At 60.3% G+C, this 55,081-nt stretch carries 60 protein-coding genes and 1 pseudogene (2 of these 61 only partly in view); 33 read left to right on the top strand and 28 right to left on the bottom strand.

Annotated features, from left to right (window positions below; all coding sequences use genetic code 11):
* The 9 genes and pseudogenes from J3O30_RS24030 to J3O30_RS23990 form a co-directional block, all read right to left on the bottom strand.
* Positions 1–37, bottom strand: partial view of an amino acid ABC transporter permease gene (locus J3O30_RS24030; protein WP_207585072.1) — the 5' end (the start) only. 623 nt of this gene lie to the left of the window's left edge; 37 of the gene's 660 nt are visible here — the first part of the coding sequence; its start codon is at positions 35–37; its stop codon lies off the left edge, out of view.
* Positions 34–705, bottom strand: a complete 672-nt coding sequence (locus J3O30_RS24025; RefSeq protein ID WP_207585071.1) for an amino acid ABC transporter permease — start codon at positions 703–705, stop codon at positions 34–36. The genes J3O30_RS24030 and J3O30_RS24025 overlap by 4 nt, the downstream gene beginning before the upstream one ends.
* 80 nt (positions 706–785) lie before the next feature.
* A complete protein-coding gene (locus J3O30_RS24020) occupies positions 786–1,571 on the bottom strand; it encodes a transporter substrate-binding domain-containing protein (protein WP_207585070.1) in 786 nt (261 codons plus the stop codon).
* A gap of 52 nt (positions 1,572–1,623) precedes the next feature.
* Positions 1,624–2,326, bottom strand: a pseudogene (locus J3O30_RS24015) (GntR family transcriptional regulator); the annotation flags it as partial.
* A 426-nt stretch (positions 2,327–2,752) separates the two neighbouring features.
* Positions 2,753–3,523, bottom strand: coding sequence for an amino acid ABC transporter ATP-binding protein (locus tag J3O30_RS24010; protein WP_207585069.1), 771 nt, complete (start codon positions 3,521–3,523; stop codon positions 2,753–2,755).
* A gap of 12 nt (positions 3,524–3,535) precedes the next feature.
* Positions 3,536–4,195, bottom strand: coding sequence for an amino acid ABC transporter permease (locus tag J3O30_RS24005; RefSeq protein ID WP_207585068.1), 660 nt, complete (start codon positions 4,193–4,195; stop codon positions 3,536–3,538).
* A 5-nt stretch (positions 4,196–4,200) separates the two neighbouring features.
* On the bottom strand, positions 4,201–4,863 hold the full coding sequence (locus tag J3O30_RS24000) for an amino acid ABC transporter permease (protein ID WP_207585067.1): 663 nt from the start codon (positions 4,861–4,863) through the stop codon (positions 4,201–4,203).
* A gap of 167 nt (positions 4,864–5,030) precedes the next feature.
* Complete coding sequence (locus J3O30_RS23995) at positions 5,031–5,870, bottom strand: transporter substrate-binding domain-containing protein (protein ID WP_207585066.1); 840 nt, start codon at positions 5,868–5,870, stop codon at positions 5,031–5,033.
* 925 nt (positions 5,871–6,795) lie between these two features.
* Positions 6,796–7,881: an ROK family protein gene (locus J3O30_RS23990; protein ID WP_207585065.1), complete on the bottom strand. Its 1,086-nt coding sequence runs from the start codon at positions 7,879–7,881 to the stop codon at positions 6,796–6,798.
* A 124-nt stretch (positions 7,882–8,005) separates the two neighbouring features.
* Here J3O30_RS23990 and otsB point away from each other — a divergent pair, with 124 nt between their 5' ends.
* The 7 genes from otsB to J3O30_RS23955 all read left to right on the top strand — a co-directional run bounded on the left by otsB (position 8,006) and on the right by J3O30_RS23955 (position 14,906).
* Positions 8,006–8,785 (top strand): trehalose-phosphatase, encoded by a 780-nt coding sequence (gene otsB / locus J3O30_RS23985; RefSeq protein ID WP_207585177.1) that lies wholly within the window; start codon positions 8,006–8,008, stop codon positions 8,783–8,785.
* 201 nt (positions 8,786–8,986) lie between these two features.
* Positions 8,987–9,871: an AraC family transcriptional regulator gene (locus J3O30_RS23980; protein ID WP_207585064.1), complete on the top strand. Its 885-nt coding sequence runs from the start codon at positions 8,987–8,989 to the stop codon at positions 9,869–9,871.
* Between the two features lie 250 nt (positions 9,872–10,121).
* Positions 10,122–11,195: a sugar ABC transporter substrate-binding protein gene (locus J3O30_RS23975; protein WP_207585063.1), complete on the top strand. Its 1,074-nt coding sequence runs from the start codon at positions 10,122–10,124 to the stop codon at positions 11,193–11,195.
* 71 nt (positions 11,196–11,266) lie between these two features.
* Positions 11,267–12,088: an ATP-binding cassette domain-containing protein gene (locus tag J3O30_RS23970; protein ID WP_207585062.1), complete on the top strand. Its 822-nt coding sequence runs from the start codon at positions 11,267–11,269 to the stop codon at positions 12,086–12,088.
* Entirely contained in the window at positions 12,085–13,344 is a 1,260-nt protein-coding gene (locus J3O30_RS23965; RefSeq protein ID WP_207585061.1) for a sugar ABC transporter permease, read from the top strand. Before J3O30_RS23970 ends, J3O30_RS23965 begins: the two co-directional genes overlap by 4 nt.
* A gap of 27 nt (positions 13,345–13,371) precedes the next feature.
* Positions 13,372–14,100: an SDR family oxidoreductase gene (locus J3O30_RS23960; protein ID WP_207585060.1), complete on the top strand. Its 729-nt coding sequence runs from the start codon at positions 13,372–13,374 to the stop codon at positions 14,098–14,100.
* A gap of 41 nt (positions 14,101–14,141) precedes the next feature.
* Positions 14,142–14,906, top strand: a complete 765-nt coding sequence (locus J3O30_RS23955) for an SDR family NAD(P)-dependent oxidoreductase (protein ID WP_207585059.1) — start codon at positions 14,142–14,144, stop codon at positions 14,904–14,906.
* Positions 14,907–14,958: 52 nt separating this feature from the next.
* On the opposite strand, the gene J3O30_RS23950 is transcribed toward J3O30_RS23955, so the two are convergent.
* Together J3O30_RS23950 and J3O30_RS23945 are read right to left on the bottom strand one after the other, a co-directional pair.
* A complete protein-coding gene (locus J3O30_RS23950) occupies positions 14,959–15,354 on the bottom strand; it encodes a VOC family protein (protein ID WP_207585058.1) in 396 nt (131 codons plus the stop codon).
* A 78-nt stretch (positions 15,355–15,432) separates the two neighbouring features.
* Positions 15,433–15,861, bottom strand: coding sequence for a Tautomerase enzyme (locus J3O30_RS23945; RefSeq protein ID WP_207585057.1), 429 nt, complete (start codon positions 15,859–15,861; stop codon positions 15,433–15,435).
* A 117-nt stretch (positions 15,862–15,978) separates the two neighbouring features.
* Here J3O30_RS23945 and J3O30_RS23940 point away from each other — a divergent pair, with 117 nt between their 5' ends.
* Positions 15,979–16,572, top strand: a complete 594-nt coding sequence (locus J3O30_RS23940; RefSeq protein ID WP_207585056.1) for a TetR/AcrR family transcriptional regulator — start codon at positions 15,979–15,981, stop codon at positions 16,570–16,572.
* A 234-nt stretch (positions 16,573–16,806) separates the two neighbouring features.
* Here J3O30_RS23940 and J3O30_RS23935 read toward each other — a convergent pair whose 3' ends face one another.
* The 5 genes from J3O30_RS23935 to J3O30_RS23915 form a co-directional block, all read right to left on the bottom strand.
* Positions 16,807–17,814, bottom strand: a complete 1,008-nt coding sequence (locus tag J3O30_RS23935) for a HAMP domain-containing sensor histidine kinase (RefSeq protein ID WP_207585055.1) — start codon at positions 17,812–17,814, stop codon at positions 16,807–16,809.
* Positions 17,814–18,518, bottom strand: coding sequence for a response regulator (locus tag J3O30_RS23930; protein WP_207585054.1), 705 nt, complete (start codon positions 18,516–18,518; stop codon positions 17,814–17,816). The genes J3O30_RS23935 and J3O30_RS23930 overlap by 1 nt, the downstream gene beginning before the upstream one ends.
* Positions 18,519–18,565: 47 nt before the next feature.
* Positions 18,566–20,062: a DUF4173 domain-containing protein gene (locus tag J3O30_RS23925; protein ID WP_207585053.1), complete on the bottom strand. Its 1,497-nt coding sequence runs from the start codon at positions 20,060–20,062 to the stop codon at positions 18,566–18,568.
* A 484-nt stretch (positions 20,063–20,546) separates the two neighbouring features.
* Positions 20,547–20,735, bottom strand: a complete 189-nt coding sequence (locus J3O30_RS23920; protein WP_207585052.1) for a hypothetical protein — start codon at positions 20,733–20,735, stop codon at positions 20,547–20,549.
* 174 nt (positions 20,736–20,909) lie between these two features.
* Positions 20,910–21,623, bottom strand: coding sequence for an Ig-like domain-containing protein (locus J3O30_RS23915; RefSeq protein ID WP_207585051.1), 714 nt, complete (start codon positions 21,621–21,623; stop codon positions 20,910–20,912).
* Between the two features lie 392 nt (positions 21,624–22,015).
* Here J3O30_RS23915 and J3O30_RS23910 point away from each other — a divergent pair, with 392 nt between their 5' ends.
* The 4 genes from J3O30_RS23910 (at position 22,016) to J3O30_RS23895 (ending at position 23,349) form a co-directional block, all read left to right on the top strand.
* Complete coding sequence (locus tag J3O30_RS23910) at positions 22,016–22,225, top strand: hypothetical protein (RefSeq protein WP_207585206.1); 210 nt, start codon at positions 22,016–22,018, stop codon at positions 22,223–22,225.
* A 26-nt stretch (positions 22,226–22,251) separates the two neighbouring features.
* Entirely contained in the window at positions 22,252–22,485 is a 234-nt protein-coding gene (rpsU, locus tag J3O30_RS23905; protein ID WP_207585050.1) for a 30S ribosomal protein S21, read from the top strand.
* Positions 22,486–22,546: 61 nt separating this feature from the next.
* Positions 22,547–22,741 carry a hypothetical protein gene (locus tag J3O30_RS23900; RefSeq protein WP_116409581.1) on the top strand — a complete coding sequence of 65 codons (195 nt, stop codon included), beginning with the start codon at positions 22,547–22,549 and terminating at the stop codon, positions 22,739–22,741.
* A gap of 128 nt (positions 22,742–22,869) precedes the next feature.
* Positions 22,870–23,349, top strand: a complete 480-nt coding sequence (locus J3O30_RS23895; protein ID WP_207585049.1) for a pyridoxamine 5'-phosphate oxidase family protein — start codon at positions 22,870–22,872, stop codon at positions 23,347–23,349.
* Between the two features lie 16 nt (positions 23,350–23,365).
* On the opposite strand, the gene J3O30_RS23890 is transcribed toward J3O30_RS23895, so the two are convergent.
* Entirely contained in the window at positions 23,366–24,277 is a 912-nt protein-coding gene (locus tag J3O30_RS23890; RefSeq protein WP_207585048.1) for a LysR family transcriptional regulator, read from the bottom strand.
* 96 nt (positions 24,278–24,373) lie between these two features.
* On the opposite strand from J3O30_RS23890, the gene J3O30_RS23885 reads away from it, so the two are divergent.
* Positions 24,374–25,249, top strand: coding sequence for an aldo/keto reductase family oxidoreductase (locus J3O30_RS23885; protein ID WP_207585047.1), 876 nt, complete (start codon positions 24,374–24,376; stop codon positions 25,247–25,249).
* A 125-nt stretch (positions 25,250–25,374) separates the two neighbouring features.
* Here J3O30_RS23885 and ppk2 read toward each other — a convergent pair whose 3' ends face one another.
* The 3 genes from ppk2 to J3O30_RS23870 all read right to left on the bottom strand — a co-directional run bounded on the left by ppk2 (position 25,375) and on the right by J3O30_RS23870 (position 27,711).
* On the bottom strand, positions 25,375–26,289 hold the full coding sequence (ppk2, locus tag J3O30_RS23880) for a polyphosphate kinase 2 (RefSeq protein ID WP_141335705.1): 915 nt from the start codon (positions 26,287–26,289) through the stop codon (positions 25,375–25,377).
* A 108-nt stretch (positions 26,290–26,397) separates the two neighbouring features.
* Positions 26,398–27,249, bottom strand: a complete 852-nt coding sequence (locus J3O30_RS23875; protein WP_207585046.1) for a helix-turn-helix transcriptional regulator — start codon at positions 27,247–27,249, stop codon at positions 26,398–26,400.
* A gap of 72 nt (positions 27,250–27,321) precedes the next feature.
* Positions 27,322–27,711 carry a nuclear transport factor 2 family protein gene (locus tag J3O30_RS23870; RefSeq protein WP_207585045.1) on the bottom strand — a complete coding sequence of 130 codons (390 nt, stop codon included), beginning with the start codon at positions 27,709–27,711 and terminating at the stop codon, positions 27,322–27,324.
* Positions 27,712–27,999: 288 nt separating this feature from the next.
* Between J3O30_RS23870 and J3O30_RS23865 the strand changes: the two genes are divergently transcribed.
* On the top strand, positions 28,000–28,137 hold the full coding sequence (locus J3O30_RS23865) for a hypothetical protein (RefSeq protein ID WP_246762854.1): 138 nt from the start codon (positions 28,000–28,002) through the stop codon (positions 28,135–28,137).
* A 31-nt stretch (positions 28,138–28,168) separates the two neighbouring features.
* On the opposite strand, the gene J3O30_RS23860 is transcribed toward J3O30_RS23865, so the two are convergent.
* The 6 genes from J3O30_RS23860 to J3O30_RS23835 all read right to left on the bottom strand — a co-directional run bounded on the left by J3O30_RS23860 (position 28,169) and on the right by J3O30_RS23835 (position 35,104).
* Positions 28,169–29,821 (bottom strand): GMC family oxidoreductase, encoded by a 1,653-nt coding sequence (locus tag J3O30_RS23860; protein ID WP_207585044.1) that lies wholly within the window; start codon positions 29,819–29,821, stop codon positions 28,169–28,171.
* An 80-nt stretch (positions 29,822–29,901) separates the two neighbouring features.
* Entirely contained in the window at positions 29,902–30,984 is a 1,083-nt protein-coding gene (locus tag J3O30_RS23855; protein ID WP_207585043.1) for an ATP-binding cassette domain-containing protein, read from the bottom strand.
* A 7-nt stretch (positions 30,985–30,991) separates the two neighbouring features.
* Positions 30,992–31,876, bottom strand: a complete 885-nt coding sequence (locus tag J3O30_RS23850) for a carbohydrate ABC transporter permease (protein WP_207585042.1) — start codon at positions 31,874–31,876, stop codon at positions 30,992–30,994.
* Complete coding sequence (locus J3O30_RS23845; RefSeq protein ID WP_207585041.1) at positions 31,876–32,763, bottom strand: sugar ABC transporter permease; 888 nt, start codon at positions 32,761–32,763, stop codon at positions 31,876–31,878. The genes J3O30_RS23850 and J3O30_RS23845 overlap by 1 nt, the downstream gene beginning before the upstream one ends.
* 96 nt (positions 32,764–32,859) lie before the next feature.
* Positions 32,860–34,092 carry an ABC transporter substrate-binding protein gene (locus tag J3O30_RS23840; protein ID WP_207585040.1) on the bottom strand — a complete coding sequence of 411 codons (1,233 nt, stop codon included), beginning with the start codon at positions 34,090–34,092 and terminating at the stop codon, positions 32,860–32,862.
* A gap of 58 nt (positions 34,093–34,150) precedes the next feature.
* Positions 34,151–35,104, bottom strand: coding sequence for a sugar phosphate isomerase/epimerase (locus J3O30_RS23835; protein ID WP_207585039.1), 954 nt, complete (start codon positions 35,102–35,104; stop codon positions 34,151–34,153).
* 222 nt (positions 35,105–35,326) lie between these two features.
* Here J3O30_RS23835 and J3O30_RS23830 point away from each other — a divergent pair, with 222 nt between their 5' ends.
* The 12 genes from J3O30_RS23830 (at position 35,327) to J3O30_RS23775 (ending at position 47,302) form a co-directional block, all read left to right on the top strand.
* Positions 35,327–36,397, top strand: coding sequence for a LacI family DNA-binding transcriptional regulator (locus J3O30_RS23830; RefSeq protein ID WP_207585038.1), 1,071 nt, complete (start codon positions 35,327–35,329; stop codon positions 36,395–36,397).
* Positions 36,398–36,624: 227 nt separating this feature from the next.
* A complete protein-coding gene (locus J3O30_RS23825) occupies positions 36,625–38,499 on the top strand; it encodes an adenylate/guanylate cyclase domain-containing protein (RefSeq protein WP_207585037.1) in 1,875 nt (624 codons plus the stop codon).
* 117 nt (positions 38,500–38,616) lie between these two features.
* Entirely contained in the window at positions 38,617–39,948 is a 1,332-nt protein-coding gene (locus J3O30_RS23820) for a hypothetical protein (protein WP_207585036.1), read from the top strand.
* A gap of 8 nt (positions 39,949–39,956) precedes the next feature.
* On the top strand, positions 39,957–40,562 hold the full coding sequence (locus J3O30_RS23815; protein ID WP_207585035.1) for a hypothetical protein: 606 nt from the start codon (positions 39,957–39,959) through the stop codon (positions 40,560–40,562).
* Between the two features lie 32 nt (positions 40,563–40,594).
* On the top strand, positions 40,595–40,975 hold the full coding sequence (locus J3O30_RS23810; protein WP_207585034.1) for a hypothetical protein: 381 nt from the start codon (positions 40,595–40,597) through the stop codon (positions 40,973–40,975).
* 319 nt (positions 40,976–41,294) lie between these two features.
* The gene (locus J3O30_RS23805; RefSeq protein ID WP_207585033.1) at positions 41,295–41,726 is read left to right on the top strand and encodes a biotin/lipoyl-containing protein; all 432 of its coding nucleotides are present in this window, start codon (positions 41,295–41,297) and stop codon (positions 41,724–41,726) included.
* Complete coding sequence (gene accC, locus J3O30_RS23800; RefSeq protein WP_207585032.1) at positions 41,726–43,120, top strand: acetyl-CoA carboxylase biotin carboxylase subunit; 1,395 nt, start codon at positions 41,726–41,728, stop codon at positions 43,118–43,120. The genes J3O30_RS23805 and accC overlap by 1 nt, the downstream gene beginning before the upstream one ends.
* On the top strand, positions 43,117–43,542 hold the full coding sequence (locus J3O30_RS23795) for an acetyl-CoA carboxylase (RefSeq protein ID WP_207585031.1): 426 nt from the start codon (positions 43,117–43,119) through the stop codon (positions 43,540–43,542). Before accC ends, J3O30_RS23795 begins: the two co-directional genes overlap by 4 nt.
* Complete coding sequence (pxpB, locus tag J3O30_RS23790) at positions 43,539–44,258, top strand: 5-oxoprolinase subunit PxpB (RefSeq protein ID WP_207585030.1); 720 nt, start codon at positions 43,539–43,541, stop codon at positions 44,256–44,258. The genes J3O30_RS23795 and pxpB overlap by 4 nt, the downstream gene beginning before the upstream one ends.
* A complete protein-coding gene (locus tag J3O30_RS23785) occupies positions 44,255–45,250 on the top strand; it encodes a biotin-dependent carboxyltransferase family protein (RefSeq protein ID WP_207585029.1) in 996 nt (331 codons plus the stop codon). The genes pxpB and J3O30_RS23785 overlap by 4 nt, the downstream gene beginning before the upstream one ends.
* A 21-nt stretch (positions 45,251–45,271) precedes the next feature.
* A complete protein-coding gene (locus J3O30_RS23780) occupies positions 45,272–46,039 on the top strand; it encodes a 5-oxoprolinase subunit PxpA (protein WP_207585028.1) in 768 nt (255 codons plus the stop codon).
* 60 nt (positions 46,040–46,099) lie between these two features.
* Positions 46,100–47,302: a pyridoxal phosphate-dependent aminotransferase gene (locus J3O30_RS23775; RefSeq protein ID WP_207585027.1), complete on the top strand. Its 1,203-nt coding sequence runs from the start codon at positions 46,100–46,102 to the stop codon at positions 47,300–47,302.
* 14 nt (positions 47,303–47,316) lie between these two features.
* On the opposite strand, the gene nac is transcribed toward J3O30_RS23775, so the two are convergent.
* The gene (nac, locus tag J3O30_RS23770) at positions 47,317–48,222 is read right to left on the bottom strand and encodes a nitrogen assimilation transcriptional regulator NAC (RefSeq protein WP_207585026.1); all 906 of its coding nucleotides are present in this window, start codon (positions 48,220–48,222) and stop codon (positions 47,317–47,319) included.
* Between the two features lie 232 nt (positions 48,223–48,454).
* On the opposite strand from nac, the gene J3O30_RS23765 reads away from it, so the two are divergent.
* The 7 genes from J3O30_RS23765 to J3O30_RS23735 all read left to right on the top strand — a co-directional run bounded on the left by J3O30_RS23765 (position 48,455) and on the right by J3O30_RS23735 (position 54,360).
* The gene (locus J3O30_RS23765) at positions 48,455–49,228 is read left to right on the top strand and encodes an SDR family oxidoreductase (RefSeq protein ID WP_207585025.1); all 774 of its coding nucleotides are present in this window, start codon (positions 48,455–48,457) and stop codon (positions 49,226–49,228) included.
* Positions 49,225–49,932 carry an amino acid ABC transporter permease gene (locus J3O30_RS23760; protein ID WP_207585024.1) on the top strand — a complete coding sequence of 236 codons (708 nt, stop codon included), beginning with the start codon at positions 49,225–49,227 and terminating at the stop codon, positions 49,930–49,932. Before J3O30_RS23765 ends, J3O30_RS23760 begins: the two co-directional genes overlap by 4 nt.
* The gene (locus tag J3O30_RS23755) at positions 49,929–50,684 is read left to right on the top strand and encodes an amino acid ABC transporter permease (RefSeq protein WP_207585023.1); all 756 of its coding nucleotides are present in this window, start codon (positions 49,929–49,931) and stop codon (positions 50,682–50,684) included. Before J3O30_RS23760 ends, J3O30_RS23755 begins: the two co-directional genes overlap by 4 nt.
* Positions 50,681–51,445, top strand: coding sequence for an amino acid ABC transporter ATP-binding protein (locus J3O30_RS23750; protein WP_207585022.1), 765 nt, complete (start codon positions 50,681–50,683; stop codon positions 51,443–51,445). The genes J3O30_RS23755 and J3O30_RS23750 overlap by 4 nt, the downstream gene beginning before the upstream one ends.
* A 31-nt stretch (positions 51,446–51,476) precedes the next feature.
* Positions 51,477–52,313 carry an ABC transporter substrate-binding protein gene (locus tag J3O30_RS23745; protein WP_207585021.1) on the top strand — a complete coding sequence of 279 codons (837 nt, stop codon included), beginning with the start codon at positions 51,477–51,479 and terminating at the stop codon, positions 52,311–52,313.
* 91 nt (positions 52,314–52,404) lie between these two features.
* A complete protein-coding gene (locus J3O30_RS23740; protein WP_207585020.1) occupies positions 52,405–53,079 on the top strand; it encodes a 4-carboxy-4-hydroxy-2-oxoadipate aldolase/oxaloacetate decarboxylase in 675 nt (224 codons plus the stop codon).
* 96 nt (positions 53,080–53,175) lie between these two features.
* Positions 53,176–54,360: a hypothetical protein gene (locus J3O30_RS23735; RefSeq protein WP_207585019.1), complete on the top strand. Its 1,185-nt coding sequence runs from the start codon at positions 53,176–53,178 to the stop codon at positions 54,358–54,360.
* On the opposite strand, the gene J3O30_RS23730 is transcribed toward J3O30_RS23735, so the two are convergent.
* On the bottom strand, positions 54,357–55,081 hold the 3' portion of the coding sequence (locus J3O30_RS23730; protein ID WP_207585018.1) for a succinylglutamate desuccinylase/aspartoacylase family protein. It continues 289 nt past the right edge of the window; only the last 725 of its 1,014 coding nucleotides appear in the window; its start codon lies off the right edge, out of view — the gene reads right to left on this strand; it ends in the stop codon at positions 54,357–54,359. The two genes, J3O30_RS23735 and J3O30_RS23730, sit on opposite strands and share 4 nt — an antisense overlap.

The following is a 55,081-nucleotide window of genomic DNA, read 5'->3' as shown; positions in this document are numbered from 1 at the left end:
GGTTGCGCAGGATATCCCAGAATGTGAACTCGATCATCGTGCTTCTCTCCGCGGGAAAATAAAGCCGCCGACGATCGCCAGCACCTGCCGGAGCAGGATTGCCAGCATCAGATAGATGGTTGTCGAGACGATGTAGGCCTCGAAGGCGCGGAAGGTTCGCGATTGTATGAAGTTCGCGGCAAAGGTCAGATCCTCGGCAGCGATCTGCGACACGACCGATGAGCCGAGCATGACGATGACGACTTGCGACGACAGCGCCGGCCAGATGCGCTGCAGTGACGGCACGAGAACGACATAGCGGAAAGTTTCGAAGCGCGTCATGGCAAGGCTTTCGCCTGCTTCGAACTGACCCTTCGGGGTTGCCTGGATGCCGGCGCGGATAATCTCGCAGCTATAGGCGCCGAGGTTGACGACCATCGCGAGGTTGGCGGCCGTCAGTTCGGAAAGCCGGAAGCCGAGCGATGGCAACCCGAAGAAGATGAAAAACAGCTGGATCAGGAACGGCGTGTTGCGGATCAGTTCGACATAGGTGGCAATGGCAGGCTTCAGCCAGATCGGGCCGAGTGCGCGCACCCAGGCGCAGAAGATGCCGAGCGAAATGCCGAGCACTCCGCCGACCGCGATAAGCTCCAAGGTGATCAGTATGCCCTTGATGATCTCAGGGTAATATTGAAGCAGCCAGCCGAATTCGAAATGGTAGCTCAAGAAATTCTCCCCTCTTGCGGTGACGGAGCGGATGTCATCCCGCCAGCCAGTGCGGGATGACGTCCGTGAAACCGGTTTCCTTACAGATCCGACGGGAGATCGGTGCCGAGCCACTTCTGCGATATGGTGTTCAGCGCGCCATCGGCTTTGGCGGCAGCAATAATGCCGTTTACCTTCTCCAGAAGAGCCGTCTGCTCCTTGTTGAGACCGATGTAGCAGGGCGAGTTCTTGATGAGGAACTTCAGCTCGGGGCGCTTGGGGGGATTTTTGGCGAGGATCGCAGCAGCCACCACGTTGCCGGTAGCGACAGTGTCAACCTGGCCGGACAGGAAGGCCGAGATAGTGCCGTTATTGTCCTCGTAACGCTTGATCGTCGCGTCGGCCGGCGCGATCTTCGTCAGCTCCAAGTCCTCCACGGCGCCGCGCGTAACGCCGATGCTCTTGCCGGCGAGATCTTCCGCCTTGGCGACCGAAAGATCGGCCGGCGCGAAAACGCCGTTGAAAAAGGGGGCGTAGGCGACAGAGAAATCGATCACCTTTTCACGCTCCGCATTTTTTCCGAGGCTGGAAATGACCAAGTCGACTTTGTTCGTCTGCAGATAGGGAACGCGGTTGGCGCTGGTGACCGGCACGAGCTCGGCTTTGACGCCCAGCTTTTCGGCAATGAGATTGGCCATATCGATGTCATAGCCCATCGGCGCCATATCGGTGCCGACACTGCCGAAGGGCGGAAGATCCTGCGGCACAGCGACGCGCAGCGTACCGCGTGCCATGATGTCGGAGAGAGTATCGGCGTGAGACGGCGAGCTGAAGCCGAAGCTTGCCGCCAGGGTCGCGATTCCGATGAGTGCTCGTCTTGTCAGCATGTGTTCATTGCTCCTTTGGAGTTGTGGTTTTGAAGTTTAACGATGGAGGAGAGGAGGACACGGTCTTGGGAGGGAGTGAGAGGGAGCTGCGCAGTTCCGAGAGCGGGTCCGGGCGCGTGGTGAGGTCGAGGCCCATTTCCACTTCATCAAGATGTTCGACAGAAAGCGCCGCAGCTCTGAAGAAATCGCCCGCCTGCATGGCCTCGAAGATACGGCAATGCCCGTCATGAGATTGCGCTGCGTGAAATTCAGACTGATAGAGCATCGAAATGAGGATCGTCCTCGCCGTTAGATCGCGAAGGATATCGACGATGATGGCGTTCCCGCTCAATTCGGCGATGCGGATGTGGAAATCGCCCATCAAATAGGTCAAGCGCTGGCGATCGGCGGCAGCCATTGCGCTTTTTTCCTCGTTCAAATGTTGCGGCAAGAGCCTTGCGTCCGTCATCTGTCAGCACGCGCATGCCGCGCAGCGATCCAGCCTCGACGACACGCCGTGCCTCATAGACAGCGATCGCCTCTTCTGCGGACGGCTCAACGACAAACCAACCCCGCCGGGGACTTACATGCACGGTGCCGCGTGTCTCCAAGCGCATCATGGCTTCCCTGACCCGGGTCCGGGACACCCCGAAGAGCGCGGCCAGCTGGTTTTCGCTGAGACGCGTACCGGGCCGAATCTTTGCCGAAAGGATCCCGGAGACGATCGTTGCCTCGATGGACTTCTGCGCGGTCTCGGGTGTGTGGCTATCTTGCATAAAAGAGAGAAAGCAAAGCATATGCCAAAATCCTGCGTTCAGGATTTTCAAGATGTCTCGAAGGCTTGGCCGGGAATTTGCCTGCCGGGAATGCAGATTGACCGAAATTTGTGCGCGCGCCCGCACCTCCTCGTCCCGACATTTGGTCCGGTCGTCATTGCCGCCGGCGCCCACTGGCAACGAGGACTAACAGTTCCCTCGATCGGTTGCCCTGTTGGCAGATTTCTTTCTTGAAGAAGGAGCGGCCGCGCGTCGAAACTCGCCTTGGATCGGGCGCCATGCAGGTAAGCAACGCTGATGGTCCACGCGGCCTCTTTTTCGTCTAAAGCGCGTCGCATCAAATTTGATGCATGCGACGCGCTTTTGCCCTTTGTTTTTATGCATGTCGTTGTCCCGGAACCGCTGCACACTTCCGGGCGACATGCATTAGTTGAAACTCGAGGTTTTGAGGAATTCTGCGAGCCGTTCGGTCTTCGGCCGCACGAACATTTCCTTCGGATCTCCCTCCTCGCAGATAACGCCCTGGTTCATGAAGATGACGCGCGATGAAACCTCGTAGGCGAAGCGCATTTCATGGGTGACGAGCAGCATGGTCATGCCGTCGGAGGCAAGCCCCTTGATGACCTGCAGCACTTCGCCCACCAGCTCCGGATCCAGCGCCGAGGTCACTTCGTCGAACAGCATCAGCCTCGGCGACATGGCGATGGCGCGGGCGATCGCGACGCGCTGCTGCTGGCCGCCGGAAAGCTGTCCGGGATAGTGGTTGGTGCGCGCGGCGAGGCCGACACGATCGAGCCATTTTTCCGCGATGGCGCGGGCTTCCGGCTTCGTCATTTTCTTCACCTTGACGAGACCGAGCATGACGTTTTCAGCGGCACTCATATGCGGGAAGAGATTGAACTGCTGAAAAGCCATGCCGGTCAGCGCGCGCTGGCGTGCAATTTCCTTCTCGCTCTTGCGGCGCCGCGTAGCGCCTTCGGCGCGGTAGCCGATCTCCTCGCCATCGAGGCTGATCGTGCCGCCCTGGAATTCCTCCAGCATGTTGACGCAGCGCAGCAAAGTGGTTTTCCCGGAGCCGGACGAGCCGATGATGGAAATGACCTCGCCTTCCGCTACGGCGCAATCGACGCCTTTGAGAACCTCGTGGATGCCGTAAGTCTTGCGCAGGCCTTTGATGTCGAGAATGGTGTTGGCCATCGGGGGAACTCCTCAGGACGGCAGGGCGGTCTTGCGCTCGACATATTTGCCGAAGTGCTCGATGCCGTAATTGACGATGAAATAGAGACCGCCGGCCAGGAAATAGAACTGGAGGCTCATGAAATTGCGGGAGATGATCTCCTGCGTGCGCAGCAGAAGCTCCGCGACGCCGATGACCGAGAGCAGCGTCGAGGCCTTCACCATCTCGGCGGCGGTATTCACCCAGGCCGGCAGGCACTGGCGCATGGCCTGCGGCCACAGCACCGAGGTGAAGGTCTGGGTAAAGGTCAGGCCGATCGCCTTGGCGGCTTCAGTCTGCCCCTTCGGGATCGCCTGAAGCGCACCGCGGACGATTTCGCCGACATGCGAGGAGCAGAAGATAGCAAGGGCGAGCACACCGGCTGAAAACGGCCCGAGATCGAGACCGACAGCGGCAGAGACATAGTAGCTCGCCAGCACCAGCACCAGCACCGGCGTGCCGCGGATGATATCGGTATAGGCGCGCACGGCCACACGTAAAACAACGCCGCCATAGACGAGCGCCAGGCCGACGAAAACGCCGAGGACGGAACCCGCGAGGATGGCCAGCAGAGAGATCGATACGGTCACACCGACGCCATTGATGATGACGTAGCGGGCGATCCAGAGTTGTTCGAGAAAGGTGTGGGTCATCAGGTCTATCTCGGCAGGGCCAGGCGGCGCTCGACGAAGCGCATCACGGCAGCGATGAGGAAACAGGTCACGACGTAGAGGGCCGATGTGACCATCCAGGTTTCGATGACGCGAAAGCTCTCGACATTGATCTTGCGGGCAGCAAAGGTCAGCTCCGGCACGGCGATGGCGGCGGCGAGCGAGGTGTCCTTGAAGAGCGAGATGATCGTCGAGGATAACGATGGCAGCACGTTACGCAGCATCAACGGCGCGATGATAGAGCTGCGGATCTGCATTCCCGTCAGGCCGATGGCGAGGCCGGCTTCCGTCAATCCTCTCGGGATCGACAACAGCCCGGCGCGGAACACCTCGGCCAGATAGGCGCCGGAATAGAGCGATAGGACCAGCACGAAGCTTTTTATCTTGTCGAGGCGCAAGCCCATCTGCGGCAGCGCGAAAAAGACGAAAAGCACCAGGACGAGAATCGGCAGGTTGCGGATTACCGTGACATAGAGCCGTGCAGGCACGACCGCGAAGCGGCTTTTGGACGTCAGCGCGAATGCCACGGCGAGACCGATCGCAGCCCCGATCAGGATCGAGATCACCGCAAGGCCGAGGCTGAGCGCGAGCCCGCTCAAAAGGAAATCGAAATTGCGCCAGACGGCGCCGAAATTCAACGTGTAACCCATACGGGCCGCCCTTTCAGACTGAACATGATGCCGAAAATTGTGCGCGGTTTTCTTATGACATCATGCTCGCACTGTTTAATTGAAAACAGGATTCAGATTTCAGGACGACCCGGCGTGAAATCATCCTGCGCAGCGGAGCGGGAGAACAGTCCCGCTCCGCATGGCCGTTACTTGAATTCAACAGGAAAGCCGATCTGCGGTGGCGTCAGATCCTTGCCGAACCAGGTCTTGAAGGACTTGGCGTAGAAGTCGAACTCGACGCCGGTCATGGCTTCATGCAGGGCGGTGTTGACGAAGTTCAGCCAGTCCTGGTCGCCGCGCTTGACCGCGCAGGCGTAGGTCTGCGGGTTCCAGCCGTAACCAGCGTCCTTATAGCGGCCCGGATTTTGGGTCATGTACCAGGCGAGCGACGACTGGTCGGTGGCGACGGCGTCGGCGCGTCCCGACTCCAGGGCCTGATAGATCAGGTCGACGGAATCATACTGATCGACGGCCGCCTCCGGCAATGCCGCATGCACCATTGTCTCGGCGTAGACGTTCTGGAGAACCGAGATGGTGACGGAAGAACCAGCCGCCTTGAGAGCGGCGTAGTCGGCATATTTTGCGTCCGCCTTGAGCATCAGGCCCACACCCTCGCGATAATAGGGAATGGTAAAGGCAACCTGCTGGGCGCGTTCGCCGGTAACGGTCATGAACTGGCAGGTGATGTCGACCTTGTCAGTGGTAATGTTCGGGATGCGGGCGTCGGAGGACTGGTTCACATATTCAATTTTCTCAGGATCGCCGAAGAGAGCTTTGGCGATGATATGGCCCATGTCGACGTCGAAGCCCTGAAGCTTGTCGTCTGCGCTCTTAAAGTGCCAAGGCGCGTTGGTGCTGCCCGTGCCGAGGACGAGGTGGCCGCGGGCCAGCACTTCATCGAGCTTGCTGCCGTCGGCCAGCACAGGCGTGGACAACATGGCGGCGGCGACCAGCGACATCACGCCGGTGCGAAAGGAAATGGTCATGGCGTTCCCCTTATGGATGGTTCCCATTATTCCAGTATAATGGACGTATGTCTGTTTTACTGGAATAATGTATCAAGTGCCATGAAGGATGAATTGTCAATGGGTACTGCCGAAAAAACGCGCAGTGAAATGCGTGGCGATTTTTTTGGCAGCGCAGCATTTTCCTGTTGCCACCGAGGCTGATCGCCTTGGGGCTTGCTGACCGTTTCAATGAAGGGATATCGAATCGAACAGTGCCGCGTCTCAACGGTCGGCGATGTCTTCGCTGTTTGGAAGCGAGGCAGACTTTAAAGCCGTCGGCATCAAGGCCGAACGCAGTTGATTGCTCGTGCGCCGCCGCCATGATCGCCGTGGCGTTGGTATTGATTTCATGCGCCTGACTGGCGATCTTGGCTTCTCAGCAATCGCGGTCTCGGTCGGCATTCACGCAATACTGATAAATCGGGTAATTTTGCGCGCTAAACGCCATTGCCGACGCATCGCGAACAGCTTCCGTCACCTTGCACAGATCGTCTCATTTAGGCAGGCGAACGGTACTGGTTTTCGGCCTCCAGCCCGCGGGCGGGTTCATTGCCGGAAGATTTGTCGTTTGCATCACGGGTTTCAGGATCGCGGCGTGACGGAACGAGCCCGAGCATTTGTTCGAGACGGACAGCATTGAGCGGAGCGCTTATTCCCTTGAAGTTCATGATCCATCTTTCGTCTGCGCATGGCCTGTGTGACGCCGGAGAGATAAGCGCAATTTGAACCCGCCGAGAACAACCCGTGGCAGTTATCACCATCTTTTCCCAAGCGAAAAAGGGGAGGGGCCTCCAGAGCTGCCGCTAACCCGGTTGACCAAATCGCATCTCCATCTTCCGCAAACGGGCACTCTTTCCTGTCGGGGCTTTTTTGGTTGGTTCGCCCCGGGCAGTGGAGTTGGAGCCTATCGCGCCTTCGTTGCCTCTCGATTCGTGAAATGCGCATTGCCCAGACCCGTACCGATCGTCAGTACCGCCCACCTCGACACGTCGGTCATAAATGGGATCTGCGACAATCCCTGCACGACGGCGTCGTTGTGCATCATCACGAATGTGCTGTCGTCACCAATCTCAGGAATGGCCTTCATCAGCGCGGCGGGAAGGTTGAAGCTGTCGCTTTCCCAGTTTCCGCCCGGCAGGTTCTGTCCGCCGCGTTCGATTGAGCCATCGGCTTTGATGATGCCGGGGCAGGCGATCCCGATGATGGGCGCAGGTTTGAGATTGGCCTTCTCCGCCTTGCCGATCAGTTCGTGCAACATCGCGGCCAACTTCTCGATGGTTGCGGTGCGACTTGGCTCATCATCGGCATGACGCCAGATGGCTGATTCCCATACGCTCGCATCCGCGAAGTTCGGCGCGTCGTCCTTTCCGAATTTTACGACGCCGGCGCGAACGTTAGTGCCGCCGATATCAACGGCCAGGATCGCCTCGTGGCCCTTGAACATCCAGCGCGGCATCAGGTGGACCGAGCCGATCAGTCCAGCCTCGTCAGGATGGTGAACGATCGGCACGACCTCGACGTCTATGCCGGCCGCCTTGAGAATAACCATGGTCCTGGCGATGGTCAGCTCGCCGAACCGGCTCTGCCGGAAGCCGCCGCCAACGACGATGCGTTCCGTCTTGACCCAGCGCTTGTCCTTAAGGAACTTTCCGATCACGTCGGCAAAGTCCTGAGCGAAGTCTTCCACCGCCCCCATGATCAATGCCGCTGCCTCCATGTCGTCGCCCTTGAGGAAGGCATCGATCTTCTTCTTGGAAAGCTTCGCCGTCGCGGTCTTGCCGATCGGGTCGTCTCCGACCTTGCGGATGCGTTTTCTCCAATCGTCAAGCTTCATTTGAAAAGTCTTCTTGTTGGCGTTGTCGCCAACGAAACCATTCTTGTCACGCAGCTCGTTGTTGTAGTCGTCGATCGTCACCAATGGCAGGTTTAACGCGCCATGTGCCAGCGGGGCATTGAGCTCATCACGGGGCTCGGAACTGCTTTTGGCCATCAAAATACCTTCTACGGCGCGAGTGCTCGAACGGGCGGCGAGATACAACGCGGACCAGCCGCTTGATGTTCCGGAGTCGGAAAGCTCACCTTGCCCTCATCGCTTGGCGACCTAGCTTCAATGACTGCAGCGTTTGGAGAATCCCGTGCAGGACGATAGCGCCACCCAGGAAATGCTTTCACTGGTCTTGGAAGAGCCGGATCATTGGGCGATGTTTCTCGATATCGACGGGACGCTGCTCAATCTTGCGCCCACGCCGGACGCGATCGAAGTTCCGGAGGCGCTTCCCGGGCAACTTCACCGCCTGTCGAACAAGCTTGGCGGCGCCTTGGCACTGGTCACCGGACGGTCGCTTGCTTATGCAGACACGCTGTTCAAACCCTTTGCATTTCCGACGGCAGGCCTTCATGGCGCGGAAATCAGGAGCGCCGCGGGAATGCAGACGGTCGATGCGACACCTGAGTTTCAGGCGCTGAAGCACGCGCTGACTGCGGAAGCCGAGCACTATCCGGGAGTCTTGATCGAGGACAAGGGCGCCGCCGTTGCCGCCCATTACCGGCTCGCGCCCGAATATGAAAAGGTACTCGAGGACCGCATGCACCACTATGCGGAGCTAGCAGGGTCGAACTGGGCGTTGCAGCTCGGCAAGATGGTCTTCGAGCTGCGTCCCGCACGATCGAGCAAGGGCGATGCGCTGGAACGGTTTTTCCAGTCCGACCCTTTCAGGAACCGCTGCCCGATTACCATCGGCGATGATCTGACCGACGAGTCGATGTTTGCGATCGCCAATGCGCGCGGCGGCGTTTCCGTACGGGTCGGCGCGATCGGCGCCCCGAGCTGTGCCACGAGCCGGCTGTCCTCCTCTGCACTGGTCAGAAACGTCATTGCCGCCTTGGCCGGCTGAAGCATGTCCTCGGATGATGTGCAATGCCGATTGCTGTCGTCTTTCCGCCAGCTGCGAAGCGTCGATCGTCAAAAAAGTATCAGTTTTGCCTGGGAATCGTGGTGGCGGGCGTGAGACGTGCCCACTACACTCCGCTTAACAATAAAGCCAAAAAGGGAATTTGGCACGCGGGCTTACCACCCGTCCTCGGAGGAGGAAACAATGGAACCTGACTTGGAAGTCATTCAGATCAGACCGGGCGAATCCTTCGCAACGAAGGCGCATGGCTATCCCTATCATACGGTTCGTTGGCATTTTCATCCGGAATACGAACTTCATCTCGTCGTGGCGACAACCGGACGATATTTCGTTGGCGACTTCATCGGCGAGTTCGAGCCAGGCAACCTTGTGCTTGCCGGGCCTAATCTTCCTCATAACTGGATCAGCGATGTCCCGAAAGGATCGAGCATTCCGCTTCGATGCCAGCTCATCCAGTTCAGCGAGAATTTCATCAGCGACACCATGAAGGTGCTGGCCGAGCTCGGCCCGTTCGATCCGGTTCTCGAAGCCTCCCGCCGCGGCGTGCTCTTCGGCGCCGAGACCAGCCGGCAGGTTGCTCCCCTGATGAACGAGGTGCAGCAGGCTCACGGTGTGCGTCGCATCGAGCTCTTCATGATGATCGTCGGCCTGCTCAGCCGGGCGCAGGATTCCCAGTTTCTTGCCAGCCCGAACTATCTGCCCGATCCGTCGGGCTACATGTCGGCCGGCATCAACAAGGCACTCGCCTACATCAGGGAAAATCTGACCAAATCCTTCGATGAAGCCGATCTCGCCAGGATTGCCGGGCAATCGGCCGGGGCCTTTTCGCGCGCCTTCCGCCGCCATACCGGCATGTCGCTGGTGCAATATGTGAAGCGACTGCGCATCAACCTCGCCTGTCAGATCTTGATGAGCGACGACCATGCATCGATCACCGACATCTGCTTCGAGGTCGGCTTCAACAATCTGTCCAATTTCAACCGGCAATTTCTCGCGGAAAAAGGCATGACGCCTTCCCGTTTCCGGCGGCTATTGGGCGACAATATCAACATAGCGAAAGCGGCCTGAGCCAGCCGAGCGAACAGGAACCCGGGAATAGGACGACGTTTCGCCGAAGACGGCGATAGGGAGGACGAGGAGGAGGAACGAAAACTGACATTGATTGAACGCGAGCGCGCAGTGAGCGGTTCGCGAGAGGAGACGCTTGTCCTCAGAAAACGGCAAACCGCCGGGACAGGCGTGGCGGTTCGCTCAGCCGAACGGCCACAGCGAAACACTGCAACGAAGAAGCTACACAATTTTTTTCCAACGGGAGGATATGGAAATGATGAAATTCTCAACCAAGGTGGCAGGTGCGACAGCAGTTGTCCTATCCCTGCTCGGCGGCACGTCCGCCTTCGCGCAAAACGCCGTTTCGGATGCGACGGTCGCATTCCTTATGCCCGACCAGGGCTCGACCCGTTACGAAGAGCACGACCATCCAGGATTCGTCGCGGAAATGAAGAAGCTTTGCGCCTCGTGCAAGGTTCTCTATCAGAATGCCGATGCCGATATTGCCAAACAGCAGCAGCAGTTCAATTCGGCCATTACCCAGGGCGCCAAGGTTATCGTGCTCGATCCGGTGGATTCGGCAGCCGCCGCGTCTCTCGTCCAGCTCGCCCAGAGCCAGGGCGTTAAGGTCATTGCCTATGACCGTCCTATCCCGAAGGGGAAAGCCGATTTCTACGTCTCCTTCGATAACAAGGCGATCGGCAAGGCAATCGCGGAATCGCTCGTCCAGCATCTGAAGGCTAAGAAAGTGCCGACCGATGGCGGCGGCATCCTGCAGATCAACGGTTCACCGACCGACGCGGCTGCCGGGCTGATCAAAGACGGTATTCACGATGGTCTTGCCAGTGGCGGATACAAGACGCTTGCCGAATTCGACACGCCGAACTGGCAGCCGGCGAATGCCCAGCAATGGGCAGCCGGTCAGATCACCCGCTTCAGCAAACAGATCGTCGGCGTGGTCGCCGCCAATGACGGCACCGGTGGCGGCGCCATTGCAGCCTTCAAGGCAGCGGGTGTCGATCCCGTGCCGCCGGTGACCGGCAATGATGCGACGATCGCTGCACTGCAGCTGATCATATCGGGGGATCAGTACAACACGATCTCCAAACCGAGCGAAATCGTTGCGGCTGCCGCTGCCGACGTTGCCGTCAAGCTCCTGGCTGGAGAAACGCCGAAGGCCGAAATGACGCTTTACGACACGCCGGCACAGCTTTTCGTGCCTGCGGTCGTCACTGCCGAGAACCTCAAGGCCGAGATCATCGACAAGAAGATCAACACCGCCGAGGAGCTGTGCACCGGCCGCTACGCCGACGGCTGCAAGAAGCTCGGCATCACCAAGTAATCGAACCAAGGGAAAGCGCGGCCGGTCCGCCGGTCGCGCTTGCCGTTTCGCTTTTTCCAAAAGGCCAGGCGATGTCTGAAACCTCTCATACTCTTGACCCTTCCCGCCAGCCCGTCCTCAGCCTGCGCGGAATATCGAAGAACTTCGGGGCGGTGTCGGCACTCACCGATATCGAACTCGATGTCCATGCCGGCGAGGTCGTGGCACTCGTCGGCGACAACGGCGCCGGCAAATCGACGCTGGTCAAGATCCTGGCCGGTGTACACCAACCAAGCTCAGGCGCGATCCTGTTTGAGGGTGAGCCAGTCAATCTGCCGAGCCCAAGTGCTGCCCTCGGGCTCGGCATTGCAACCGTCTTTCAGGATTTGGCGCTTTGCGAGAATCTCGATGTCGTCGCCAATATCTTTCTCGGCAAGGAGCTCAATCCTTTCCAGCTCGATGAGGTCGCCATGGAGATCCGTGCCTGGAAGCTTTTGAACGAGCTTTCGGCCCGAATCCCAAGCGTACGCGAGCCCGTCGCCTCATTGTCCGGCGGACAGCGCCAGACCGTGGCGATCGCCCGATCGCTGCTGCTCGAGCCGAAACTGATCATGCTCGACGAACCCACCGCAGCGCTTGGCGTTGCCCAGACCGCCGAAGTGCTGGATCTGATCGAGCGCGTACGGGAACGCGGACTCGCCGTCATCATGATCAGCCACAATATGGAGGATGTGCGCGCCGTTGCCGATCGCATTGTCGTCCTTCGGCTCGGCCGCAACAACGGCACTCTGCTGCCCGATGCTTCCAACGAAGAGCTCGTCAGCGCGATCACCGGCGCATCCAACAATTCCGTCTCCCGCCGCGCGTCGCGCCGCCAGGCGCAAAGCCAGCAGAACGAGGAGGGCAGGCCATGATGAAGACCATCCAGAATGAACCGGCAGCACCTGCGCTCCTCGACCGGCGTGACGAAAGAGTGCGCCATGACGATAGTCTTGCCGGCTCAATCCGCGCCTTTTGGGATCGCATCCGCGCCGGCGACCTCGGCTCGCTGCCGGTCATTGTTGGCCTGGCAATCATCTGGACGGTGTTCCAAGCGCTCAATCCAGTGTTTCTCTCCAGCGCCAATCTCGTCAACATGCTGTTCGACTGCTCGACGGTCGGCGTCATCTCGCTGGGTATCGTCTGCATCCTGATGGTGGGCGAGATCGATCTTTCCGTCGGCTCGGTCAGCGGCTTCGCCTCGGCGCTGGTCGGCGTCTTCTGGGTCAACCAGGGCTGGCCGGTGGTCCTGGCGGTCCTCGTCGCCATGGTCGTCGGCGCTCTGATCGGCTCTCTCTACGCCTTCCTGTTCAACCGCTTCGGCATGCCGAGCTTCGTCTCCACCCTATCCGGGCTGCTCGCGGTTCTCGGCCTGCAGCTCTATATCCTCGGAGCGACCGGTTCGATCAATCTGCCCTATGGTTCCTGGCTCGTGAGTTTCGGCCAGATCATGGTCATGCCGGACCCGATCGCCTATCTGCTGGTAGCCCTTGCCGGCATTGCATTCTTCTTCTCCAGCTACCGCACGGCGGCGCGCCGGCGGGCAGCCGGCCTGTCGGCGAAATCGGCCCGGGGGCTGCTCCTTCGCGCCGTCATCATCACCGCCGCCTTGGAAGCTGTCGCATTCTATCTCAACCAGTCGCGCGGCGTTCCATGGATGTTCGGCCTTTTCGTCGGACTCGTTGCCGTCATGAACTATGCGCTGATGCGCACCAAATGGGGACGCTCCATGCATGCCGTCGGCGGCAACAGGGAGGCCGCCCGCCGCTCTGGCATCAACGTCTCGCGCATCTATACGAGCGCCTTCGTCATATGCGCCTTGCTTGCGGCAACCGGCGGCGTGCTTTCAGCTGCCCGGCTGGCGACAGCAAGTCAGCAGGCCGGCACCGGCGACGTCAATCTCAACGCCATCGCTGCGGCGGTCATCGGCGGCACGAGCCTGTTCGGCGGGCGCGGCAGCGCCTATTCAGCCCTTCTCGGCATCATCGTCATTCAGTCGATCGCCAGCGGGCTGACGCTTCTCGATCTGTCGTCATCGCTTCGATACATGATCACCGGCGCCGTTCTCGCCGTCGCCGTCATCGTCGACTCGTTGGCACGCCGATCGCGGATTTCGCACGGCCGGGCCTAAAACCCATCAAGAAAGCAGAGGAAGAAAATGAGACAGGATCTGTCTGGAAAAGTCGCGGCCGTCACCGGAGCGGCATCGGGTATCGGCCTCGAATGCGCCAAGGCCCTGCTTGCCGCCGGCGCCCAGGTGGTGTTGGTCGATCGTAACGAGGAGGCATTGAAGGAAATCTGCTCGAAACTCGACGCGAACGCCATTCCGTTGGTCATCGATCTAACCGATCCGAAAAGCGTCGAAGGGATGATGCCGCAGATTCTGAAGAAGGCAGGCCAGTTGGATATCTTCCACGCCAATGCCGGCTCCTATATCGGCGGCGAGGTACTGGGCGGCGACCCCGACGCGTGGGACCGGATGCTCAACCTGAACGTCAATGCCGCCTTCCGCTCGGTGCATGCCGTGCTGCCGCACATGGTCGAACGCAGGACCGGAGATATCATCCTCACCAGTTCCGTCGCCGGCTTGATCCCCGTCGTCTGGGAGCCGATCTACACGGCCTCGAAACATGCGGTTCAGGCATTCGTCCATACACTGAGGCGACAGGTGGCCAAACATGGCTTGCGCGTCGGCGCCGTCGCTCCAGGCCCAGTCGTCACGGCCCTTCTCAGCGACTGGCCGCAGGAGAAGTTGGATGAAGCACTTGCCGCCGGCGGCCTGATGGAGCCGAAGGAGGTGGCCGAAGCGGTGCTCTTCATGCTGACGCGTCCGCGCAACATCACGATCCGCGATCTCGTCATCCTGCCGCAGAGCACGGATATCTGACGCGTTTGTACCGGCTCTGAAAATCACGGAAGGAAACGGAGATGATCTTCGATAGGTTTCGCTTAGATGGAAAGGTAGCGCTGGTGACCGGCGGCACGCGCGGCATCGGGCTTGCCATCGCCGAGGCGCTCGGCGAGGCTGGCGCCAAAGTCCTCATCACGGGAAGGACGCGCAATGCAGCGGCGGAGGACAGGCTCGCCAAGGCCGGTGTCGATTGCGATTTCGTCGCCGCCGACCTGATGAAAGACGATGCCGCCGACGCGCTCGTCACGGAGACGCTCCTACGGGCGGGCCAGCTCGACATCCTCGTCAACAATGCCGGCATCGCCATTCATGGCGACAGCGGCGCGTTCTCCGACGCGATTTGGCGCGAGATCATGACCGTCAATGTCGACGCCGTCTTCCGCGCCTGCCGCGCCGCACTCGCCCCCATGCGGCGTCAGGGCGGCGGTGTCATCCTCAATATCGGCTCGATGTCGGGCATCGTCTCCAACATTCCCCAGAACCAGGTCGCCTACAACACCTCCAAGGCGGCGGTTCATATGATGACGAAGAGCCTCGCCAGCGAAGTTGCCGCCGAGAATATTCGCGTCAACGCCATTGCGCCGGGCTATATCGAGACCGATCTGTCGCGCGGCGGCATCGCCAATCCCGACTGGTTCCCGACCTGGCGCAGCATGACCCCTATGGGACGGGTCGGGCAGCCGGAAGAGGTGGCGGGGGCCGCCTTGTTCCTCTGCTCGGCAGCGGCAAGCTATGTCACCGGCGAAGTGCTGGTGATCGATGGCGGCTATACGACACGATAATGGCCAGACACTGAGAGGAGAGCGAAGCATATCGCCCATGAGCGGCATATGCTCACGCCAAGCAGTCGAGCATCCACTGGACACCAAAACGATCGGTGAGTTTGCCGTAATAGCTCCCCCATGGCTGGACCGCGAGCGGTGTCGTTATCTTGCCGCCTTCGGCGAGCCGGGCGAAAAGCCCGTCGGTCCTGTCGCGGTCATCCAAGATCAACATGTGGGCGGAGCCTCGCATCGGCTCCGCATCGTGATTGTCCGAGGCGAAGAACAAGACACCAAGCCCTTCGAAGCGAGCGTGCATCACCTTGCCCAGCATAGCTTCGCTGGCAATGGGCATTCCGACCGCGCCGTGGCGCTTCAATTGCGTGACCCGGCCAAGCCCGCATTCGGCATAAAAGGCCAGCGCCTCCTCGCAGCCGGTGGAAAAGAATAGATAGTTGGCAAGCTGCATGATCTCGCTCCGTCGCGCCGCCGGATGGCGACGCATTGCTGAATCAGGTCTGAGATTTCCGCGCATGCACCGCGACCCTTACAACGCGGCGGCCGTGCCCTGGATGGCGCCGACGAAATCCGCATTGCTGTAGCTGTGGCCGGCGATTCCCCACGCCCCTTCGGGCGCGTAGACGATGTTCGACCAAATATGATCGCGCTTGAGCCGGCCTTCGGCGGCCTGTTCGACGACATCGGCCGCTTTTTCGATGAAGGCCTGTTTCGCTTCGGCGCTTACCAGCGCGACCTCCGGCAATTTGAGTTCGACGAATGCCGCAGCGATCGGCTTTCCCGCCGCAAGCACGTGCTCGCGCGGCAGCACGTTGATCGTGCCGATGACATTGGCGGTCATGAAGGCATTGCCGGTCAAACCGGCTACATCGAGCAACGCGTCCGTCAAGCCGGCAAAGGCTTGCGCCTGGGCCTCCGGCGAGAGCAGGCCTTCCGGAACGGTGAGTGTGATAGGCATCGGATATCTCCCTCTTTGAATCGTGACCGCTTGTGATATACCGATCACTCTTTATAGATACACAGTGATCGCTCTCTTAGCAAGCGATAAAGAGTGTTCACTCTTATTGAGGCATTCATGCGTTATAGCGCCGAACACAAATCAGAAACCCGCGCCCGCGTCCTCGCAGCCGCAGGACAGGTCTTCCGCAAGGACGGCTATGGCGGTGCCGGTATCGATGCGCTGACGAAGGCCGCCGGCGTGACAAACGGCGCCTTCTACGGACATTTCAAGTCGAAGGCCGAAGCCTTTCGCACAGCCGTGCTGGAAGGCCTCGAAGAACTGCGACAAGGAATCGCCGCGTTGAAGACCAATCAACCGAAAGACTGGCTGACGACCTTCGTCGGCTACTATCTCGGTTATAAAAGAACCTGCGATCTGGGCGAGAGCTGTGCTCTGCCGAGCCTTTCGCCCGATGTGATGCGTGCGGACGATGAAACGCGAAGCGCTTATACGGCAGAGATCAAACGCCTCGTCGAAGAAGTCGCCGCCGGCCTGCCGGAGATAGACGGCCGATCCGACATTGTGCGGGAAGACCAGGCGATCCTGCTCCTCGCCATGCTGAGTGGCGGTGTTACCCTCGCGCGCGCCGTTTCCGACCCGGCACTCTCCGAACGCATTGCAGAGGTCATCGCGCAGGCTGCGTTGATAGCGATAGAGCCTCGAAACTAATCCGCTTGCTTGATGACGTTTGGGTTCAGGACTGCGTGCCGCAGGCGCTCCGGTAATCGGCAAGCACTTGGGCGACCGCAGCAATCAACATATCCTCGCGACCTCGGCTTCCTCAGCCGGCGCGCGAAGTCTTTGAAATGAGCGAACATGCGATCGGCAGCACACAGAGAAGGTCTCCAATCACCATGGGGACGATCTTCAGGCACAAAGGAATCCTTCCCAACCATGCGAGAATTACACGGGTATGGTGATTTCGAACTCTGCTCCTGCGCCGGTCGTCGGCAGCAGGCAGATCGTACCGCCATGGGAGCTCAGCATGGCGCGAACGATGCCGAGACCCATGCCGGTGCCGCCCTGTTCGCGGCGGGTTGAAAAGAACGGCTGAAAGACATGTTGGCGATTTGCCTCGGAAATACCGCCGCCGTCGTCTCGGACAAGGACAACGGTTGTCCGGGCATCGGCTGACGCGCTGAGTTCCAATAGCGTGGCACCATGCTGAAGGGCATTCTCGGCGAGATTGGCAAAAACGATGCCGGCTGCTTCTCGGGGAAGAGCAACCGATATGTCCGTATCGCCTTTACCGGCGATATCGAGGGATGGAAATTGCCGGCGCAGCGAGGACAGGATGTCCCTGATGCTGCTTTTGCCTTCGGCTAGAGGGGTTTCTGCTTGGGCAAGTTCCTTCAGCCGCTGCAATAGCGCATCGAGCCGGGCTGCTTCGGCGACGATATTATCGAGAAAGTGCAAACGCTGCGCCTTCGTCATCGCCTTTTCGGCATCGTCGTCGCGCAAAAGCTCCGCCGCACCGCGGATCGCCGTCAGCGGCGATTTCAGTTCGTGGGAGACGTGGGCGGCAAAGGAGCGGACATATTCGGTGCGATCGACCAGTCTTCCTGCAAGATCGAGGAAGCTCTGCGACAGGACGGCGATCTCGCGCGTTCCATAGCTGTCCAGCGGCCGGATCGCCCGCTTACCGCCGCGGGCGATCTCTTCCGTGCGGGCGATCAAGGCGTCGATCGGGCCGGTGATGGTGCGCGTCAGCACATAGGCGACGCCGAGCGTCAGTATGAAGACGACGGCGAGGGCGACCACTTCCGCCGGCGCCATCCGGTTCGAACTCACTTCCACGGCGCGGAACCAGATGACGATCAGGATCGGCAGCGCCATGACGGCGAGAAGCACGACATAGACGATCAGCGCCAGCGTCGGGCGCCATTTCATCCTGACTTTCGGTACCGGCATCAGGCATTCCTCCCGATTTCACCGCCGAGTTTGAAGCCGATGCCGTGAACCGTCGCGATGATCCCCTGGCCGCCGGCCGCCAGGAACTTGGCCCTGATGTTGCGGATATGACTGTCGATCGTTCGGTCGGCGACATAGGTTCCAGCGCCATAGGCCGCCTCCATCAGTCGTTCGCGGCTGAAGACCATGTCGGGGCGTGACAACAATGCGTCCAGGATGGCGAATTCGAGCGCCGTCATCGTGATGGCCCTGTCGCCGAACATGACCGTCCTGCCGTGGCGATCGAGGCTGAGTTCGCCGGCGATAAAGATGGCGTGACGCCTTTCAGGCGCGGGTTCATTGCCGCTGCGCTTCAAGATCGCCTTGACCCTGGCGACGAGTTCGCGCGGGCTGAACGGTTTGGTGACGTAATCGTCTCCGCCGATTTCCAACCCCAGCACCCTGTCGATCTCCTCGTCGCGTGCGGAAAGAAACAGGATCGGCAATCCCGATGTCTTGCGGATCTGGCGGCACACTTCCAGACCATCCATATCGGGCATGCCGATATCGAGAATGATGAGATCGATGTTGGCGCGCCGGAATGCCGTCATCGCCTCGGTTCCGCTGCGGACGGCCGTCGGTGTCAAGCCGGCACGCTCGAGGGCGAAGCAGATCACATCGCGGATGTGAGGTTCGTCATCGACGACGAGAATTCGGGGCGCCATCCACCAGTCCTGCGTTGTTTGTCGTGCCTGTTGTTATCGTTCTCGTTCTATCTTGCAATGGCTGCAGGAGACAGAAGATAGGTCTCCAGCCGCGCTGCCCGGAAGGTCCAGTTCCGCCAGTCGTGCGGGCGCCGCGCGAAGTCCCTGACGAGATAGTACCGAATCGCCAGTGCCTGATTCCTCTTGTCGATCAGCTGATCCGGCAGCATGTGGAGATAGAGATCGATCGCCGGAATGGCGGAAGGGCCAAGCGAGGAGAGATAATCGAGATCGAGCGGTGGACCTTCCTCAGTGATTTCCTGGCTGTGGGCGACATTGAAGCGGGCGATAATATCAGGGAAATCAATGAAGGCGCTGATGTAGACGACTACAAGCAGAGAGGCGAGATTCATCGCGATCAGCCACTCGTTGGATCGGCTGAGCAGAATGCGCAGCAGGATCAAGAAAAGACCGATGGCGACGAGGCCCATCCAGAGACCGGCGGCGACACGCAATTCCGTCAGCGAATAGACCTCGACGTAAAGCCCAAGCCGCAGCATCGACGACAGGCAAAGCAGAATATTCTGGCCGATCCAGGTGTGGACGAGGCCGCGGATCAGCGGGCTGTGATCGCCGGGACCGCCGCGGCGCATGGCGACAAGCACGAAACCGGCGGCAAGAAGCGCTGTCGCAATCAGCGGATAGGCGCCGCGATGAGCATATTCGGCATGGCTCATGTGATCGGGCAGATCTGCGCCGCCCCAGAGATAGACGAGATCGAGGAGCGTCTGCACGGCAAAGAGCGCGTTGAACAGGACGAGCGCCCGCAACAACGAGGCATAACCGAGCGGCGCATTTCTGGTGGGCACGATCATGAAGGCCCTGGCGGCCTGCGACCTCGCACCGCGGCGTTTGAGGCGCGGCCGCAACATCGCCCAGACCACAATAGCGACGATTATCCAGAAGCCGATCCGCCAGAGATCGAGGAACTGCAGCAGAACGGCAAATTCGATGCTGCGCAGAGCGATCTCGATAAGTGGGTTGGCCGCCGCAAAGAGAGATACGAAGACCGCTGCAAGAATGAGCGGCATGATCCAGAGGGCGATGCTCTGTCGGGTTCCGGCGAAAGAGAAACGTTTCCCCGGTGTCGCAAGATATTTCCTGATATCCTCGGCAAGCCGCAGGGGAACGACAAGGGCGAAACGGAAGAAAACCAGGGGCAGGGCGGACAGGCGACGCGGCAGGAGCCTGGCGCTGACGAGCGCAACCGACATCAGGGCGCCGAGGCAAAAGGCAATGCCCGTAAGCGAAGGCGATTCCAGCAGCGGCGCCGACGCCAGAGCCGAAAAGCCGAGCAGCATGATCGCTTGGGAAAGCCGAGGTCTCTTGCTGGCCGAAAGCAAAGTGGCGGCGCAGACGGCGAGCGCAAAAAGGAAGATATTTATCCCGGGTTCATGGCCAAAGATCAGAAAATCTGAAAGCGCCACGAGCGCCAACAGCCCGGTCATCCGGCCACTGCCCCGCCTCATCGGCATTGCTTCCGTCAGGATATCTGTTGTGTCCATTGCTGCTCCTCTCGCAGATGCGGCTTTTCGATCGTCATGAGCATGACTGCGGAACTCGCATGGGAAGGCGGGCCTTGTGTCCCGCACGTCTCCGTCAGCCACCAACCGTCGTTGCGAAGGCGGTCCGGCAAAGCGGGAGGTGTAACGCGGGGCGGCATGTCGTTCTGGCTCATGGCAGGAAGATGCCGCGCCGGATTGCAGATTTTGTGCAGAGAGTGAGGAGCAATTCAGGAATCGCCCGCGGGGCCGAAACAGGCGGGAAAGTCTCGCCAGGTCGTATCGGGCGTGAAAACGGCTTGTCATTTCCGCTTTTCGGGGAGGCCCCCGGTTGCAGAGGACGGCGCCGCACTCATTTCAGCAATCGGGGAAAGCAATCCGCCGAGCGAACGAGCCTCACCCAATCAATACATTCCTGGCGCAGTCTCATTTGCCGGCTGACTTTGCCCGCATTTGTGAAAAGATCATCGAAGGAATGAAGGGAGGTTTATCTGAACCTCGGCGCGCGCCTGGCATTGTGGAGTAGTTCGCAGGCTGTCGCGAACGGCCCGAAAAGTTTGAGCAACAGCGCCTGTTCCTCGGTATCTATCCGATGGCGAGCGCAGAACTCGGTTACGGACCAGACTTTCGTCAGCTCATCGGTCTCAATTTGCTTGGGTTCGATGTGTTCGGTCAAGGGCGTGTCCTCCGAACATCGAGACTACGCCTCCCCGGCATTTATAAGAACTAGCTAAAAAGAATTATATCGACCGAATATGTCAGGTGCCGCCAGGCTCCGCATCAAGAGAGGCGGAGATACGAAAACGCCCGCCGATTGCGCGGCGGGCGTTGTGTCATGCTGATCTATTGATCAAGCGATGTGGGGAAGAGCATCCGTACCGGTGATGTTGAGGGTCACCTTGGCAGTGTCCGTGTGGCCGTCACCATCGGAGATCTTGTAGTAGCGGAGAACTTCCGTGACATGATCGCCAGCAGCGATATCGTGCGTCAGCTCGTAGGTGAATTCGCCGTTCGACTTGACATGGAACGTACCATAGGTGCCGGCGACGTCGGTGGTTGCGCTCGGGTTGCCGTCGACCTTCGTGGTCAGGAACTGACGGAGGAACATCTTGCCGTTGTCGCCGGCAATGTCGTTGTCCAGAACGTTGCCGCCGATGGCATGGCCTTCGGTGAAGCTGTAGACATCGTCAACTGCGATCGGCTTGACCTGGGTTACGCCCTGAATGTTCAGGGTGAACAGGCCGACGTCGGTATGACCGCTGCCGTCGGAGATCTTGTAGGAAACCTTTTCCTGGTACGATTCGCCGTTGGCGAAGCCAATCTTGGCAGCATCGCTCAGGACATAGGTGTAGCTGCCGTCCGGCTTGACGAAGAACGTGCCGTAGTCGCCATGGATTTCGGTGATCTGGCTGTTGCCGCTTTTGGCGCCAACGGTCTCGCCGTCGAAGGCGCGCAGGAAAAGGTGGCCATTATCGGATGTATCGTTGGAAAGGAGATTTCCGGAAATAACGTCAGTTTCTAGAAATGTTGCACTATCATCAGTTGCGTGTATCGGCGAAGCCATCGCTCTCTCCTCAAATTGTTATAGACGGGTCAGTTTCGACCTCAGCGAGCGGCTCCTTTAACAACCTATTAATACTGCAAGTCAATGGGTTATTTAACGAAAGGTTAATTTCGTAACCGATATGGGCGTTGCTTAATTCCTGGGCGAATAATTTCGTTTTCACACCAAATTGAAGAAAATTTGACCGAATCTATACCCGGCTAACTTGAACATCGGCAATGAATATATCTAAGGATGATTCCGGCCGTTAAACCGAGCCATCGGGGTCAGCTGTTGCAATCGCGCGCTCCGCCAACTATTTTAGGGCTAAAGCGGAAATCGAAGCCGTCGCCGGCTTGGGAACGAGACGCTTGTACATCGGCTGAATCGGCGCATGCCCTTGAGGCAGCGCGATGGTCAAATCCACAACGATCGATGAAGCCGGCAATGGCCGGTATAAGGATTTCTTTTTGAACGACACAAATACAGCCACTGCGATTGCGGTGGTGAACTCGCGTGAGGGTGACGTGGCCGTCCGCCGCGCTGCCAAGACTTGGAAGCCATCACCCTGCCTTCTCACCCGCCGCGAGTTGCGGGCGCTCATCGCCGAGCAGCTCGGCTGAGCGTCCCTTACATAGGAGAATTCGAAATGCAGGTACTCGTCAGAGAAAACAACGTCGATCAGGCCCTCAGGGTTTTGAAAAAGAAAATGCAGCGCGAAGGGCTGTTCCGCGAAATGAAGGAACGGCGCGCCTATGAGAAGCCCTCCGAACGACGCGTCAGGGAAAAGGCGCAGGCGATCAGTCGGCACCGTAAAGCCGCACGCAAGAAGCTGCAGCGTGAAGGCCTGATCGCCGGGCCGAAGCGGACGGCCGCCCGTTAACAGGCCATCCCGGCCGGCCTTCCCAGGCTTCGACGACAACATTCCCCGGAAAGGACAGACAATGGACGAACTCAATAGCCTCACCGTTTCAGAAGAACGCCTCGAGGATTGCCGCGATGTCGTGGAGCCGGATCTGCAGGATCTGATCCAACGCGCATTGACGTCGGGCTTTTCCCGCGAGGAGGTCCTGATCGCCGTCAGTGAACTGGTCGCTGAGGACTTCGCCATGGTCATGGAAACCCCAAGCGTGCATTGAGGATAAACGCAGGCAGCAGGAACATTCCATCCCGCCTGTCGATCGATTGCGGGAATTGGCGGGATGAACCACGGGAACATCGGCGCCGGCAGACGGTTATTTCGTCTTTTGCACAGATGGAGATGACGATGGCCGAGCATGATGATGCGACACGGGTGTGGGAGCTGATCGACAGAATAGGGTTTTGCATGCTGACGACCCGCAGCAGTGACGATCTGCGCGCCCGCCCGATGTCCGCCTATACCGCCCAGATGGAGAATGCGGTCTATTTTCTGACGGATGTGGCCAGCCACAAGGACGACGAGATCGCCCACTGGCCAAATGTGTGCCTGGCCTTTGCCGACACCAAGGGACAGAAATATGTTTCCGTGTCTGGGACGGCCGAGGTGCAGAACGATCGCGAGAAGATCAGGGAATTATGGGCAACGCCGGCCAAGGCGTGGTGGGACAATCCCGACGATCCCTCCATCCGCATCCTCAAGATTACCCCGTCCTCGGCGGAATATTGGGATAGCCCGGGCACCATCATCAGCTATATCAAAATGGCAGCTGCAGCGGTCTCGAACAGCAAACCGGATATGGGCGACAACGCCGAGGTCAAGCTTTAACGGATCGCAGCGCTCTTCAAGCCTGCTTGGCCGAGGCCTTGACGAAATCAATGAAGGCCCGCAGCGGCGCTGGCACCAGCCGCCGTCCAGGATAATAGAGAAATGGCCCGGAAAACCGCTGCCACCAGGGTTCGAGAATTGGCTCGAGAGCGCCGCTGTCAATATACGGGCGCAGCCAGTCCTCGAAAACGCAGATGATCCCAGTGCCCGATATCGCTGCATCGACGGTAAGATCGGTCGCGCCGCCGACCCTGACGATCAATGGTCCTGAAGGTTCGACCCGCACCACCTCGCCATCTCGTTCGAACTCCCATGGCGTCGTCAGCACACCACTGGCAAAGCGGCCCAACAGACAGGCATGGCCGAGCAGATCGCTCGGATGTTGCGGCCGGCCATGGCGGTCGAGATAGTCAGGGGAGGCGGCGGTGGCAAAGCGCTGAACACGCGGGCCGATCGGCACGGCAATCATATCCTGCTCCAGCCGCTCGTCATAGCGGATGCCGGCGTCGCACCCGGCAGCAAGCACATCGACGAAGCTCTCGTCGGCGATCACCTCCAGCCGAATGTCGGGATAGGCGGCGAGGAATGGCGGAACGATGGCGGGCAGCACCAGCCGCGCCGCGCTGACCGGCACATTGAGCCGCAACGCACCGGCCGGCCTGTCGCGATATCCGTTGACCACATCGAGTGCGGACTCCACTTCGGTCAAGGCAGGGCCGAGCCGTTCCAGCAGGCCCTTGCCGGCTTCGGTCGGCACGACGCTGCGTGTCGTGCGGTTGAGCAGCCTCACACCGAGCTCGGCCTCCAGCCGACGCACCGCCTCGCTGAGGAAGGAAGCACTGCCGCCGTTTGCACGCGCGCCCTCGCGAAAACCACCGGCCCGCGCCACGGCAAGGAAGGCATTCAGATCACCCAAATCGACTTTCACTGTTCGCCACTCCGCACAGCCTGTGCGGATTGTAACGAATTATCAGGCGCGCCGACAACGCCTATCTTGGCGTCGACTCTTGAAAGGAGTGAGTTCATGTCCACCATCGATCAGGCCGGCACCTTCAATCTCGGCGACAGCAGCATCAAACGGCTCGGCTACGGCGCCATGCAGCTTGCCGGGCCCGGCGTGTTTGGCCCGCCCAAGGATCACGGCGCGGCCTTGGCGGTGCTGCGCGAGGCTGTCGCAAGCGGCGTAAACCACATCGACACCAGCGATTTCTATGGTCCGCACGTCACCAACCGGATCATCCGTGAAGCGCTCCATCCCTATCGTGACGACCTCGTCATCGTCACCAAGATCGGCGCACGGCGCGGCGCGGATGGATCATGGATTCCGGCCTTTTCGCCAGAAGAACTGACGGCGGCAGTCCACGACAATCTTCGTCACTTAGGTCAGGATGTGCTTGACGTCGTCAACCTCAGGCTCATGTTCGACGTGCATGGCCCTGCCGAAGGCTCGATCGAAGGACCCCTGACGGTGCTTGCCGATCTCCAACGGCAGGGACTGATCCGTCACCTGGGCTTAAGCAACGCCACAGCGAAGCAGATCGCCGAAGGGCGCGGGATCACCGAGATCGTCTGCGTGCAGAACCAGTACAATCTTGCGCATCGGGCCGACGATCGCCTGATCGACGAGCTCGCCCGCGAGGGCACCGCCTATGTGCCCTTCTTCCCGCTCGGCGGCTTCACACCGCTGCAGTCGTCCAGCCTGTCTAATGTCGCCGCACGCCTTGATGCTACGCCCATGCAGGTCGCACTTGCCTGGCTGCTGCGCCGCGCCCCGAACGTCCTGCTGATCCCCGGCACCTCGTCCGTCGGCCACCTCAAGGAGAACCTCGCCGCTGCCGCGCTTGTTCTGCCGGATGAGGCTGTCGACGAACTCAACCAGATCGGGAACATCGCCGCCTGATCGCATTCAAAGGCCGCGAGCTACCGCCACACCACGCTCACACGTGGTGTGGCGGAGCCGAAAGCGTCAGCGACGCTGAAATCCGCTCGTCATCTCCGGCCGGGAAGGCCGGTATGGTTATGCCTTCAATAGCGCTCCGGCACGAGCATTTCAGACGCAACCGGCGCCCTGTTGTAATCGGCATGGCGGATGCGATCCGGCAACTCGATTTCCGGTTTCGGAACATCCTCGTACGGGATTTGTTCGAGAAGATGGGCGATGCAGTTCAAACGCGCCCGTTTCTTGTCTACCGCCTGCACCACCCACCAGGGTGCATCCTTGGTGTGCGTCCGCGCCAGCATTTCTTCCTTGGCCTTGGTATATTCCTCCCAATGGACGCGACTTTCCATATCCATCGGTGAAAGCTTCCATTGCTTCAGCGGATCGTGGATACGCATCTTGAAGCGGAATTCCTGCTCCTCGTCGGTGATCGAAAACCAGTATTTGATCAGCACGATTCCGGAACGGACCAGCATCCGCTCGAATTCAGGCACCGAGCGGAAGAACTCCTCGAGTTCATCAGGGGTGCAGAAGCCCATCACGCGCTCGACACCGGCGCGGTTGTACCAGCTTCGGTCGAAGAGCACCATTTCGCCGGCTGTGGGAAGATGCGGGACATAGCGCTGGAAATACCATTGATGGCGTTCCCGTTCGGTCGGGGCGGGCAACGCAACCGTCCGGCAGACGCGTGGATTGAGCCGCTGGGTCACCCGCTTGATCGCGCCGCCCTTGCCGGCCGAATCGCGGCCTTCGAAAAGCACCACCACTTTCAACTTCGTGTGCTGAACCCAATCCTGCAGCCGCACCAACTCGTGCTGCAGCCGAAACAGTTCCCGGAAGTAGGTCTTTCGCTCGAGCGTCGGCTCCGCCGCTTCCGACATTCCTTCGGCGACCAGATCGTCCAGCCGGTCTTCCTCCATCTGCATTTCCAGCTCTTCATCGAAGCTGTCGGCGATTTCGGCCTTTATCCGGCTGAGTTGGTCCTGATGGTTTTGAGACATGGGCTTTTCCTTCCTGCTTTTTTTGACAGGAGCATGTCACTGCGAAGTTTGTATGACGGTTCAAGTAGCGATGGTGGACCATCGGCGCTCTGCCTTGGCCGTGGTCGCTCACGTCACGGTCCGGCGCTGACGCGCATCGGCCTGTTTCATCAGCTTGGCGTATTCTATCTCGGTGATATCATCCAACGGGAACATGCATTCGATCCTCAGTTCCTGGGTCGTTATTGTCTGTGCGGTGCCGACCGTCGTCACCAGCGAGAAGAAACTTAGAAGCTGCCCATCCTTCATGAACGACAAGGGGATGACGGGTGTGCTGTCCGCTGTCGTGGAGACCTTCCAGGCACTATCCACATCCGGATAGGCAAGCAGCGCGTCGATCAGTGCCTTGGTGCGCATGTCGATGACGCGGCCGACGGACTCCCTGAATATCCGCGCCATCAGGCTTCTTGCCGTTTCCTCCCAGTTCGGAATGAAGGGCCGCAAACCGGCCGGATCGAATATCAGATGCAGCAGATTGCGCGGTTTTTCCCGTGCTGCCATGTCGATGAAGCAATTGAAGAAGCGCTGCGTCGCATCGTTGGCCATCACCACGTTCCAATACCGGTCCATCACCACGGCCGGAAATGGTTCATGCTGAAAAAGCATGCGTTTAAGCACATCCGTGACGCTTTTCATTTCAAGATCGTCGATACCGTTTTCTGCATAAATAGGCGCATAGCCGGCGGCGAGCAGCAGCGTATTGCGCTCCCGGAACGGCACATCCAGGGCGTCGGCGAGATGCAGCAGATTGTGGCGGCCAGGCGTGCTCCGGCCACTTTCGATGAAGCTGATTTGGCGCTGCGATATGCCGGTGTCGAGCGAGAGTGCCAACTGGCTCTTGCCTCGCGTGCCGCGCCAGGCACGCAACTGCGCCCCAAGCTCGGTCGGCGCTCTGCTTAAACGGTTGTGCGTCGAGCTCATCTTCCGGCGGTCTCCGTTATCCGTCCCGTTGGTAACTGGCGGGCAATAGCGCTCCCGCCAGCGATTTGTGGATTAAAATGCAACGGGGCCGACAGACCCGTACCAGCGACCAACTTTGGCAGGTTCTCGTTCGTCCATGTAGAAAAAGTGTGTCATGACAGGCTTGACGACCGGTTGCGCCTTCTCGTCGGGTGTCATGGTGACAGTGCCGCGAAAGATCTTAAGCGAGCCGCCGTCCCAATATTCCGTCACATCGTGAAGCGCTGAAAAACCCGTATCGATGAAAGCGCGCAGGTTCTCGCGAATGGCCTCCCGCCCCTTCCAGTCGGCGACGCCGAGATTGCAGGTGGCGTTTTGCGCCAGGCAATCGAAGCCTTCGCCGAAGGTCTTGTCATCGATTTCTTTCCAGAAAGCCAGCAGCCATTCCGGGGGCTCTCGCTTGGTAAAGTTCACCGTCGTCATCGTCGTTCTCCTCGGCCGCCTCGTACGGTTGACAGCGGTTTGGCCGTCGACATCGTCCGGATTGGCCGCTTCTGTTTGAGGACTGGAATGTTCCTCCTGCAGGAAGGCCGTTCACTGATATCGCGGGAGGGGGAATGCCCTCAATTACATCGGGTGTAATAAGCTAGGCGAAAACGCATCGTCTTCCGATTTCGCAGCCTTTGTTGCTGGCGAGACCGATCTCATCGACTTCGCAGAACGTTGAGGCAAGCTAAGACCGGCAGGGAAGGCCGGACCAGCAGGCCGGGTGTGTTTGCCATTGGCAATGCGGACGCGGTCGCTCACCTTGCGCATGCCTCCGCGGCAGGCACAGCCGTCGGCCCGGTTGTCACCATGGACCTGTTCGAACAGATCCTTGCCGAGCGTCGGGACGCCAAAGCGGCGTGAACGATCTTGCAGTACAGCCGCTGAGGCGCAGCTACAGCTGTCCTGTCCGGTATTGCGAGACAAGATTCCGGCAGGCGCGGATCGTCAGAGCCATGACGGTGAGTGTGGTGCCGGCGATGCCGCTGCCGGGGAAGGCGCTGGCGTCGGTGACAATCAGGTTCGGGACATCCCAGACCTGGTTGTAGGGGTTGAGCACCGAAGCTTCCGGGGTTTCACCCATGCGCGCGCCGCCCGTTTCATGGATTGCCGCGCCCATGCACATGGTCTTGCGGAACCAACTGCGGAACATGAAGCGGCTGAAGGCATCGGCCTCGGGAAAGGCGCCCTTGCCCATCTCCTTGAGGCCGGTGGGCGAACCGATGAATTCAAGATCGCCTCCGACCTCGCTGATCATGGCGATCAGCGTCTCTTCCTGCCGGCGAAGCAGCGCCTGCTCCTCCGCTTGCATCACGCAGCGGATATGCGCAACGGGAATGTTCCAGGCGTCCTTGCGCCTGACATCAAGCGTAATGCGATTGTCGGCATAGGGCAGCATGCGGCCGAAACCGAAGAAGGCGAGACGCGCATCAGCGTCGCCGGAGACCGGCGCTCGGCCGACGCTTCCCTGGTAGTCGAAATCGCCGCGGGCAGCGTCGCCCTCACCGAAGCGGGGAATGAAGATCCCGCCTGATGGATTGTAGAACGGATCCGTCGGGGCGGAGCCATCGGGCGCCCAGCCCTTCGCCTTCGAAAAGGAACCGAAGGCGAGGCACGGAAGCTGGTCCATGAAATAGCGGCCAAGAGCGCCTGAGCTGTTGCCGAGCCCATCCGGATGTTTTGCCGAAGCCGAATTCAAGAGCAGCCGCACGCTCTCTATCGGCGAGGCGGAGAGAACCACCGTCGCGGCGCGGGCCGTCGATACTTGTCCGGTATTGCGATCGGTGAACTCCGCGCCGGTGGCACGTCCGGTTCTCCCGTCCGTGGTGATGCGGCGAACGACGGCATCGTAGCGGACTGTCAGCCTGCCGGTGGCCTTGGCTTCCCGCAGCGGTCGCGGCATGCGTTCGGCATCCGGCGCGATGTAGCGCCAGGAGACAACGTGCCTTTCCGGCCAGCGGCTTTCGACCGCCTGCTTGAAGATCTGTTCGGCGGGCGTCAGGCTTGCCGGCTTCGCATAGACGCCGTCCGGCAGGGTCGGCACATCGTCCTTGTTGCCGTAGAGCCCGAGATAAGTCTCCACTTCGTCGTAGAAAGGCGCCAATTCGCCATATGAGACCGGCCAGTCAACGCCCTTTCCGGCGCGTGATCGGATCTTGAAATCATCATCGGTCCAGCGCAGCAGCACGCGGCCAAAACTGTGGAGGCGGCCGCCGCCCTGGCGGCCACGGATCCAGAGGAAAGGCTCGCCCTTCGGCGTGGTATAGGGGTTCTTGCGGTCGTTGACGAAGAAGTGGCTGAAGCGCTCGGTAAAAAACGCCGCCCGCGCCTGGATCGGCTGGCCCTTGAGTGTCGCCCGCGCACGCTCCCAGATATTGATGCTGCTTGCAGGCGCCTTCTTGCGGGCGGGATCGAAATCCTTCGGCCCAACAGCGGGGCCGGCCTCGAGAAGCAGCACCGAAAGGCCCTGCGCTGTCAGCTCTTTGACCGCGAAGGAACCCGCCGCGCCGGAGCCGATCACCAGCGCATCGTAGACAATCTCAGACATTTCCAAATCCTGTCCTGGAGCAATTGCTCAAAACCGCGCGCAACGCGCCGGCAATTGCGGGAAAACAAAGGGACGAGGCATCACAGCCGCGATCCGTCGGCGCCGAAGAGCGACGCCTTGGCGATATCGAGCCCGGGAGCCAGGGCATCGCCGGGCTGCAGGGTGACGTCGCCCATCAGCCTCAGCGAGAGGCTTTGATCCGCCCAGTCAAACCAAACGACGGCGTCCGAACCCATCGGCTCGACGACGGAAACACAGCCGGGAATGATGGGCAGGCTGCTTACCGCCCTATCGAGCACAAGATGCTCAGGGCGAAAGCCGAGCGTTGCCGGTCCTTCCGCCGCGCCTGCGCTAAAGGAATAGCCGGAGAGATCGACGGCGAGCCCCTTGCTCCGGAAGACCGGTGAGGAGGCGGCGCGCTCGATCCTGCCTTCGATGAAATTCATTGCCGGCGCGCCGATGAAACCGGCAACGAAGAGATTGGCCGGGCGGCGATAGATCTCAGCCGGCGAAGCGAGCTGCTGGATCACGCCGTCGCGCATGATGGCGATGCGATCGGCAAGCGTCAGCGCCTCTACCTGATCATGGGTCACGTAGATCATAGTGTTGCCGAGGCGCTGATGCAGCTTCTTGATCTCGACGCGCAATTCGTTGCGCAGCTTGGCATCGAGGTTCGACAGCGGTTCGTCGAAAAGGAAAACATCGACTTCGCGCACCAGCGCCCGGCCGATGGCGACGCGCTGGCGCTGGCCGCCCGACAGCTCGGCAGGGCGCCTGTCGAGCAGCGTGTCGAGATGGAGGAGCGCGGCCGTGCGGGCGACGCGGGCCTCGATCTCGGCTTTCGGCAGACCGGCGACGCGAAGGCCGAAGGACAGGTTCTTGCGAACCGACATGCGTGGATAGAGCGCGTAGGACTGAAAGACCATGCCGATGCCGCGGTCCTTCGGCTCCTCCCAGCTGACGTTCTTGCCTGAGATCCACACCTCGCCTGATGTAATGTCCTGGAGGCCTGCAATGGCGCTCAGAAGCGTTGACTTGCCGCAGCCGGAAGGGCCGAGCAGAACCAGGAATTCCCGGGGAGCGATATCGATCGACAGCTTCTCGATCACCGTATGGTCGCCATAGGCGATCTTCAGGTCCTTGACGGAGACGGCAGATTGCATGGAAGCATTACCCCTTGACTGCGCCGGCCGCGATGCCGCGCACGAACCAGCGGCCGGACAGGAAATAGATGGCGAGCGGAACGATGGCGGTCAGGATCGTCGCCGCCATGTTGACGTTGTAGGTCCGCTCGCCCATCGTGGTGTTGACGATATTGTTGAGCTGCACGGTCATCGGCAGGTTGTCACGCCCGGCAAATACCAGACCGAGCAGGAAGTCGTTCCAGATGCCGGTGAACTGCAGCATCGAGACCACCACCACCATCGGCACGGCGATCGGCAGCATGATCTCGAAAAAGATACGCCAGAAGCCGGCGCCGTCGACGCGCGCCGCCTTGCAGAGCTCCTCCGGCACGCTGATGAAATAATTGCGGAAGAGCAGCGTCACCAGCGGCAGGCCGAAGATGACATGCACGAGAATGATGCCGGCGAGCGAATTGTAGAGGGCGATATTCGCCATCGCCCGGACCATCGGATAGAGAAAGATCTGGTAGGGGATGAGGCCGCCGGCCATCAGCAGGCCGAAGAGCAGGTTTGCCCCTCGCGGCCGCCAGAGCGACAGCGCATAGCCGTTGACGGCGCCGATAAAGACCGAGAGCGCAACCGCGGGAAGGGTGATCGCCACCGAATTCCAGAAGCCGCTGCGAATGCCGACACAGACGGTCCCCATGCAGGCGCCCGACCAGGCGGTCGTCCAGGCGGAAAAATCGAGCGTCGCCGGCAGGGCGAAGATCTGCCCGAGCCGGATTTCCTCCATCGACTTCAGCGAGGTGACGACCATCGTGTAAAGCGGCAGAAGAAAGAAAAGTGCGGCAACGACCAGGAAGGCATAGAGGCCGATGCGCCCGACGGTGATCTGCGCCGGCTTCGGACCGTTCGGATGAGGACCGGCCATCACGCGGCTCCCTTCGCTCTGTCGCGCATGTGCATCGCGTAGCGGAACGGCGCGACTGCGATGATCACACCGAGGACAAGCACCGTCGCGCCGGCAGTGGCGAGGCCGAGGTTCTGACGTCCGAACAAATTGTCCATGATGAATTTCGCCGGCACCTCCGTCGCATTGCCGGGGCCGCCGTTCGTCATGGCGACGACGATGTCATAGGTCTTGATCACGCCCATGGCGAGCAGCATGCCGGCCGCCGCCAGCGCCGGTCCGAGCTGCGGCAGGACGATCGAGACATAGATCCGCCAGACGGGAATGCCGTCTATCCGCGCCGCCTTCCATTGCTCGCCTTCGATGCCGCGCATGCCGGCGAGCGCAATGACCATCACCAGCCCCGCACCCTGCCATACGCCGGCAAGCACCAGCGCATAGATCGCCATGTCACGATTGACCACCCAGTCGAGGACAAAACTCTCCCAGCCGAGCGAACGCACGCTCGCCTGGATGCCAAGGGTCGGATTGAGCATCCATTGCCAGATCAGCCCGGTCACCACGAAGGACATGGCATAGGGATAAAGAAATATGGTTCTGAAGGCGCTTTCAAAACGGATCTTGCGGTCCAGCGCCGCGGCCAACAGGAAGCCGAGCAACAGGCAGCCCGCGACGTAGAGGACGCCGAAGATCAACACGTTTTGCAGCGATGCAAGCCACTTGGCGGAAGAGAACAGCTTCGAATACTGCGCAAAGCCGACATAGGTTGAAGATGGAAAGAGCGTCGAATTGGTGAAGGACAGGCGGATCGACCAGGCCATGGTGCCGATGAAGACCACGACCGCGACGAACCAAGTCGGCAGCAGCGCAATGGTGGCGGAAAGATTGGATTTGCGTTTGATGGGCATCGGCCGGCTCGTTGACGGAAAAGCGGGGCACACGCCACCGCGAGGCAGCGACGTCGGCCGCGGCGTCGGGATCAGGCCGACGCCGCAGGCACTATTCTACTCGAAGACAGCGAAGAAATTCTCGGCCCCAGTAGCTGCATCGTTCGAGCCACCGCTCCAGTATTCGTCGACGAAATCGTCGAGCGCGCCGACCTGCTGAGGAGTAAGCACGATCGCCTGATCCGGGACGATCGCACCGGCAGCCATCAGCTCGACACCCTTCTGAGCGCAGACATCAAGCTTCGACTTGTCGACATCGGTTCGCATCGGAACCGAGCCCTTCTTCAAGGCGAATTCGACCTGCACCTTCTGATCCATCACGACTTCGGCGAGAAGTTTCTGCGCCTTGTCGGTCGCGGCATTGCCGGTCTTCGGGAACCAGAGGGAGTCGGCGATATAGACCATACCCTTGGACTCCGGCACGATCATGCAGCCATAGTCTTTACCCGGCTCCTTGCCGGCAACGGTGAATTCGCCCTTCGCCCAGTCGCCCATGAACTGCACGCCGGCCTTGGCGGTGATCAGCATGGCCGTTGCGTCGTTCCAGTTGCGGCCGGCGGCACCCGCATCGACATAGCCGCGCAGCTTGGCGAGAATTTCGAGGGTCTTCTTCACGCCGTCGACCGAGGCCTGGCTCTTGTCCTTGTCGACATAGATCTTCAGGAAGCCGTCGATCCCGAGCTGCGAGAGCAGGATCATGTTGAAGACCTTGGTCTGCTGCCAGGGCTGGCCACCCCAGGCAACGGGAACGATGCCGGCAGCCTTCAGCTTGTCGAAGTCGGCGAAGAACTCGTCCCAGGTCTTGGGCTCCTCGGCGATGCCGGCCTTGCCGAAGGCTTCCTTGGAATAAAAGACCCAGCTTTCGCCATGGGCGCCGGTCGGCGCGAGATAGACCTTGCCGTCATAGGAGATGAGATCATGGATCGATTTCGGCAGGACGTCGGCCCATTTGCCGGCACCGGCTACGTCGTCGATCGGATTGAACAGACCTTGGTTGATGAAATCTGCGGCCGCGAGGCCGATGACGCCCTGCTTGGCCCCGGGCGCGTCACCGGCGACGATACGGTTCTGGAAGGCGGCATCGGCGGCGCCGAAGCCGGCGATCGAGGAATCCTTCCAGACGCCGCCGCGCTTTTCGAACTCGTTCTTGATGACGTTGAGGGCTGCCGCTTCGCCGCCCGACGTCCAGGACGACATGATCTCGATCGTCGGTTTGTCCTCGGCATGCGCCGAAGCGAAGAGACCGGCGAATGCCACACCGGCAAGAAAAAGCTTCATCATTGTCTTCATTGTTCCACCTCTTGAAAATGCCCTCTTTGCGGGGCGTTCGTTGTCTTGGGAATAATCGTCAGCGATAGATCGGCAGGAGCGCCTGCCGGACGAGCGTCAGCCCGTTGGCGATGTCGCGGACGGGATCCGGCGCGGCATCGAGTTCGAGAATTGCCCAACCTTCAAAGGCACGGTCGCGCAGCAGTCGGATCCAGGCCGGCCAGTCGACCCGTCCAAAGCCGAAGCTGCAGAAATACGGCTGGTGGCGATCGTGGATGTGCTTGTCGATCGGCGTGTCGGCGGGCATAGGCCCGACCGCATCCTTCCAGTGGGCAATGATCATGCGCTCGTGGTGGCGATCAACGAGCTGGATGGGATCGGAGCCGGCAACGATGATATGGGCCGTGTCCGGGCACATATGCACATAGGCTGGGTCGGTCAGCAGCATCATCAGGTCGACGTCGCGTGCAGCGGCAAAAATCGAATGCGCCTCGGTGTGCAGCGCCAGCTGCACGCCCCTGGCATAGAGGGTCGCGCCGAGCCGGTTCAGGAAATCGGCGATCACCTTGGCGCGGTCGAAATCGTAAAACTGCACCGGCTGGGCGCCGAGCGTCTGGCGAAGCGGGGCGCCGATCACCATGATGTCGCTGCCGCAGGCTTTCAGGAAGTCGGCATATCGCTCCGCCTTGTCGATCAGCGCGCGCTGGGCTTCGGGCTCGGCGAAGTCGCCCGCCGCCTCCAGTTCCGCGAAGAAGCCGCTGCAGAGCGTCAGGCGGCGTCTTGCCAGCTCGGCTGCAAAGGCATCGACGGAACCATAGGTCTTGATCGCATCCTGCCAGTTGAACGGAGAAAAGGTCAGCTCGACGCCGGTGACGCCGGAGGCCTGGACGCTGTCGAGAATCTTGTCCCAGAAGGCGCGCGGTTCGGTGCGCGCATAGTCGATGATCGCGTCATGGCTATCGACGCCCCAGAAGCCGGGATCGAAGAACGTCACGAGATCGACGCCGAATCGGAGCCTGTCGCCAGTAGCCATAATCCATCCATTTCTTAAGGCATGACCTACTCGCGTGCGGAAGATCAGTTCCGCAATCAATAAATCATGAATTTTCAACGCATTAAGGAATGGCAATCGTTTGCCATGCCTAGATGATAATCAAGCTGGTTTTTTAAGCAAGCGATTTTTGGCAAACGTTTGCTATAAATCGCCGGCTGCCTTAGAGTTGCAAATCGAAGCATCCGGGAGAATGAAACAAACGTGAATAAAAACAAGGATGTGGCCATAGAGGAGCAGTCGGGCGCGCTGATGGCCGATGTCGCGCGGCTCGCCGGTGTCGCGATCTCAACGGTCAGCCGTGCGCTCGCCAATCCAGGACGGGTCAACGAGAAGACGCGCGCCAAGATCAACGCGGCGGCCAAGCAGCTCGGCTATACTCCCAATGCGATGGCGCGCGGTCTCAGGGTCGGCAAATCCAACATCATCATGATCATCCTGCCCGGATCGCTCTATTATGGCGTCTCACAGATCATTCCGCAGGTCCTGCAGAGCATCAACAAGTCGCTGATCCAGGGCGGCTACAACCTGATGATCGCCAACCTCGATCGCGACGAGATTTCCGAGCGGCACATTCTCGACCTCGCCTTCGGCGGCAGCGTGCGCGGAGCCATTATCCTGTCGTCGAAGCTTCCGGAGGTCGATGGGCGCTCGCTGGCAAGTTCCGGCCTGCCGATCGTTTCGATGCTGCTCGACATGAGCGATGCGGGACTGCAGAGCGTCGTGACGAACGACCGCGAGGCTGTGCGCGACGTCACCGCCGAACTGATCCGGCTTGGCCATCGCCGGTTCTTCTACCTTGCAGGACCTGAAGGCAATTATCATGACGTCGAGCGCTATGGCGGCGTGCTCGAGGCGCTTGCGGCAGCCGGCCTATCGAAGGAGGCCGTGCGTCGCTCGGGCGGTCGTCTCGATTATCAGCATGGTTTCGACATCGGCGTGCAGGCGGCAGACGATTTCGCTGGATTGGACGAGAAACCAACGGCAGTCATCGCCACCAGCGATGACATGGCCATCTCGTTTGTCAGTTGCGTCAAGCGCGCAGGCTTGAGCATTCCCGATGATCTGTCCGTCGTCTCCTTCGACGGTTCGCCCGTCTGCGAATTCTCCTCGCCACCGCTCTCGACGATCGAGCAGCCGGTGGAAGAGATGGGCCGCGCCGCAGTGGATCTCCTGCTCGACGCCCTTGGCCAGAGCCAGAACCCTGCTTCTGTGCCCACCGTCATCCGCAGCAGGCTTATCCTGCGGGAAAGTATTGCCCCTCCGAAGAGTTGACGATGGGGAACCGGTTCGCGCATCCCGTACAGAAACGCCAGGCCCTCATTCGGAGGGTGCCACCGTGTGCAACTTCTCGCTGCCGTAATCCGCGACCTCGAGGCTCTCCGGGAGTTCTTACGGGCGAGACGGCGATTTTAGTTGTCAGTCATACGATCGTCCGGCAACATTACTGGCTAGCTTCTCGAATTGAATAGTATTGCCACCAGCACGTTGGGGAGACGGGCATGTGTGCAGAGCTTGTCGAGCGTCGATTGACGGCTATTCTGGCTGCCGATGTGGTGGGGTACAGCCGTCTCCTGGAGGCAAACGAAGAGGAGACGCTCAATGCCCTTCGGCAGCATCGCCGCGAGCTCTTCGAACCAGCTGTCACGACCCACGACGGGCGTATAATCAAGGTGATGGGCGACGGTTTCCTGGTCGAGTTCGGCAGCGTGCTCAGTGCTGCACGATGCGCAGTCGATATCCAGCGCGGCATGCTGGAGCGCAACATGGGGATTCCAGCCGACAGGCACTTTGCGTTTCGAATAGGCTTGAATTTGGGCGACATCGTCTTCGATGCGGATGACTTTCATGGGGACGGCATTAATGTGGCGGTCCGGCTACAAGCCCTTGCAGCTCCGGGCGGTATTGCCTGTTCGGCGGCTGTGCGCCACGAAGTCGGAAACAAACTCGGGCTCGATTTCGCAGACCAGGGCGAAAAGACCGTCAAGAACATCTCCCGTCCTGTGCATGTCTATTTTGCCGATTGGGGCAATGTCGCCTCCGGTGAAGGGGTGCCGCTTGCGGCAAACGGACACACGCAGGCACCCGTCAACAAACCATCCGTGGCAATCCTGCCATTTGCCAACATCAGCGACGATCCCGCCCAGGAGTTTTTCAGCGACGGCATTACCGAGGACATCATCACTGATCTGTCGAATGTTTCAGGCCTGTTTGTCCTGAGCCGCTACACTGTCTTCACATGGAAAGGCCGGAGCGAGAACCTGCAGCGCATCGCCAGGGAACTCGGGGTTGCCTATGTCGTAGAGGGCAGCGTCCGCAAGGCCGGCAACCACGTGAGGATCAATGCCGAATTGATCGACGCAGCCAGCGACGGCCACGTCTGGGCCGCGCGTTACGATCGCGACCTCACCGATATCTTCGAAGTGCAGGACGAGATCACGAAGGCAATTGTCGAGCAACTCAAGGTCAAGCTGCTCCCTGAGGAAAAGGAGGCAATCGAGCTGGCGCCGACAGAGAGCGTCGAAGCTTATACGCACTTCCTCAGGGGGCGCGAATACTACCATATTGCCTCGCGCTCGAACCATCTGATGGCCAGGCAGAGCTTCGCCCGAGCCATCGAACTGGATCCGAATTATGCGCGCGCCTATGCCGGTATCGCGGTTTGCGATGCGCGTCTGCGATCTCAGTTCGGCGCCGAGATTTCGGTGGAGGACATTCTCGCGAATACGACGATGGCACTCGTTATCGATCCCAATCTGGCGGAAGCACATGCGGCCAAGGGATTTGCGTTGGCGGTGGCCGGCAATCGCACCGAGGCAGTTTCTGCATTCGAGCAGGCTTTGTCGCTCGACGCAAATTGCCACGAGGCAAATCGGTACTATGCCGAATTTTGCGTCACCGAAGGTCAATTCGAACTCGCGGCTGCGCACTTTCAGCGTGCGATGGAAATCAAGCCTGCCGATTATGGTGCGCCGATCATGCTTGTGAACGTCCTTCGTTCGCTCGGGCAATTAGACAAGGCAAGTAGCTATGCTCGGATCGCGTTGAAAAAGGCGGAGGAAGAACTGCGGCTACATCCGGAGAATGCCAATGTTGCCTGCCTGGGAGCGACGGCGCTGGCCTTTCTCGGTGTCCGCGATCAGGCCCTGGAGTGGTTGGCCCGCTCTCTGGCGACGGATCCCGACGATATCAACATTCAGTACAATGCCGCCTGCACTTATGCACTGCTTGGCGAGATTGAGCGAGCGATAGACTTGCTCGAGGTCTGGATGCCTCAGGTCGGCATCGAGATGCGGCTGTGGTTCAAGAACGATTCCGACCTCGATCCCATTCGCAGTCACCCGCGTTATTCAAGGTTGGTTGAGCTGTCAGAATAACGCCTCGTACACCTTGGAAGGCTAGTTCTAATTCTATTTTATTACTTGCTAAAATTCTTGCGAGCGCCGATCGTCAACTTAAACTGGCAATCATAAAAGTCTTTTGAGGGGGAGCGGATGGGCACCCGGTTCAGGCTTTTTGTACAGCCTCCATTTGAAGATGCTCGGTCCAAGCCCGAGATTGTCGAAGTTTCGTCTCCGTTGGGTAGCCTGACAGCTGGCCCAGCCGACGATCGCATGTTCGTGGTGGAGCCGGTCGGCAAGACCGGTCCTTACGGTTTAAACCGCGGACCGCTCGGAACGCCGTACATCTATCTGCCGCCCTGGACCGGGAAAATCCTCGCGCCCGCCACTCCCGACCCGTGCGGCAATTTCAACTATCTCCGACCTTCGATGGCTGGCTTCGAAGCCGCGCATGTTTTTGGATGCGTGCGATTCACGCTGGATGTGTGGGAGCGCTATCTCGGCCAGCCGCTCACCTGGCATTTTCGTGATCATTATGACCGTCTGGAAATCTCCATTTTGCCGCAATGGGACAATGCCCAGTACGGCTATGGCTTCCTCGAAGTCGGCAGCCAGTTCGAGAAGGATGGAAACATCCTTCCCTTCAGCCTGGATTTCGACGTCATCGCCCACGAGGTGGGTCACGCGATCATCTTCAGTGTGCTTGGCGTGCCGCGTCCCGGAACTGAGTACCCTGAATATCTTGGCTTCCAGGAGGCCTTCTCCGACTGCGTGTCGCTGATCGCGGCCATGCATTTTCCCTCCGTGATAGACAATGTTCTCGTGGAGACGCGCGGTAACCTCTACCGTGCAAACCGCCTGTCACGCTTTTCGGAATTTTCGCCGCATCGCCAGATACGGTCGGCAAACAACAAACGAACGATGGCTGAGTTCGCGCGTGGGTGGAAGGACGAGCACGAACTCTCGCAACCCCTCACCGGCGCCATATTCGACATCCTCGTCGACATCTTTCATGAGAGCCTCGTGGCGCGCGGCTTGATCTCGCATGCGGTTGAAGACCTCGCAGATATTGCCGAGTTCGATCCGGCTGCCGAGGCGCCGGTGCAGCATGCTTTCGACCGCGCTTTCGCGCAGGACTCGGATGGTTTTGTCGAAGCACTGCTCGACGCACGCGATATCGTCGGGACGTATCTGGCGAAAACCTTGTGGACTCTCGCTCCCGACTTTCTCGACTACGGCGACGTCGCGCGAACGATGCTTGCGATCGATCAGGACGAAAGTGGCGGTCAGTTCGCACGGATCATCAGTAGAAACTTCAGGCGACGGGCGATCGGTGAAGTGCACGCTGGCCCGCACCTCAAAGGCGGCGAGCATCACAGTCACGTCCACTCTGCGCGGACGTTGCTGCCGATTGATTATCTGGAGCTTCCGAAGATGACCTTTCGCGAGACAGTCCTGCTGTCGAGATCAATGAGCAGTCAATAATCCGGTAGATGGAGGCAGAAGTGGCAGACAATGAAACCTTACTCGGCCTATCAGCGATACATCTGTTCGGGCGCCCACTGAGTGATCTGATTCTCAGAGGTGGACCCATTTATCAGAATCTAAGTGTACCAATTGCAGGAAGAAATAATTTCCTGAGGGACCAGCTTGGTGCAGCCGACGCGGTTCTGGCGCGAATCTTTGCTTTCTCCTTTGAGGGAGCGTTCATTGAACTTGGTCGACCAGCCATCTTCGTCGTCCACGGTCCTGGAGCCGATCCAGAAGATCCGCCCCCGAGGAACGTGGCGGGTGATATCGAGTATGACAGATTGTATCGGTCCCCTGGTTCGAGTGCACGAACCGGCCTTGGTTCCCAATTCGTGGCACTCGCTAAGGACATGAGGGTCTGGATTTATGACAAAGGCGATGTCTCAATGAGGCTCGATGCCGAAACAGGGACCCTTGAGCAAATCCTGCTGTCGGCCGAGGTTTCAACTGATCCCCGGGGAATGGCGAGCGGCGTAATGTCCAGATCGGGCGGTGCCCTGTCCCGCTCTGGTGGCGTGATGTCAAGATCGGGCGGGTTCATCCCTCGCAGATCGAGCGATAACGACTAAACCCAGTATAAGGACGGACTAGGGAGGATCATATGGCCATCGTGAACCCTAAAGTTAAAATCGTGCGCCTTGAGCCGGAGATTGTTGTTGCTCCGTTACTTGTTCGAACCCCATTCAAGATCATAGGCTCCGGCCTCAGCAACAAGATATACGTTTATATATCTACGCAAGAAGACGGCAGTGATGACGTTTCAAACCCAAATGGCTACGACGAGAAGCAGAAAGACAAATATAAAATCAAAATCGATACTGACACTTCTGGTACAAGCACAGATAAAGTGTTGTCGTTAATTGTTAAACCGGAGCTTGACGCCGGCCCGTTCGACGAAAAAACAGAATTTTGGGTTGCTATAAAACTGGATGATATGAACGGTAAGTTCGAAGCGGCACGAAAAACGTTCAAACTCGTCTGACGTCGCGGTCACTTTGTCAATTACGGGTTGAGGTCCAAAGGGTTGGAGGTCGTTCGTCAGGCGCTTCCGACCGACCTGCAACAGATAGGCACGCGAGCCGTTTCCAAAACCGCATTGCTCTTCCACGGTTTCGATTCATCTCGCCGGCGCCGGCTGCCATCGGGGGCATTCGGCGATATCTCCCCATAGGCGCGGATTGCGCTCCATCAAAACTTCGTCTGACCCCATCAGGCCATACGTCGTGCTACGAAAATCATAACGCCGGGCGATCTGAGACTTCAGCTATGCGCGGTGGAATTCTGAAATTCCGAGCACGCCCATGGACCTCTCGAAGATCAAGACGCTGATCGACTTTGTCGGACGATCGAACATTACCGAGCTGACCGTGACGCAAAAGGACGTGACGGTTCGGATTTTCCGCACGTCGCCGGGAGCGGCAGCTGTTGCCGAGCCGTCGCAAAAGCCGGAATCGGCGACAAGTCCTGTCTCCCATGCGCCTTCGAGCGTCGAGAAAACCTCCCATGTGGTGAAGGCGCCCGTCTTCGGCGTTCTGCATCGGGCTCCGGCGCCTGGCGAGCCGCCATTCGTCGCAATCGGTGACGTGGTGGAGGAGGGGCAGACCCTCTTCATCATAGAGGCAATGAAGGTCTTCAACACGATCACGGCACCGCGGTCCGGGCGCATCACGCAGCTGACCGATATCGACAATGGTGAGGTCGAGACCGGCGACCTGCTGGCGGAGATCGCCTGATGCCGGGAACGTTAGAACAATCCGCTGCTTCAAGCCGCCGTTTCGATACCGTCCTCATTGCCAATCGCGGCGAGATCGCCGCCCGGATTCAGCGCGCCTGCCGCGAATTAGGCCTCAAGACGGTCGCCATCTGCTCTGAGGCGGACAGGCAAGCGCCTTATATCAAGACCGCAGACAGTTTTCTCTGCATCGGCCCATCGACTGCGGCCAAGAGCTATCTCAATCAGGATGCCATTCTTCTCGCCGCACGCCTGACCGGTGCCGGCGCCATTCATCCCGGTTACGGTTTTCTGTCGGAAAACGCCGCATTCTCCGACGTGGTCGAAAAGGCCGGGCTGGTCTTCATCGGTCCGACGGCATCATCGATCGCGACAATGGGCGACAAGATTGCGGCAAAGCGGGCGATGATGGCAGCCGGCGTGCCTTGCGTTCCCGGTCCCGATAGCGCGCTGCCCGACGACCCGGCTTCGATCGTGCGCATCGCGCTGGAAATCGGCTATCCGGTCATCGTCAAGGCGTCAGGCGGCGGCGGCGGACGCGGCATGCGCGTCGTGCTAGAGGCCGACCAGTTGCATGAAGCGATCGCGCTGACCCGGGAAGAGGCCCGCAAGGCCTTTGGCTCACCCTCGCTCTACATGGAGAAATTCCTCCAGCATCCGCGCCACATCGAGATCCAGGTTCTTTGCGACGATCACGGCAATGCCGTGTGGCTGGGTCACCGGGATTGCTCGATGCAGCGCCGCCATCAGAAAGTGGTGGAAGAGGCGCCGGCGCCTGGGATCGCGCCCGATATCATTCAGCCGATCGGCATGGCTTGCGTCCAGGCCTGCCGCCAGATCGGCTACCGTGGCGTCGGCACCTTCGAATTCCTCTATGAGGACGGCGCTTTCTATTTCATCGAGATGAACACGCGGCTTCAGGTCGAGCATCCCGTCACCGAGATGACGACCGGGGTCGATATCGTCCAGGCACAGATAAAGGCGGCGCAAGGTGATATTCTGAACCTCGCGCAGAGCGATGTGACCTGCGAAGGTCACTCTTTCGAATGCCGCATCAACGCCGAGGATCCTGACACTTTCCTGCCATCGGCAGGCGTCGTCACCCATCTGGTTTTGCCTGAGGGGCCAGGCATCCGCGTCGATACGCATATTCATCCCGGCTACAAGGTTTCGCCCTATTACGATTCGCTGATCGCCAAGCTGATCGTCCACGCGCCGACACGGGCGAAAGCGATGGCCAGAATGTGCGAGGCGCTTGCCGGCACCGAGATCGAAGGTATCGCCACCAATATTCCCTTCCTGCGCGCGCTTTTCGAGGATCATGCATTCGCACGCGGCGAGACCGATATCCACTACCTCGAGCAATGGCTGAAGCTGCGGAGGGCCGCGGCATGAGCGCAATCGATTTCAGCGATCCCACAACCATTGCATTCCTCACCGACGCACTGACGGCTGCCGGCGTGGACGGTCTCGAAATCTCCCGGCCGGGCGGACAGCTTCGCATTCTCATTTCAGGGGAGGGCGGCGCCCGGATCGGCGTACAAGAAGCTACACCCCGCGCTCCAGGCCACGCACCTGTCATCGTGAAGGCGCCGATCGCAGGACATTTCTGCGCCGAACATCCGGCCGCCGCCGTCCTGCCCCAAACTTTGCCGCGCTCCGTATCCGATGCGGATATCCTCGGCTTCGTCAGGATAGGGCATGTGCTGCTTCCCCTTCGCGCCGGCTATTCCGGTGTTTTGTCCAAAGAGCTCGCTGAGTCCGGCGCATTGGTCGGCTTCGGCGATCCTCTGTTCGAAATCGAGCTGCCATCATGATCGTCACGACAACCCGACATGCATCCAGACATGCAGCGCAGCGCGAAATCGTTCCGGCCACCCAAAGCCGGGCACGGGTTTCCTCGATCGGGGCCAGATCCTTCCTGCTCGAGGCGCCAGGCGAGTTCGACCTCATCGCGCAGCGGCGGATCTGGGCCCTGTCCCAGACGGTGAAGGGTTGGACGGATCTTGCCGAAAACATTCCCGGGATGACCAACCTGCTGGTGATCTTCAAGGAGACGCCCGAAGACCCCGATGCAGTGGTCACCCGGCTGCTGGAGGCATGGGAGAATGCGCAGAGCATCGATCTCGATGGCAACACTATCGAGATCCCCGTCACTTACGGCGGCGAACATGCGACGGATCTTCCCGCCCTTTGCGATCTCTCCGGCTTGAGCGACCACGAAGTCGTCCGCATCCATCATGAAGCGACCTACCGTGTCTTCGCCCTGGGCAGCGCGCCCGGTTTCGGCTATCTGCATGGCCTCGATCCGCGCATCTATATGCCGCGAAAGACCGTGCCGTCGCTGAAGATGCCGAAGGGCTGCGTGACCATCGGCGGCATGCAGACCGGCGTCGCCATGCTGACCGGTCCTAATGGCTGGAATTCCATCGGCTTCGCATCACTGCAGATGTTCGACCCAACCTCGCCGACCCCCGCCATGATGGCGCCGGGAGATACGGTGCGGTTCCTGCCGGCAAGGATCGAACTATGATCGAGATCTTGGAAACCGGCCCGTTCAACACGGCGCAGGATCTCGGGCGTTCCGGCTATCGCGACATCGGCGTATCGGCGAGCGGCGCCATGGACCCGCTTGCGGTCAGGATCGGCAACATTCTCGTCGGCAATGATGAGAATGCGGCCGTGATCGAGGTGCAGACCTTCCCGTTCAGCCTATGTTTCGAGCGTCGCACCGTCTTTGTCGTGACCGGGGCCGACGGCGGTCCGCATCTCGATGGATCGGAACTGCTTCCATGGTGCGCCTATACGGCAGAGCCCGGACAGGTCCTTGAATTGAAGCAGCCCCCGAGGCTCGCGCGCTCCTATATTTCGGTCGGAGGAGGGCTGGATATCCCAGTCGTCATGGGGTCGCGGAGCACGTCGCTGCGCGGCGGTTTCGGCGGCAATGCCGGCCGGCCTCTGACGAAGGGCGATCGGATCGCGGTCGGCGAGGATGCGGAGATCGCCATGCTGCCCGCCTCGGGTCTCGCCGTCGTCGAGCCCGCGGTGGCGCTACGTGAAGTCTTTCCGGCTCCTATCGACGGCGCCTTGCCAATCCGTGCTCTGCCTGCCGGCGAGCACGATCTTTTCGCCGGCGACGGCGAAGCCTTCTGGAGCCAGACCTGGAGGATTTCCTCCCGCAGCGACCGGACGGGCTACCGCCTGTCCGGCGAGCCGATCACGCCGACCGCATCCATCGAAATGCGCTCCCATGGCGTCGTGCCCGGCGTGATCCAGGTTCCGCCGGGCGGCGAACCGATCGTACAGATGAGCGATGCCAACACCGCCGGCGGATATCCGAAGATTGCCGGCGTGATCGACTGCGATCTGTGGCGGCTCGGGCAGGCCCGCATCGGCGCCCGCCTGAAGTTCGTCCGGTCAACGCATGCGGAAGCGCGCGCCGTCGAACAGGCCGTCGCCCGCTATGTCGACGATGTCAGGCAAACATCCCGGATGGTCAAGCGCGCCCTGAAGGCGATGGCTTAAGGGAGGCGAAAGGAGGAACTGATGAAGATCGATCTGAATTCCGACATGGGCGAAGGATTTGGTCCTTACCGGCTGTGCGATGACGAAGCGATGATGAAAATCGTCTCCTCGGCCAACATCGCCTGCGGCTTCCACGGCGGCGACCCCGAGACGATGGGGCGCATGGTGCGGCTTGCGAAACTGAACGGTGTCGGCATCGGCGCCCATCCCGGCCTGCCCGATCGGCTGGGCTTCGGCCGACGCGAAATACCGTTCCAGGCAGACGAGCTTCGCCAGCAGATGCTCTATCAGCTCGGCGCACTGATGGCGATCGCCAGAAGCGAGCGGGTCGCTGTCTCCCATATCAGCTTCCATGCGGCCATGGGCAATATGGTCAACCGCGATCCTGTCCTCGCCGACCTGATGATGGACTCGATTGCCACCGTCGACGCCAATCTCGTCGTCTTCGTCACATCGGGCAGCGGAATTGAGCAGGCGGCGAAACGCGCGCGCCTGAAGACATTGGCGCTATTCCTTGCCGACCGGGCCTATGACGCCGGCGGCAGGCTGGTTGCGCGCGGGCTTCCCGGCGCCGTGATCAAGGATGAAGCTGCGGTGCGCGCCCGCGTCCGAAAATTCCTGCTCGACGGTAGCGTCGAGACGATCGACGGCGCCGTGATCACCATGCCGGCGCGCTCCATTCTCGTCCACAGCGACACGCCCGGCGCCCTCGAGCTTGCCGGCATTGTGCGAAGCGAGATCGAAGCCGCGGGTGCCACGCTCGCTCCGGCCGCCGAACTCGCCGACTGACATAATCCTGATCGCCTGCGGGCGGTCTTTCTTCCAAAATCTCATCGAAGGACCATCGTGATGTCCGCCATATCGGATCGCCTGAAAAACGTCTCCATATCCGCATCCGCCGCCATGACACAGCGCGCCCGGGAATTGGCCGCCAAGGGGATCAAGGTCGTCAGCCTCTCATCCGGCGAGCCGGATTTCCCCACTCCGGCACACGCGATCGAGGCAGCCCATGCGGCGGCGCTTGCCGGCGATACGAAATATCCGCCGATGGACGGGACGCCGGCCCTCAAGTCAGCCATCATCAGGAAGTTCAAGCGCGACAACAATCTCGACTACGATGCCAGCCAGATCGTCGTCTCGGCCGGCGGCAAGCAGGTGATCTTCAATGCCATGCTGGCAACCTGCAATCCGGGTGACGAGGTGGTCATTCCCACACCCTCCTGGGTCAGCTATGCCGACATCGTCAAATTCGCCGGCGGCGTCCCGGTCGCGGTCCCCTGCTACGAGCAGACCGGCTTCAAACTGCGTCCGGAGGATCTGGAAGCGGCAATCACGCCGCGCACCAAATGGCTCTTCCTGAATTTCCCGAATAATCCCACAGGAGCAGCCTGCACCCGGGCGGAGATGGCGGCCATCGCCGAGGTCATGCTGCGCCATCCCGATGTCTGGATCATGACCGATGATATCTACGAACACCTGGTCTATGACGACTTCCAGTTCTGCACGATCGCGGAGGTCGAGCCCGGACTGTACGATCGCGTCCTGACGATGAACGGCGTCTCCAAGGCTTACGCGATGACCGGCTGGCGGCTCGGCTTTTGCGCCGGACCGAAAGACCTGATCTCCGCCATCAGCAACGTCAACGGCCAGAATGGCGGCGGCATCGCGACATTGACGCAGGCGGCTGCGACCGCAGCGCTCGACGGGCCTCAGGATCTGCTGAAGGAGCGTGCGGCGATCTACAAGGAAAGACGCGACTTCGTGCTCGCCAAATTGTCGGAAGTGGAAGGGCTGCGCTGCCATCGGCCCGAAGGCGCCTTCTACATCTATCCCAACATTTCAGGGCTGATCGGCAAGACCAGCAAAGGCGGTCGAAAGATCGGGACTGACGTCGATTTCGTTATGGGGCTGGTGGAAGAGCATCATGTCGCAACCGTGCAAGGCGCCGCTTACGGAATGAGCCCCTTCTTCCGCATTTCCTACGCCACGAGCATGGAGAAACTGGATGAAGGCTGCGCGCGCATAGCCCAGTTCTGCAAGGACATGCGCTGACCGGCAATTGCGTCTCAGGCTTTCAGCCGCGCCGTCAACTCCAGAAGGATGTCTCGGACGGCAAGGGCCGGTTCCGACAAGGGATTCTGGTCGGAAACGCAAAGCGAAAGGGTTTCCTCGATCCGGGGCGAGACGAGCCGGCAAATCAGCGGCTCGCTCGATTCAGAGACGATGCGGTCGGCGATGGCTTTCGGCATGATCGTCGCGCCGAGACCGCCGTCCACCGCGCGGGCGAGCGTGCGGACGATTTCGACTTCCGCCACGACTTTCAAATTGGTGCGCGTGCGGGTGAAGGCGGTATCGACCGCGCGGCGGACGAAATTATAGACCGGGGGCAGGAGCAGCGGTATTCCGTCGAGAGTGTTGACCGGAACCGGTTTCGCATCCGCTTCAATGGCAAAGTCGCGATGGGCGACCAGGAAAAACTCTTCGCTGAGGATCGGTTCGAACCGCACGCCCTTGATCGGTCCGGTTCCGTGGAGAAGCGCCATCTCCAGCCGCCCGTTCATGATCATCTGGCTATAGGTCTGACCGACACTTTCGGTCAGATGCAGGAGAATTCCGGGATGCCGTTTCCGGGTCTCCGCCAGCAGGTCGACCGAGAGCGTCGCCGCACTGCTGAACGGCACGAGGCCGACGGAGACGCGTCCGGCAAGCGAATTTCCGGCCGCCGATGCATCGGCCTGCGCCTGCTCCATCTGCCGAAGGATAATCTGCGCATGGCGATACACCGCGTGTCCCGCATCGGTCATGCTGACGCCCTGCTGGCTGCGGATCAGCAGCTTGTGGCCGAAATGCTCTTCCAGCGCCGCAAGCTGCTGACTGAGAGCCGGCTGGGCGATATGCAAAAGATCCGCCGCTCGCGTGATGCTGCCGCTGTCGACGATCACGATGAAAGATTTGAGGCGTCTGATGTCCATGGGGATCGGGGTACCGTGCTGATCTGCGGATGGCATGTTTGCAGACGCGCGTCGCTTTTGCAACGCGACGCGGCCTGAGGCAAGGCCGCGAGAGAATGCCGGCATCGCCGCTTTCTCTTCTTCGGCAGACCGCACCGGCTCCATAACCGTTGCTTATTGCTCCAGAGATAATCGGTCTTAGGCAAGGGGTTGAAGCTTCGCTACTCTCTCTTTCAACAACAAGGGAACGACAATGCCATTCTCCGACTACAAGACCGCACTGGTGACCGGCGCATCCTCCGGTATCGGCGCAGCCGTGGTTGAGCGGCTTCGCCGAGAGAACATCGAAGTCCATGCCGTTGCCCGCAGTGCCGAAGCACTGAAACAGTTGGCGACACGCACAGGCTGCGTCGCCCACACCATCGATGTGACCGACCGTGAGGCGATCGCCGAGCTCGCGCGTCGGGTGGAATTCGACATCCTCGTCAACAATGCCGGCGTCGACCGGCCGAAGAAGTTTCTGGAAGCCGACGAAAGCGATATCGATCTCATCGTCGACGTCAATCTGCGAGCCGTCCTGCACATCTGCCGCCTGGTCGTGCCGGGCATGGTGGCGCGGGACCGCGGCCACGTCATCAACATCTCGTCGATCGCCGGCGCCTATAATTTCGGCGGCAATTCCTCCTATCACGCCACCAAGGCAGGGGTGAGCATGCTGTCCAACCAGCTGCGCATCGACGCTTTCGGCAAGCGGGTACGGGTCACGGAAATCTGCCCCGGCCGCGTCGCCACGGATATTTTCAATCACGTCCACGGCGATGATCCGAGCATTCGGGAAAAGTTCATCGACGGTTTCGAACTGCCGCAGGCGGGCGATATCGCCGACGCGATCGCCTTCGCCATATCGGCCCCCGTCGCCGTCAACATCGGACATATGGAGATCACGCCGACGCTGCAGGTCATGGGTGGCCTGCAGACCGCAAGGCCGCAGCTAAAGACAGATCCCTCCGGGGAGCCAACTCCGTGAGCGGTTTCGACCTTTCGGCAATCCTCGGAAATCCGGAATATGTCGCCATGCTGCTGCATGGCATCGAGATGACCTTCATCATCTTTGCCGGATCCTGGTCGCTAGCGATGGCGCTGGCAGTTCTGCTGCTCAGTTTGCGTCTGTCGCCCTTTCGCTTCGGCGATCCGATAGTTGCCGCTTACGTATCCTACCACCGCAACGTCCCCACCCTGGTCCAGCTGATGCTGTGGTATTTCGGGATCTTCACCCTGATGCCGAGCGGGCTGGGAGAATGGCTGGCCATCCATAATGCCGAGGCCATCTTCGCGGTGATCGGGCTTGGGCTTTGCCAGGCGGCCTATTTCAGCGAAGATCTTCGTTCGGGCGTGCGCTCGGTCGGTCCCGGCCAAATGGAGGCGGCTCGGGCGCTGGGCCACGGTTATGTCTCGGCGATGCGTTTCGTCATCATGCCGCAGGGCGTGCGCAACGCGCTGCCGCCGCTCGTCAATCATAGTGTCTCGCTGTTCAAGAACAGCAGTCTCGCCGTCATCATCGGGGCGTCGGAACTGACGCATGCGGTCAAGGAAATCGAGAACCTCAGCTTCCGGACCTTCGAAATCTACCTGATCGGCACCGTTCTCTACCTCTTCTTCTCGCTCGTGATCATGAGCATCGGCGCCTATCTGTCGATGCGCGCGGATCCTGCCAGGAGCGCGCGCGCATGATCCACGATATGATCGCCATTGTCCGAGACTATTGGCTGCTGCTCTTGATCGGCCAATATCCGAACGGACCGCTCGGCGGGCTCGCCAATACGCTGATCCTGTCGGCGCTGAGCATCGCTCTCGCCTTTCCGGTCAGCATCGTATTTGCAATGGCGCGGCTCTCTCAGTCGCCGCTGCTGCGCTGGCCAGTCACTGCCCTTGTTTATTTCACCAGGGGCGTGCCGCTGCTGATGCTCATCCTGTGGAGCTATTTCCTGGTTCCGCTGCTGACCGGCGCCGACGTGCCAAGCTTCGTCACCATGCTGACGACACTCGTGGTCTACCAGAGCGCGTTCCTGAGCGAGGTCGTCCGTGCGGGCATCGTCGCGCTCGGACCGGGCCAGATGGATGCGGCGCGTGCGCTTGGCCACGGTCATATCGGCGCGATGCGCTACATCATCCTGCCGCAGGCGCTCTACAACATGATCCCGAGCATCCTCTCCACCTTCGTGTCGACGATCAAGGACACGACGCTCGGCTACGTGATCAACGTGCCGGACCTGACCTTTGCGGCAAGCCAGGTCAACAATCAGCTGCTGACGCAGCCTTTCCAGGTCTTCCTCATCCTGGCGATCGTCTACTTCGCCATCTGCTGGACGCTGACCTACTTCGCAAATCGCCTCGAGCGGCGCATCACGCGGCGGCGTGCGGGACTTCTCAACGTCCCCGCCGCCCTGGTCACGCCGTCGAAAATCGTATCGGAGCAGCTATGACCATGTCCGTTTCAACGCAGGAATCGCAGACGATCCGGCTTTCGCAGGTCTGCAAGAGCTACGGCGACTATCCGGTCCTGAAGGACATCGATGCGCAGGTTGCGCGCGGCGAGGTCGTGGTCATCTGCGGACCGTCCGGTTCGGGAAAATCCACGCTGATCCGCACGATCAATCGCCTTGAGGAGATCAATAGCGGATCGATCACGCTCGACGGGCAAAACATTCACGCCTCGATGCGGGCGAGAGAACTCAATACGATGCGCAGCCGGATCGGTTTCGTATTCCAGAATTTCAACCTGTTTCCGCATCTTTCGGTCGCCGAAAACGTATCGATGTCGCCGATCCGGGTGAAAGGCGTGGCAGCCGCTGCCGCGCACGAAAAGGCCCTTAAGCTGCTCGATCGGGTCGGCCTCGCCGACAAGGCCCGGTCCTATCCCGGTCAACTGTCGGGCGGCCAGCAGCAGCGGGTGGCGATCGCCCGCGCCCTTGCCATGGAACCGCCGGTGATGCTGTTCGACGAGCCGACGAGTGCGCTCGATCCCGAAATGGTCGGCGAGGTGCTCGCCGTCATGAAGAGCCTGGCGTCCGAAGGCATGACCATGCTCTGCGTCACCCACGAAATGGGTTTCGCGCGCGACGTCGCCGATCGGATCTGGTTCATCGATGCGGGCCAGATCATCGAAACGGCGACTCCCGAGGACTTCTTCAACAATCCGACCCATCCCCGGGCTCAGCGTTTCCTCGCTGATCTCAGGCATTGAGACCAACGACCAAAAACAAAGGAGAACAGCAATGAACTGGAAATACCTGAGCCTCACCGTCGCATTTGCCGGCATGGCGGCCGCCTTGCCCGCGAAAGCCGATCAGCTCGACACCATCATGTCGGCGAAGACCCTGCGCTGCGCGACTTTCGCCGACGTTCCCCCCTTCGCTTCGCCGGATCCGAAGACCCGCGAAATGGCCGGTTTCGACGTCGATCTCTGCGGCGCCATCGCCAAGGAATTGGGCGTCAAGGCTGAAATCAAGCCGGTTTCGGTCGAAGCCCGCGTGCCCGAGGTCAAGCTCGGCCGCGTCGACATCACCGTTGCAAACCTCGCCTATACGGTGAGCCGCGCCGAGCAGATCCAGTTCAGCGATCCCTATTATCTCGCAAAGGAGATGCTGATCGTGCCGGCCGACGATGCCGGCAAGAAGAAGGCCGATTATGCAGGCCAGCGCCTCGCTTCGACCAAGGGTTCGACCTCGGAAATGTCGATCAAGCTTAACAAATCCGACCCGCTGACATTCCAGGATACAGCCTCGGCCTATCTCGCCGTCCAGCAGGGCAAGGCCCGCGGCATGGTGGCCAACACCATGACGACGACCAAGTTCGTCAATGAATCGAAGAGCAAGGGCAAGGAAATGCGGATGATCGAGGAGCCGATGCTTTACCAGCCGATCGGCATCGGCATGGCCAAGGATCAGCCGGCGCTGACCGCCAAGGTCAACGAAATCCTTCACAAGCTCGACGCAGCGGGCGAGATCAACAAGATCTGGGACAAGTGGCTCGGCCCGGATACCGAATACAAGATGACCCGCACCGATAAGGTCGTGCCGCTCTCCGAGCTGAAGTTCGACCCGATCCCGTGAGGCCTCCCGGCCTCAACGTCCTCAAGTGACGATTTCCAAACGAAATCCGACGGCGGGGCATGCCCGCCGTCACCAACGATGTGAGGCATCCATGATCCATATAAAAGATATCACTGAGCGGCCTGATAAAGCCGATATAGACGCCGTTTCCAAGTTTTCGCCGGCGACGATCCACGAAGCCCAGGGACGCCGCGGCGCACTTTCCTCCCGCCTCAAGCCCGTCGACTACCGCATGAAACTGTGCGGCCCGGCCTTTACGGTGAAATGTGCGCCGCGCGACAACATCATGCTGCAGCTTGCCATCAACTACGCAAAGCCCGGCGATATCATCGTCGTATCGGCAGGGGAATACGAGGAGGCCGGATCCTTCGGCGATGTGCTCGCCAATGCCTGCCTGGCGAAGGGCATCGGCGGTCTCGTCACCGACACCGGCGTGCGCGACACGCTGCAACTGCGGGAACTCGGTTTCCCGGTCTTCTCGCTCAGCGTCTGCATCAAGGGCACGGTGAAGGAAACTATTGCGGCGGTGAACGACCCAATCATCGTCGGCGGCGAAACCATCAATCCCGGCGACATCATCGTCGGCGATGCCGACGGACTGGTGGTCGTGCGCAGGCAGGAAGCGCGGGAAGCCGCCCGGCTCTCGCAGGCCCGCGAAGACGCCGAAGCCGGCTATATCGCCGCGTACAAAGAGGGCAAGTCGGTCATCGAGGTCAGCAATCTCGACGCGGTGCTGAAAGCCAAGGGCCTTGTCGTGGATATTTGATGCACGGCGGGAGCGCCGAAGGCCTGCACCCAAAGATCAGCCTGGACACTATTATGGACACGTGTTCTATAAAGTGGACAGATTTGGGAGCGCGCCATGCATCTTTCCATGTGGACTTACCCCTGGGATATCCATGATCAGGGGGTCGACACGATTGCCGCCGAGCTTCGCAACCGGGCCGGCCTCAATACGGTCAGCCTTGCGACCTCTTATCATGCCGGCCGCTTTCTCCAGCCGCGCAGCCCGCAACAGAAGGCCTATTTTCCCGAGGACGGGACGGTTTATTTCCGGCCGGATGAAAGCCTGTGGCAGGACAAGGTGATCCGGCCGTTGATGGCCAGGAATGTAGCCGAGCGCGGCGACATGCTGGAAGCGCTCGTCAGGGAGCGTGAGACAACCGGTCTCAAGGTCTCCTGCTGGACGGTCTGCCTCCATAATAGCCGCCTCGGCATGCTGCACCCCGACCACGCGACGCAGAACGCCTTCGGCAATCCCAACTATTACAACCTTTGCCCCTCCAGCCCGGCGGCGCGTGCCTATGCCGTCACTCTCGTGCGCGACATCACGACGAACTACCGGCCGGACATGGTGGAACTCGAAAGCCCGAACTTCATGGGTTTCGCGCATGAATACCATCACGAAAAAGATGGTGTCGGCCTGAACGCCGAAGACGATTTCCTGCTGTCGCTCTGCTTCTGCGACCATTGCACGGCGCGCGCCACCAAGGCCGGCGTACCGGTCGAAGGCGCGCGCCGATCGGTCAAGCGCTTCATCACCGAACTCTGCGAAAGGGCTGTCCCGGAGCGGCAGTTCCCGGACTTTCCGGCAGCGGGCAACGACGCCTTCCGCGACCACCCCGATCTGCATGCCTTTCTTGCCTGGCGCAGCGAACCGGTGACCAGCCTGATCGGCGAGATCAAGGCGGCAGCCGATCCGGCGACACGCATCGTGCTCATCGACCTGAAGGATGGCTGGCTCGGCGGCGTCGATCTCGCAGCCGTCGGCAGGCTCTGCGACGGGGCGATCCTCTGCTGCTACGACATGGAGCCGGATTCGATCGGCGATGTCATCCGCACCGGCCGGGCAGCCCTTGGATCGGAAAAGTTCCTCGGGGTCGGCCTGCGCGTCTTCTATCCCGAGGTCGGTGAAGCCGCTGTGCTGGCGGCCCGCTCCAAGGCGGCCGTTGATGCCGGTGCCGACGGCGTGAACTTCTACAATTACGGCCTCATCCCCGCAAAGCGTCTCGACTGGGTCAAGGCGGCCGTCGCCGCCATCACCTAAGCTGCAATGGGTTCGGCGACCTGGATTAAACAGTCGCCGGCCTGGCTGTCGCAATGCAGACGCTGGGAAATGACGATGCCGCTCTCGGCAAAGCGGAGCTCTTCCTCCGGCTGCTCCAGCCGTTCCAGATCGTGATACCATCCGGCCAGATCGCCGGCAGAAACGGTGGCTTCAAGCGTGACGGCCGGTTCGAACCAGCCTCTGCGGTTGGCATAGATGCCCTGGCTGTGCCGGGACAGCGAGAGAAGCTGCAACGGCCCCGGTTCGGCGAGGGTCGCTCGCGACAGGATCGGGTGTTTGACGATACGGAGCGTGAGGAGCAACCGGTCGATCGCTGCCGCGGTGAAGGCCATCGTCGCAGGCGTCACGGTCCCGCCACCGCCGAACTCGCCGGAAAGACCGACAGTCCCCACCCGTGCCGCAGCCCCCATCGATGTCGGCGCCGCCGGCCCGTTGTCGGCGATGAAGGCATGCGATGCTCCGATCGCCCGCATCAGCGAGACGGATCGCTCGAAGCGGGCGGCGTCGGCCTGCCGCTCGATCAGCGTGCAGGGCAGGTGCGCCATCGACGTGCCGCCCGAGTGCAGGTCGAGCATGACGTCGTGGCGCGGAAAGAGTTCGTGTTCGAGGAAATGCGCCAGCCGCGCCGTCGGCAACCCCAAGGGATCGCCGGGAAAGGCCCGGTTGAGGTTGCCGCCGTCGAAGGGCGAGCAGCGTTTGG

The organism is Rhizobium sp. NZLR1, assembly GCF_017357385.1.
Taxonomy (GTDB): Bacteria; Pseudomonadota; Alphaproteobacteria; order Rhizobiales; family Rhizobiaceae; genus Rhizobium.
The sequence above is the reverse complement of the archived record's forward strand: the minus strand, read 5'-3'. Positions and strand labels throughout refer to the sequence as shown.

What these genes read in the sequence shown, in the direction of transcription:
- J3O30_RS24020 (WP_207585070.1), bottom strand. Translation starts at nt 1,571, where the DNA reads ATGCTGACAAGACGAGCACTCATCGGAATCGCGACCCTGGCGGCAAGC.
- J3O30_RS24010 (WP_207585069.1), bottom strand. Translation starts at nt 3,523, where the DNA reads ATGGCCAACACCATTCTCGACATCAAAGGCCTGCGCAAGACTTACGGC.
- J3O30_RS24005 (WP_207585068.1), bottom strand. Translation starts at nt 4,195, where the DNA reads ATGACCCACACCTTTCTCGAACAACTCTGGATCGCCCGCTACGTCATC.
- J3O30_RS24000 (WP_207585067.1), bottom strand. Translation starts at nt 4,863, where the DNA reads ATGGGTTACACGTTGAATTTCGGCGCCGTCTGGCGCAATTTCGATTTC.
- J3O30_RS23995 (WP_207585066.1), bottom strand. Translation starts at nt 5,870, where the DNA reads ATGACCATTTCCTTTCGCACCGGCGTGATGTCGCTGGTCGCCGCCGCC.
- J3O30_RS23990 (WP_207585065.1), bottom strand. Translation starts at nt 7,881, where the DNA reads ATGGCCAAAAGCAGTTCCGAGCCCCGTGATGAGCTCAATGCCCCGCTG.
- J3O30_RS23980 (WP_207585064.1), top strand. Translation starts at nt 8,987, where the DNA reads ATGGAACCTGACTTGGAAGTCATTCAGATCAGACCGGGCGAATCCTTC.
- J3O30_RS23975 (WP_207585063.1), top strand. Translation starts at nt 10,122, where the DNA reads ATGGAAATGATGAAATTCTCAACCAAGGTGGCAGGTGCGACAGCAGTT.
- J3O30_RS23970 (WP_207585062.1), top strand. Translation starts at nt 11,267, where the DNA reads ATGTCTGAAACCTCTCATACTCTTGACCCTTCCCGCCAGCCCGTCCTC.
- J3O30_RS23965 (WP_207585061.1), top strand. Translation starts at nt 12,085, where the DNA reads ATGATGAAGACCATCCAGAATGAACCGGCAGCACCTGCGCTCCTCGAC.
- J3O30_RS23960 (WP_207585060.1), top strand. Translation starts at nt 13,372, where the DNA reads ATGAGACAGGATCTGTCTGGAAAAGTCGCGGCCGTCACCGGAGCGGCA.
- J3O30_RS23955 (WP_207585059.1), top strand. Translation starts at nt 14,142, where the DNA reads ATGATCTTCGATAGGTTTCGCTTAGATGGAAAGGTAGCGCTGGTGACC.
- J3O30_RS23950 (WP_207585058.1), bottom strand. Translation starts at nt 15,354, where the DNA reads ATGCAGCTTGCCAACTATCTATTCTTTTCCACCGGCTGCGAGGAGGCG.
- J3O30_RS23945 (WP_207585057.1), bottom strand. Translation starts at nt 15,861, where the DNA reads ATGCCTATCACACTCACCGTTCCGGAAGGCCTGCTCTCGCCGGAGGCC.
- J3O30_RS23940 (WP_207585056.1), top strand. Translation starts at nt 15,979, where the DNA reads ATGCGTTATAGCGCCGAACACAAATCAGAAACCCGCGCCCGCGTCCTC.
- J3O30_RS23935 (WP_207585055.1), bottom strand. Translation starts at nt 17,814, where the DNA reads ATGCCGGTACCGAAAGTCAGGATGAAATGGCGCCCGACGCTGGCGCTG.
- J3O30_RS23930 (WP_207585054.1), bottom strand. Translation starts at nt 18,518, where the DNA reads ATGGCGCCCCGAATTCTCGTCGTCGATGACGAACCTCACATCCGCGAT.
- J3O30_RS23925 (WP_207585053.1), bottom strand. Translation starts at nt 20,062, where the DNA reads ATGGACACAACAGATATCCTGACGGAAGCAATGCCGATGAGGCGGGGC.
- J3O30_RS23915 (WP_207585051.1), bottom strand. Translation starts at nt 21,623, where the DNA reads ATGGCTTCGCCGATACACGCAACTGATGATAGTGCAACATTTCTAGAA.
- J3O30_RS23910 (WP_207585206.1), top strand. Translation starts at nt 22,016, where the DNA reads ATGGTCAAATCCACAACGATCGATGAAGCCGGCAATGGCCGGTATAAG.
- rpsU (WP_207585050.1), top strand. Translation starts at nt 22,252, where the DNA reads ATGCAGGTACTCGTCAGAGAAAACAACGTCGATCAGGCCCTCAGGGTT.
- J3O30_RS23900 (WP_116409581.1), top strand. Translation starts at nt 22,547, where the DNA reads ATGGACGAACTCAATAGCCTCACCGTTTCAGAAGAACGCCTCGAGGAT.
- J3O30_RS23895 (WP_207585049.1), top strand. Translation starts at nt 22,870, where the DNA reads ATGGCCGAGCATGATGATGCGACACGGGTGTGGGAGCTGATCGACAGA.
- J3O30_RS23885 (WP_207585047.1), top strand. Translation starts at nt 24,374, where the DNA reads ATGTCCACCATCGATCAGGCCGGCACCTTCAATCTCGGCGACAGCAGC.
- ppk2 (WP_141335705.1), bottom strand. Translation starts at nt 26,289, where the DNA reads ATGTCTCAAAACCATCAGGACCAACTCAGCCGGATAAAGGCCGAAATC.
- J3O30_RS23875 (WP_207585046.1), bottom strand. Translation starts at nt 27,249, where the DNA reads ATGAGCTCGACGCACAACCGTTTAAGCAGAGCGCCGACCGAGCTTGGG.
- J3O30_RS23870 (WP_207585045.1), bottom strand. Translation starts at nt 27,711, where the DNA reads ATGACGACGGTGAACTTTACCAAGCGAGAGCCCCCGGAATGGCTGCTG.
- J3O30_RS23860 (WP_207585044.1), bottom strand. Translation starts at nt 29,821, where the DNA reads ATGTCTGAGATTGTCTACGATGCGCTGGTGATCGGCTCCGGCGCGGCG.
- J3O30_RS23855 (WP_207585043.1), bottom strand. Translation starts at nt 30,984, where the DNA reads ATGCAATCTGCCGTCTCCGTCAAGGACCTGAAGATCGCCTATGGCGAC.
- J3O30_RS23850 (WP_207585042.1), bottom strand. Translation starts at nt 31,876, where the DNA reads ATGGCCGGTCCTCATCCGAACGGTCCGAAGCCGGCGCAGATCACCGTC.
- J3O30_RS23845 (WP_207585041.1), bottom strand. Translation starts at nt 32,763, where the DNA reads ATGCCCATCAAACGCAAATCCAATCTTTCCGCCACCATTGCGCTGCTG.
- J3O30_RS23840 (WP_207585040.1), bottom strand. Translation starts at nt 34,092, where the DNA reads ATGAAGACAATGATGAAGCTTTTTCTTGCCGGTGTGGCATTCGCCGGT.
- J3O30_RS23835 (WP_207585039.1), bottom strand. Translation starts at nt 35,104, where the DNA reads ATGGCTACTGGCGACAGGCTCCGATTCGGCGTCGATCTCGTGACGTTC.
- J3O30_RS23825 (WP_207585037.1), top strand. Translation starts at nt 36,625, where the DNA reads ATGTGTGCAGAGCTTGTCGAGCGTCGATTGACGGCTATTCTGGCTGCC.
- J3O30_RS23820 (WP_207585036.1), top strand. Translation starts at nt 38,617, where the DNA reads ATGGGCACCCGGTTCAGGCTTTTTGTACAGCCTCCATTTGAAGATGCT.
- J3O30_RS23815 (WP_207585035.1), top strand. Translation starts at nt 39,957, where the DNA reads ATGGAGGCAGAAGTGGCAGACAATGAAACCTTACTCGGCCTATCAGCG.
- J3O30_RS23810 (WP_207585034.1), top strand. Translation starts at nt 40,595, where the DNA reads ATGGCCATCGTGAACCCTAAAGTTAAAATCGTGCGCCTTGAGCCGGAG.
- J3O30_RS23805 (WP_207585033.1), top strand. Translation starts at nt 41,295, where the DNA reads ATGGACCTCTCGAAGATCAAGACGCTGATCGACTTTGTCGGACGATCG.
- accC (WP_207585032.1), top strand. Translation starts at nt 41,726, where the DNA reads ATGCCGGGAACGTTAGAACAATCCGCTGCTTCAAGCCGCCGTTTCGAT.
- J3O30_RS23795 (WP_207585031.1), top strand. Translation starts at nt 43,117, where the DNA reads ATGAGCGCAATCGATTTCAGCGATCCCACAACCATTGCATTCCTCACC.
- pxpB (WP_207585030.1), top strand. Translation starts at nt 43,539, where the DNA reads ATGATCGTCACGACAACCCGACATGCATCCAGACATGCAGCGCAGCGC.
- J3O30_RS23785 (WP_207585029.1), top strand. Translation starts at nt 44,255, where the DNA reads ATGATCGAGATCTTGGAAACCGGCCCGTTCAACACGGCGCAGGATCTC.
- J3O30_RS23780 (WP_207585028.1), top strand. Translation starts at nt 45,272, where the DNA reads ATGAAGATCGATCTGAATTCCGACATGGGCGAAGGATTTGGTCCTTAC.
- J3O30_RS23775 (WP_207585027.1), top strand. Translation starts at nt 46,100, where the DNA reads ATGTCCGCCATATCGGATCGCCTGAAAAACGTCTCCATATCCGCATCC.
- nac (WP_207585026.1), bottom strand. Translation starts at nt 48,222, where the DNA reads ATGGACATCAGACGCCTCAAATCTTTCATCGTGATCGTCGACAGCGGC.
- J3O30_RS23765 (WP_207585025.1), top strand. Translation starts at nt 48,455, where the DNA reads ATGCCATTCTCCGACTACAAGACCGCACTGGTGACCGGCGCATCCTCC.
- J3O30_RS23755 (WP_207585023.1), top strand. Translation starts at nt 49,929, where the DNA reads ATGATCCACGATATGATCGCCATTGTCCGAGACTATTGGCTGCTGCTC.
- J3O30_RS23750 (WP_207585022.1), top strand. Translation starts at nt 50,681, where the DNA reads ATGACCATGTCCGTTTCAACGCAGGAATCGCAGACGATCCGGCTTTCG.
- J3O30_RS23745 (WP_207585021.1), top strand. Translation starts at nt 51,477, where the DNA reads ATGAACTGGAAATACCTGAGCCTCACCGTCGCATTTGCCGGCATGGCG.
- J3O30_RS23740 (WP_207585020.1), top strand. Translation starts at nt 52,405, where the DNA reads ATGATCCATATAAAAGATATCACTGAGCGGCCTGATAAAGCCGATATA.
- J3O30_RS23735 (WP_207585019.1), top strand. Translation starts at nt 53,176, where the DNA reads ATGCATCTTTCCATGTGGACTTACCCCTGGGATATCCATGATCAGGGG.